The 57,671-nt window shown below is 40.9% G+C and carries 61 protein-coding genes and 2 tRNA genes (2 of these 63 running past the window's edge); 6 read left to right on the top strand and 57 right to left on the bottom strand.

Features of this window, described 5'->3' with window-relative positions; genetic code table 11:
* Together IGI66_RS03885 and IGI66_RS03880 are read left to right on the top strand one after the other, a co-directional pair.
* A protein-coding gene (locus IGI66_RS03885; protein ID WP_010781533.1) for a 3-oxoacyl-ACP reductase crosses the window boundary here: on the top strand, positions 1-523 show its 3' portion. 230 nt of this gene lie to the left of the window's left edge; the window shows 523 of its 753 coding nt (coding positions 231-753); its start codon lies beyond the left edge, outside the window; it ends in the stop codon at positions 521-523.
* A gap of 118 nt (positions 524-641) precedes the next feature.
* A complete protein-coding gene (locus IGI66_RS03880; protein WP_010781534.1) occupies positions 642-1,148 on the top strand; it encodes a QueT transporter family protein in 507 nt (168 codons plus the stop codon).
* 30 nt (positions 1,149-1,178) lie between these two features.
* Here IGI66_RS03880 and treC read toward each other — a convergent pair whose 3' ends face one another.
* A complete protein-coding gene (gene treC, locus IGI66_RS03875; protein WP_438847658.1) occupies positions 1,179-2,801 on the bottom strand; it encodes an alpha,alpha-phosphotrehalase in 1,623 nt (540 codons plus the stop codon).
* Between the two features lie 15 nt (positions 2,802-2,816).
* Entirely contained in the window at positions 2,817-4,763 is a 1,947-nt protein-coding gene (gene treP / locus IGI66_RS03870; protein WP_316407381.1) for a PTS system trehalose-specific EIIBC component, read from the bottom strand.
* 394 nt (positions 4,764-5,157) lie between these two features.
* Here treP and treR point away from each other — a divergent pair, with 394 nt between their 5' ends.
* A complete protein-coding gene (gene treR / locus IGI66_RS03865) occupies positions 5,158-5,880 on the top strand; it encodes a trehalose operon repressor (RefSeq protein WP_438847656.1) in 723 nt (240 codons plus the stop codon).
* 68 nt (positions 5,881-5,948) lie between these two features.
* Here treR and ccpA read toward each other — a convergent pair whose 3' ends face one another.
* Entirely contained in the window at positions 5,949-6,953 is a 1,005-nt protein-coding gene (gene ccpA / locus IGI66_RS03860) for a catabolite control protein A (RefSeq protein WP_010781538.1), read from the bottom strand.
* Between the two features lie 195 nt (positions 6,954-7,148).
* Here ccpA and IGI66_RS03855 point away from each other — a divergent pair, with 195 nt between their 5' ends.
* Positions 7,149-8,249: a M24 family metallopeptidase gene (locus IGI66_RS03855; RefSeq protein WP_438847654.1), complete on the top strand. Its 1,101-nt coding sequence runs from the start codon at positions 7,149-7,151 to the stop codon at positions 8,247-8,249.
* An 83-nt stretch (positions 8,250-8,332) separates the two neighbouring features.
* Here IGI66_RS03855 and IGI66_RS03850 read toward each other — a convergent pair whose 3' ends face one another.
* The 30 genes from IGI66_RS03850 to IGI66_RS03705 all read right to left on the bottom strand — a co-directional run bounded on the left by IGI66_RS03850 (position 8,333) and on the right by IGI66_RS03705 (position 35,529).
* Positions 8,333-8,899 carry a YtxH domain-containing protein gene (locus IGI66_RS03850; protein ID WP_010781540.1) on the bottom strand — a complete coding sequence of 189 codons (567 nt, stop codon included), beginning with the start codon at positions 8,897-8,899 and terminating at the stop codon, positions 8,333-8,335.
* Between the two features lie 2 nt (positions 8,900-8,901).
* Positions 8,902-9,339 (bottom strand): DUF948 domain-containing protein, encoded by a 438-nt coding sequence (locus IGI66_RS03845; RefSeq protein ID WP_010781541.1) that lies wholly within the window; start codon positions 9,337-9,339, stop codon positions 8,902-8,904.
* 119 nt (positions 9,340-9,458) lie between these two features.
* Complete coding sequence (locus IGI66_RS03840; RefSeq protein ID WP_010781542.1) at positions 9,459-10,019, bottom strand: TetR/AcrR family transcriptional regulator; 561 nt, start codon at positions 10,017-10,019, stop codon at positions 9,459-9,461.
* 166 nt (positions 10,020-10,185) lie between these two features.
* On the bottom strand, positions 10,186-11,079 hold the full coding sequence (gene galU / locus IGI66_RS03835; RefSeq protein WP_044926408.1) for a UTP--glucose-1-phosphate uridylyltransferase GalU: 894 nt from the start codon (positions 11,077-11,079) through the stop codon (positions 10,186-10,188).
* Between the two features lie 22 nt (positions 11,080-11,101).
* Entirely contained in the window at positions 11,102-12,118 is a 1,017-nt protein-coding gene (locus IGI66_RS03830) for an NAD(P)H-dependent glycerol-3-phosphate dehydrogenase (protein WP_288227547.1), read from the bottom strand.
* Between the two features lie 184 nt (positions 12,119-12,302).
* On the bottom strand, positions 12,303-13,133 hold the full coding sequence (lgt, locus tag IGI66_RS03825) for a prolipoprotein diacylglyceryl transferase (RefSeq protein WP_438847651.1): 831 nt from the start codon (positions 13,131-13,133) through the stop codon (positions 12,303-12,305).
* Position 13,134: 1 nt separating this feature from the next.
* Positions 13,135-14,070, bottom strand: coding sequence for an HPr(Ser) kinase/phosphatase (gene hprK, locus IGI66_RS03820; RefSeq protein WP_010781546.1), 936 nt, complete (start codon positions 14,068-14,070; stop codon positions 13,135-13,137).
* A gap of 306 nt (positions 14,071-14,376) precedes the next feature.
* A complete protein-coding gene (locus tag IGI66_RS03815) occupies positions 14,377-14,739 on the bottom strand; it encodes a phage holin family protein (protein ID WP_301516794.1) in 363 nt (120 codons plus the stop codon).
* Complete coding sequence (locus IGI66_RS03810; RefSeq protein WP_010781548.1) at positions 14,739-15,056, bottom strand: PspC domain-containing protein; 318 nt, start codon at positions 15,054-15,056, stop codon at positions 14,739-14,741. The genes IGI66_RS03815 and IGI66_RS03810 overlap by 1 nt, the downstream gene beginning before the upstream one ends.
* Positions 15,057-15,081: 25 nt before the next feature.
* On the bottom strand, positions 15,082-16,632 hold the full coding sequence (liaX, locus tag IGI66_RS03805) for a daptomycin-sensing surface protein LiaX (protein WP_010781549.1): 1,551 nt from the start codon (positions 16,630-16,632) through the stop codon (positions 15,082-15,084).
* A 178-nt stretch (positions 16,633-16,810) separates the two neighbouring features.
* On the bottom strand, positions 16,811-17,488 hold the full coding sequence (gene phoU, locus IGI66_RS03800; protein ID WP_010781550.1) for a phosphate signaling complex protein PhoU: 678 nt from the start codon (positions 17,486-17,488) through the stop codon (positions 16,811-16,813).
* 45 nt (positions 17,489-17,533) lie between these two features.
* On the bottom strand, positions 17,534-18,289 hold the full coding sequence (gene pstB / locus IGI66_RS03795) for a phosphate ABC transporter ATP-binding protein PstB (RefSeq protein ID WP_010781551.1): 756 nt from the start codon (positions 18,287-18,289) through the stop codon (positions 17,534-17,536).
* Between the two features lie 269 nt (positions 18,290-18,558).
* Positions 18,559-19,359 carry a phosphate ABC transporter ATP-binding protein PstB gene (gene pstB / locus IGI66_RS03790; protein WP_010781553.1) on the bottom strand — a complete coding sequence of 267 codons (801 nt, stop codon included), beginning with the start codon at positions 19,357-19,359 and terminating at the stop codon, positions 18,559-18,561.
* Positions 19,360-19,409: 50 nt separating this feature from the next.
* A complete protein-coding gene (pstA, locus tag IGI66_RS03785; protein ID WP_010781554.1) occupies positions 19,410-20,297 on the bottom strand; it encodes a phosphate ABC transporter permease PstA in 888 nt (295 codons plus the stop codon).
* Positions 20,290-21,222 carry a phosphate ABC transporter permease subunit PstC gene (pstC, locus tag IGI66_RS03780; RefSeq protein ID WP_010781555.1) on the bottom strand — a complete coding sequence of 311 codons (933 nt, stop codon included), beginning with the start codon at positions 21,220-21,222 and terminating at the stop codon, positions 20,290-20,292. The genes pstA and pstC overlap by 8 nt, the downstream gene beginning before the upstream one ends.
* Before the next feature lie 241 nt (positions 21,223-21,463).
* Positions 21,464-21,718, bottom strand: a complete 255-nt coding sequence (locus IGI66_RS03775; protein WP_010781556.1) for a helix-hairpin-helix domain-containing protein — start codon at positions 21,716-21,718, stop codon at positions 21,464-21,466.
* A gap of 6 nt (positions 21,719-21,724) precedes the next feature.
* Complete coding sequence (locus IGI66_RS03770; protein WP_438847645.1) at positions 21,725-22,117, bottom strand: VOC family protein; 393 nt, start codon at positions 22,115-22,117, stop codon at positions 21,725-21,727.
* A 68-nt stretch (positions 22,118-22,185) separates the two neighbouring features.
* On the bottom strand, positions 22,186-22,962 hold the full coding sequence (locus IGI66_RS03765; protein ID WP_438847643.1) for a helix-turn-helix domain-containing protein: 777 nt from the start codon (positions 22,960-22,962) through the stop codon (positions 22,186-22,188).
* 112 nt (positions 22,963-23,074) lie between these two features.
* Positions 23,075-23,929, bottom strand: a complete 855-nt coding sequence (locus IGI66_RS03760; protein ID WP_438847641.1) for a phosphate ABC transporter substrate-binding protein PstS — start codon at positions 23,927-23,929, stop codon at positions 23,075-23,077.
* Between the two features lie 88 nt (positions 23,930-24,017).
* On the bottom strand, positions 24,018-25,466 hold the full coding sequence (gene cls, locus IGI66_RS03755) for a cardiolipin synthase (RefSeq protein ID WP_438847640.1): 1,449 nt from the start codon (positions 25,464-25,466) through the stop codon (positions 24,018-24,020).
* 63 nt (positions 25,467-25,529) lie between these two features.
* Positions 25,530-25,967: a GNAT family N-acetyltransferase gene (locus IGI66_RS03750; RefSeq protein ID WP_367377665.1), complete on the bottom strand. Its 438-nt coding sequence runs from the start codon at positions 25,965-25,967 to the stop codon at positions 25,530-25,532.
* Positions 25,968-26,014: 47 nt separating this feature from the next.
* Positions 26,015-26,335: a DMT family transporter gene (locus IGI66_RS03745; protein WP_010781562.1), complete on the bottom strand. Its 321-nt coding sequence runs from the start codon at positions 26,333-26,335 to the stop codon at positions 26,015-26,017.
* Positions 26,336-26,591: 256 nt separating this feature from the next.
* Positions 26,592-27,476: a permease-like cell division protein FtsX gene (ftsX, locus tag IGI66_RS03740; protein WP_010781563.1), complete on the bottom strand. Its 885-nt coding sequence runs from the start codon at positions 27,474-27,476 to the stop codon at positions 26,592-26,594.
* The gene (ftsE, locus tag IGI66_RS03735; RefSeq protein WP_010781564.1) at positions 27,469-28,158 is read right to left on the bottom strand and encodes a cell division ATP-binding protein FtsE; all 690 of its coding nucleotides are present in this window, start codon (positions 28,156-28,158) and stop codon (positions 27,469-27,471) included. Before ftsE ends, ftsX begins: the two co-directional genes overlap by 8 nt.
* A 92-nt stretch (positions 28,159-28,250) precedes the next feature.
* Positions 28,251-29,367, bottom strand: a protein-coding gene (prfB, locus tag IGI66_RS03730; protein ID WP_438847637.1) for a peptide chain release factor 2 whose coding sequence is annotated in 2 segments (ribosomal slippage) — positions 28,251-29,294 and positions 29,296-29,367 — 1,116 coding nt in all. Because the reading frame shifts where the segments join, the coding sequence is not laid out codon by codon here.
* Between the two features lie 269 nt (positions 29,368-29,636).
* Positions 29,637-32,168: a preprotein translocase subunit SecA gene (secA, locus tag IGI66_RS03725; protein ID WP_086305511.1), complete on the bottom strand. Its 2,532-nt coding sequence runs from the start codon at positions 32,166-32,168 to the stop codon at positions 29,637-29,639.
* Positions 32,169-32,473: 305 nt separating this feature from the next.
* Positions 32,474-33,019 (bottom strand): ribosome hibernation-promoting factor, HPF/YfiA family, encoded by a 546-nt coding sequence (hpf, locus tag IGI66_RS03720; RefSeq protein ID WP_010781567.1) that lies wholly within the window; start codon positions 33,017-33,019, stop codon positions 32,474-32,476.
* Between the two features lie 140 nt (positions 33,020-33,159).
* A complete protein-coding gene (locus IGI66_RS03715; protein ID WP_431380731.1) occupies positions 33,160-33,825 on the bottom strand; it encodes a ComF family protein in 666 nt (221 codons plus the stop codon).
* Complete coding sequence (locus tag IGI66_RS03710; protein WP_438847634.1) at positions 33,815-35,113, bottom strand: DEAD/DEAH box helicase; 1,299 nt, start codon at positions 35,111-35,113, stop codon at positions 33,815-33,817. Before IGI66_RS03710 ends, IGI66_RS03715 begins: the two co-directional genes overlap by 11 nt.
* Before the next feature lie 128 nt (positions 35,114-35,241).
* Positions 35,242-35,529, bottom strand: coding sequence for a DUF7662 domain-containing protein (locus IGI66_RS03705; RefSeq protein WP_086305508.1), 288 nt, complete (start codon positions 35,527-35,529; stop codon positions 35,242-35,244).
* 106 nt (positions 35,530-35,635) lie between these two features.
* On the opposite strand from IGI66_RS03705, the gene IGI66_RS03700 reads away from it, so the two are divergent.
* Complete coding sequence (locus IGI66_RS03700) at positions 35,636-36,277, top strand: YigZ family protein (RefSeq protein ID WP_431378024.1); 642 nt, start codon at positions 35,636-35,638, stop codon at positions 36,275-36,277.
* A gap of 9 nt (positions 36,278-36,286) precedes the next feature.
* Here IGI66_RS03700 and IGI66_RS03695 read toward each other — a convergent pair whose 3' ends face one another.
* Positions 36,287-36,991, bottom strand: coding sequence for a GntR family transcriptional regulator (locus tag IGI66_RS03695; RefSeq protein WP_010781571.1), 705 nt, complete (start codon positions 36,989-36,991; stop codon positions 36,287-36,289).
* 240 nt (positions 36,992-37,231) lie between these two features.
* On the bottom strand, positions 37,232-41,473 hold the full coding sequence (locus IGI66_RS03690; RefSeq protein WP_010781572.1) for a 2-hydroxyacyl-CoA dehydratase: 4,242 nt from the start codon (positions 41,471-41,473) through the stop codon (positions 37,232-37,234).
* A 177-nt stretch (positions 41,474-41,650) separates the two neighbouring features.
* Between IGI66_RS03690 and IGI66_RS03685 the strand changes: the two genes are divergently transcribed.
* Positions 41,651-42,259 carry a TetR/AcrR family transcriptional regulator gene (locus IGI66_RS03685; protein ID WP_438847631.1) on the top strand — a complete coding sequence of 203 codons (609 nt, stop codon included), beginning with the start codon at positions 41,651-41,653 and terminating at the stop codon, positions 42,257-42,259.
* A 51-nt stretch (positions 42,260-42,310) separates the two neighbouring features.
* Here the strand turns inward: IGI66_RS03685 and IGI66_RS03680 are convergent, their stop codons facing one another.
* The 22 genes from IGI66_RS03680 to atpB all read right to left on the bottom strand — a co-directional run.
* On the bottom strand, positions 42,311-42,481 hold the full coding sequence (locus IGI66_RS03680) for a hypothetical protein (RefSeq protein ID WP_205242131.1): 171 nt from the start codon (positions 42,479-42,481) through the stop codon (positions 42,311-42,313).
* A gap of 328 nt (positions 42,482-42,809) precedes the next feature.
* A tRNA-Gln gene (locus IGI66_RS03675) sits at positions 42,810-42,881 on the bottom strand.
* A gap of 1 nt (position 42,882) precedes the next feature.
* Positions 42,883-42,966 (bottom strand) — tRNA-Tyr (locus tag IGI66_RS03670).
* Positions 42,967-43,047: 81 nt separating this feature from the next.
* Entirely contained in the window at positions 43,048-43,278 is a 231-nt protein-coding gene (locus IGI66_RS03665; RefSeq protein ID WP_010781575.1) for a DUF2969 domain-containing protein, read from the bottom strand.
* Positions 43,279-43,354: 76 nt separating this feature from the next.
* Positions 43,355-43,999 carry a CBS and ACT domain-containing protein gene (locus IGI66_RS03660; RefSeq protein WP_288227632.1) on the bottom strand — a complete coding sequence of 215 codons (645 nt, stop codon included), beginning with the start codon at positions 43,997-43,999 and terminating at the stop codon, positions 43,355-43,357.
* Between the two features lie 3 nt (positions 44,000-44,002).
* On the bottom strand, positions 44,003-44,704 hold the full coding sequence (locus tag IGI66_RS03655) for an ABC transporter ATP-binding protein (protein ID WP_010781577.1): 702 nt from the start codon (positions 44,702-44,704) through the stop codon (positions 44,003-44,005).
* Positions 44,704-45,480: an ABC transporter ATP-binding protein gene (locus tag IGI66_RS03650; RefSeq protein ID WP_010781578.1), complete on the bottom strand. Its 777-nt coding sequence runs from the start codon at positions 45,478-45,480 to the stop codon at positions 44,704-44,706. Before IGI66_RS03650 ends, IGI66_RS03655 begins: the two co-directional genes overlap by 1 nt.
* Positions 45,461-46,435: a branched-chain amino acid ABC transporter permease gene (locus tag IGI66_RS03645; RefSeq protein WP_086305765.1), complete on the bottom strand. Its 975-nt coding sequence runs from the start codon at positions 46,433-46,435 to the stop codon at positions 45,461-45,463. Before IGI66_RS03645 ends, IGI66_RS03650 begins: the two co-directional genes overlap by 20 nt.
* 9 nt (positions 46,436-46,444) lie before the next feature.
* Positions 46,445-47,323 carry a branched-chain amino acid ABC transporter permease gene (locus tag IGI66_RS03640; RefSeq protein WP_086305505.1) on the bottom strand — a complete coding sequence of 293 codons (879 nt, stop codon included), beginning with the start codon at positions 47,321-47,323 and terminating at the stop codon, positions 46,445-46,447.
* A 74-nt stretch (positions 47,324-47,397) separates the two neighbouring features.
* Positions 47,398-48,561, bottom strand: a complete 1,164-nt coding sequence (locus tag IGI66_RS03635; RefSeq protein ID WP_010781581.1) for an ABC transporter substrate-binding protein — start codon at positions 48,559-48,561, stop codon at positions 47,398-47,400.
* Positions 48,562-48,996: 435 nt separating this feature from the next.
* Positions 48,997-49,293: a membrane protein insertion efficiency factor YidD gene (gene yidD / locus IGI66_RS03630; RefSeq protein ID WP_431377931.1), complete on the bottom strand. Its 297-nt coding sequence runs from the start codon at positions 49,291-49,293 to the stop codon at positions 48,997-48,999.
* Positions 49,294-49,441: 148 nt separating this feature from the next.
* Positions 49,442-49,618, bottom strand: a complete 177-nt coding sequence (locus IGI66_RS03625) for a DNA-directed RNA polymerase subunit beta (protein WP_010781583.1) — start codon at positions 49,616-49,618, stop codon at positions 49,442-49,444.
* An 11-nt stretch (positions 49,619-49,629) separates the two neighbouring features.
* The gene (gene murA, locus IGI66_RS03620; RefSeq protein ID WP_010781584.1) at positions 49,630-50,931 is read right to left on the bottom strand and encodes a UDP-N-acetylglucosamine 1-carboxyvinyltransferase; all 1,302 of its coding nucleotides are present in this window, start codon (positions 50,929-50,931) and stop codon (positions 49,630-49,632) included.
* Between the two features lie 45 nt (positions 50,932-50,976).
* On the bottom strand, positions 50,977-51,210 hold the full coding sequence (locus IGI66_RS03615; RefSeq protein ID WP_086305503.1) for a DUF1146 family protein: 234 nt from the start codon (positions 51,208-51,210) through the stop codon (positions 50,977-50,979).
* 370 nt (positions 51,211-51,580) lie between these two features.
* Entirely contained in the window at positions 51,581-52,015 is a 435-nt protein-coding gene (locus IGI66_RS03610) for a F0F1 ATP synthase subunit epsilon (RefSeq protein WP_010781586.1), read from the bottom strand.
* A gap of 13 nt (positions 52,016-52,028) precedes the next feature.
* Positions 52,029-53,429 carry a F0F1 ATP synthase subunit beta gene (atpD, locus tag IGI66_RS03605; protein ID WP_438847625.1) on the bottom strand — a complete coding sequence of 467 codons (1,401 nt, stop codon included), beginning with the start codon at positions 53,427-53,429 and terminating at the stop codon, positions 52,029-52,031.
* 22 nt (positions 53,430-53,451) lie between these two features.
* Entirely contained in the window at positions 53,452-54,357 is a 906-nt protein-coding gene (locus tag IGI66_RS03600) for a F0F1 ATP synthase subunit gamma (RefSeq protein ID WP_044926041.1), read from the bottom strand.
* 15 nt (positions 54,358-54,372) lie between these two features.
* On the bottom strand, positions 54,373-55,899 hold the full coding sequence (gene atpA, locus IGI66_RS03595; protein ID WP_010781589.1) for a F0F1 ATP synthase subunit alpha: 1,527 nt from the start codon (positions 55,897-55,899) through the stop codon (positions 54,373-54,375).
* A gap of 19 nt (positions 55,900-55,918) precedes the next feature.
* Positions 55,919-56,464 (bottom strand): ATP synthase F1 subunit delta, encoded by a 546-nt coding sequence (gene atpH, locus IGI66_RS03590; RefSeq protein WP_010781590.1) that lies wholly within the window; start codon positions 56,462-56,464, stop codon positions 55,919-55,921.
* Positions 56,454-56,975: a F0F1 ATP synthase subunit B gene (atpF, locus tag IGI66_RS03585; RefSeq protein ID WP_114523979.1), complete on the bottom strand. Its 522-nt coding sequence runs from the start codon at positions 56,973-56,975 to the stop codon at positions 56,454-56,456. Before atpF ends, atpH begins: the two co-directional genes overlap by 11 nt.
* Before the next feature lie 95 nt (positions 56,976-57,070).
* The gene (gene atpE, locus IGI66_RS03580) at positions 57,071-57,286 is read right to left on the bottom strand and encodes an ATP synthase F0 subunit C (RefSeq protein WP_010746753.1); all 216 of its coding nucleotides are present in this window, start codon (positions 57,284-57,286) and stop codon (positions 57,071-57,073) included.
* A gap of 33 nt (positions 57,287-57,319) precedes the next feature.
* A protein-coding gene (atpB, locus tag IGI66_RS03575; RefSeq protein WP_010781593.1) for a F0F1 ATP synthase subunit A crosses the window boundary here: on the bottom strand, positions 57,320-57,671 show its 3' portion. It continues 362 nt past the right edge of the window; only the last 352 of its 714 coding nucleotides appear in the window; its start codon lies off the right edge, out of view — the gene reads right to left on this strand; the stop codon is at positions 57,320-57,322.

The raw sequence follows: 57,671 nt of genomic DNA, 5'->3' as shown, positions 1-57,671 counted from the left end.
TGAGGTTTTCGGAACAATCGCTATTTTACTGAATACTGCAGGTGTTTTGGATGCCTACTTGCCTTTAGCAGAGACGGAGGAAGATTTGTGGGATCGAATTTTAAATACCAATATAAAAGGAACCTATACCCTCACTAAATTGGTGTTGCCTGAGCTCCTTGAAAACCAGGGGACGGTGATCAATATGGCTTCCATCGCTGGCCTTGTCGCTGGTGGAGGCGGCATCGCTTATACGACCAGCAAGCATGCCATCGTTGGCTTCACGAAACAACTGGCATTGGATTATGCTGCGGAGGGTCTTCATGTCAATGCTCTGGCACCGGGAGCGATCCAGACTCCGATGAATCAAGCGGACTTTGCTGGCGACGGTCACATGGCTAAGTGGGTCGCTGAAGAAACGCCCGTTAAACGCTGGGCGACTCCTGATGAAGTTGCGTATGCGACCTTGTTTTTAGCAAGTGATCACGCTCGCTATATGCAAGGGACCATTTTGCCGATCGATGGCGGGTGGCTGTTAAAATAGCTTGCATTTTTTTTGGAATCCTCTATCATGAAGTTTAGCGAGAAAATCGCACTGCGGCACTTCAATCCTTTGGTCGCAGTTATCAACGAGGCCTTGTCTCGTAAAGGAGAATGATACGATGCATCTTGAAAAAAGTTCAGCGCAACGCTGGACGACCACCGATACGGCAAAAATGGCCGTTGTAACAGGACTGTACGTTGCAGTAACTGTCGTTTTATCTGTCATCAGCTTTGGCGCGATCCAATTTCGATTGGCGGAAATGTTCAACTATTTGCCGCTTTTCAATAAGCGGTACACCCTTGCAGTGACTCTAGGGGTCGCGATTGCCAACTTGGCTTCTCCGCTTGGAATTGTCGATGTTTTATTTGGCAGTATTTCTACCTTGATCGTTTTACTCATTTGTCGAGGAATTACTAGAAATATCGCAAGTCTTAAGAAAAAAATGATCGTTACCGCATTGCTTTTTTCTTTTTCCATGTTCACCATTGCGGGTCAATTGACTGTGCTGTATCAAGCACCATTTTTCTTTAATTGGCTGATCATTGGTTTAGGGGAACTGCTCTCTATGGGATTAGGCGGTGTACTGATCTATTTAATAAATAAACGAATCGATTTAACAAAATAGACGCGTGAGCAAAATGCTCACGCGTCTTTCTTAACGATAAATCGCTAGTGACTGATACGGTTTTAAGGTCAGCTCTTTACCAACCACTTCTGCGCTGTAATTATCAATCAGCACCTGCCCAGCAACAAATTCCTCAGGCACCTCGATCGTTGTTTCCTGTGGGAAAAAGTTGTTCAACACGAGCAAGGAATGACCGTCTAATCGGCGGATGTACCCATAAAGCTGCGGATGATCCGGCAGAAAGGCTTCATAGCTTCCTTCCGCGATCACAGGATACTCTTTTCTAAGTTTGATCAGCTGCTGATAGTAGCTAAAGATAGAGCCTTCTTGCAACTCCTTTGCCACATTGATTTCATTTGCTGATTTTCCTAGTCCTATCCAGGGAGTTCCTTTAGAAAATCCACTGTACTCACCGCTGTCCCACTGTATCGGCGTCCGGGAATTGTCACGGGATTTTCTTTTGACGATCTCAAAGGCTTCTTGCTTTGTCTTTCCTTCAACGAGTAATTCTTGGTACGCATTTAGACTTTCTATATCGACGTATTGTTCCATCGTATCGAAGTCCGGGTCCAGCATCCCGATCTCTTCTCCCATATAAATATAGGGTGTGCCTCGGTTCAGATGAATCGCACCCGCAAGCATTTTCGCTCCGGCTACGCGGTAGTTATCCACATCAATAAATCGATTTAGTGCGCGCGGCTGATCGTGATTATTCCAAAAAAGAGCATTCCATCCGTTCTCCTCACTCATTTGCGTTCCCCAAGTATGAAACAATTCTTTCAGCTTCGCAAAATCAAAAGGCATTTGTGTCCATTTTTTTCCATCTTGATAGTCCACCTTTAAATGATGGAAATTGAAGGTCATGTTTAATTCTTTTCGTTCGGGCTTCGTGTATAAAATACATTCCCCGACCGTTGTAAAACTCATTTCACCTACTGTGATTATTTCGTCGTCATTGCCAAACGTCTCTTGATTCATTCCATGAATGTAATCGTGGTTGATTGGCCGATCCGTATACGCGGGTTTTCCGTCATTTTCGGAACAATCTTTCAACACCTCATCTTTACCGATCAAATTGATGACATCAAAGCGGAAGCCCTTGACTCCCTTGTCCATCCAAAAACGCAGGACCTCATACAGTTCTTCTCTCACTTCGGGATTGCGCCAATTCAAGTCCGCCTGTGTCTTATCAAAAAGATGCAAGTAATATTTCCCTGTTTCTCCAAAAGGTGCCCAGGCATTTCCTCCAAATTTTGAGACCCAGTCGGTTGGTTCTTCTCGTAAAATAAAGTAATTTTGGTATTTTTTTTCACCTGCTAACGCTTTTTGGAACCATTCATGGTCTGTTGAGACATGATTGAAAACCATGTCCAGCATGACTTCAATCCCATGTTCCTTTGCTGTCTTCATCAAATTCTCAAAATCAGACATGGTTCCGAACATTGGATTGATCGCTGTATAATTTGCCACATCATAGCCATTATCATTTTGCGGGCTTGGGTAGATTGGACTTATCCAAATCATATCCACTCCCAAGCGTTTTAAATAAGGAATTTTTTGCTTGATTCCTAGTAAATCCCCCACGCCATCATGATTCGTATCTAAGAACGATTTAGGGTAAATTTGATAGATTACTTTTTCTTTAAAACTCATCTCATCCTCCGATTTCTACAATTGTGTTGCGATCAAGATTTTTTCATCATTTGTGACTTTCGCATCTTCTAACAGCGGATCTACTTGATAATCCGTTGAATTGGTCACAATAATCGGTGTCTGTACTTCATAGCCTGCCGCTTTGATAGCTTCCACATCAAATTCCATCAAGAGCTGGCCTTGCTTCACACTGTCGCCTTGGCTGACATGGCTTGTAAAATATTGGCCGTCTAACTGAACGGTGTCGATCCCAATATGGATCAATACTTCTGTTCCCTCATCACTCACTAAACCAATTGCGTGCTTCGTTGGAAAAAGCAGACTGATTTGTCCGTCGAAGGGCGCATACAATTTCCCTTCGCTAGGATCGATGACCACGCCTTGTCCCATCATCCCTTCCGCAAAAACAGGATCTTTTGCACTGCTCAAAGGATGCAGCATACCCGCGATCGGCGCAAATAATTCAACCACAGCGCCAGTTTTTTTAGGCGCCTCACTCCCTAATGTAGGAACATTTTCCTCTTCGATACGATCAATTTTATTGAACAAACCAATGCGTCGGAAAGTCAAAGTCAAAATGAACGGTACGGCGATCGCGATCAGCATCCCAATCCCGAAGATCAAATAGTCTTGCGGACGAATGGCTAAAATTCCCGGCAGTCCGCCGACACCGATTGATAGTGCCCGTACTTTGAATAATGTCACGAACAGTCCTGCGATACCGCTGCCGATCATCGCTGCAATGAATGGATAGGTGTATTTCAGGTTGATCCCGAACATGGCTGGTTCCGTTACCCCTAACCAGGCAGAGATCACGGATGGAATAGATACTTGTTCTTCCTTCTTATTGCCGCGATGAGCAAATACGATTGCTAAAACCGAAGCCCCTTGAGCAATATTTGATAAACAGATCATTGGCCATAAATTCGTTGAACCAAAGTCCGCGATCAATTGCGAGTCGATCGCTAAGGTCGTATGGTGCAGACCGGTGATAACCAGAGGCGAATAGAGCGCTCCGAATATGCCGCCGAATAACCAGCTGAAGCTTGATGTTAATCCTGCATTAACTACCGCAGATATCCCTGTTCCGATTTTCCAGCCAATTGGTCCTAAAATAATATGTGCAGCCAGGATCGTTGGAATCAGTGAGAAGAATGGCACAAAAATCATAGAAACCGCTTCTGGAATATGCTTACGGAAGAACCGTTCCAAATAAACAAGCAGGAATCCTGCCAACATCGCCGGAATAACTTGCGCTTGGTACCCGATTTTATCAACGGTAAAGAAACCAAAATCCCAAGTCCAATTCTTTGCAATCTCAGCAGCAGTTGTTCCATTTACTGCATAGGCATTCAACAATTGCGGAGAGACTAACGTGATCCCTAGGACAATTCCAAGAATCTCCGTCGCGCCCATCTTGCGAGCGATACTCCATGTGATCCCTACTGGCAAGAAGTGGAATATCGCTTCACCTGGTAACCATAAGAAGCCGTTGACGCCGTTCCAAAAAGTAGAAGCTTCAGCGATTGTTTGTCCATTGAGCCACCCCATCGGAACAGCTTCCAAAATATTTCGAAATCCTAAAATCAAACCGCCGACAATAATTGCTGGTAATAAAGGGGTAAAAATTTCTGCTAAAACAGTAATGGCCCGTTGGACGGGGTTTTGATTTTGCTTCGCTGCGGATTTTGCGGCTTCTTTTGAAACGCCTTCAATTCCAGATGCTTTGACAAATTCATTGTAAAAAACGGCGACATCGTTTCCAATAATGACTTGGAACTGGCCTGCATTGGTGAACATTCCTTTTACGCTAGGAATGTCTTCGATACGTGCTTCATCTGCTTTTTTTGGATCGTTTAATACAAAACGCATCCGTGTGGCACAATGTGTCACAGCAGAAATATTTTTCTTGCCGCCAATTGCCTCGAGAAGCTCCTTCGTATCCTTTTCATATTTCCCCATGTTTTTTCCCTCCGAATAATTTAACTTGTATGGATAAGTTCGATTGCTATCTTTACTATATAAGGTTTTAACATTTTTGTAAATCGCTTACATTTTATATTAAAAACTATTTATTAGAGAATCTTAATAATAAACTCAAATAACAAATTTTATTTACCAACTATCGGTATGATGCATACGGACAGGTTGGGCAATCACCCGACAAGTTTTAGTAAAAATAAGAATTTCCTTATTTTAATATTTAGTGGCGATCAGAATGCGTTTTACTTTCGTTTTTATTCTTTGTATAATGATTATACCTATACGGACAAGTTTAAGATTTGGCATCCTTCTCACTAAACACGCATCGTGTGTCTAACTGAGAAGGTATGTGCGTTTCGAGAGGAGGATATACATGAAAAATTATGAAGTGATCTACCAAGCGATTGAACGGGGAATTTTAAAGGAAGTATATGAAGCGGGTTCTTACTTACCCAGTGAAAACAAACTACGTCAGACCTACCATGTTTCTCGGGATACGATTCGCAAAGCGTTGTCGCTTTTAATGGCGAATGGCTACATTCAAAAAATTCAAGGCAAGGGCTCCCTTGTCTTAAAGCGAGAGCAATTACGTTTCCCTGTATCCGGTTTGACTAGCTACAAAGAATTGCAAAATTCTTACGGCTATGAAAGCAACACTGAGGTTGTCAGCCTAAAAAAAATTGAGATCGGCCAAAAAATTGCTCGTATAACCGGGTTTGAAGTAGGATCTATCTGCTGGGAGCTGATCCGCACTCGAGCCATTGATCAAAAAAAAGTGATCCTCGATAAGGATATCCTGCTGACAACAATTGTGCCGGAACTGGATACTGAGATCGCGAAGGATTCGATCTATCGTTATTTCGAGAATCAATTAGGTCTCAATATCTCCTTTGCAGAAAAAGAAATCACGATTGATGCTTTGACTGGAGAGGACCGCGAGCTGCTTGATTTGAATCAGCATGACATCAATATCGTTTCCGTAAAAAGTCGGGTCTTCACTAGTGACGCTCGTCAATTTCAATATACCGAGAGTCGCCATCAAGTCGACAAATTTCGCTTTTTTGATTTTGCACGCCGACACCCATCGACCATGTAAGGTTTTCTATTTAAACCCATCTAAACAAAAAAAGGGCCGCACCCTAACAGGTGCAGCCCTTTTTAAAATTATTCTTTTGTTGAGCCTTTTTCGAAAATGCCGTGTGGCAATTCGATCGTTTTTTGTTCGATTTCTTCTTTGTTCATCATTTTTGTTAATAGACGCATTGCTACCGCACCGATATCATACAAGGGTTGTGTCACGCTGCTTAGACGTGGACGAGAAACTTCTGTAAGCAATGAATCATTGCTTGTGATGATCTCGAAGTCTTCAGGCACTTTCACCCCTTTATCGATCAAACCGTCTAACAGGCCAATCGCCAATTCGTCATCGGTAATGTAGGCTGCTGTCGCTCCGCTATTCAAGATACGGTCAGTCAATGCCAAGCCTTCTTTAAAGTTATATTTTGCTTCAAAAATCAAGCCTTCATTGTAGTCCAAACCATTTTCAGTCAATGATTCTTTATAACCGCCCATACGCGCTTGTCCATTGATCGCATCGATCAAGGCGCCGCTGATGAAAGCAATTTTTTTGTTGCCGTGTTTTGCTAACAAGTCGATCGATTCTTTTGTTGCTGCTCTATAATCGATGTTTACACTGCCAACTTGTTCATCTGGATCAATAGAACCAGCTAAAACAATCGGTGTTTTTGAACGAGAAAATTCCGCACGGATTTCGTCAGTGATACGATGACCCATAAAGATCACGCCGTCCACTTGTTTAGCCAAGAGGTTGTTCAATACGTTGACTTCTTTTTGTGCTTCGCCGTCAGAGTTGGCTAAAATAATATTATATTTGTACATTGTCGCGATGTCGTCGATCCCGCGGGCCAATGAGGCAAAAAACATATTGCTGACATCAGGAATGATTACACCAACAGTCGTTGTTTTTTTACTTGCTAGTCCTCGTGCAACTGCATTTGGACGATAATCTAGACGTTCGATAACTTCTAACACTTTTTTACGTGTTGTTGGTTTCACGTTTGGGTTGCCGTTGACCACACGTGAGACGGTCGCCATTGAAACGTTGGCTTCACGGGCAACATCATAAATCGTAATTGTTTGCTTTTCCATGGATATGCTCCTTTAATAATGTTTTCAGAAAATATCATTTACATTTCTAAAAGATAATAGCACGTTGTTTCACCGATTGCAACCGTTTTACACATTTTTCCTTAATTCGTTGTAAGCGTTTCAACAGAATCATTTTTCAATAAATTTTATTAGTGTTACAATCAATATAACGTTAAAAGAAAGAAGGATGTATGAATGAACCAAGAAAAAGTTTTAGAACTGCGAAAATGGATGGAAAAAAATGGTGTGGATTTAGCCTATGTTTCTGATGCAAGCCATATCGGATACTTCTCTGGCTTTGAAAGCAACCCAATGGAACGTGTGCTGGCGTTGTTCATTCCGATCGAAAAGGACCCTTTTCTTTTTGCTCCCGGCTTAGAAGTCGAAGATGCCAAAGCAAGTAGTTTTGAGTATGACGTTGTCGGTTATTTGGATAGCCAAGATCCTTTTTCTTTGATTGTTGAGGAAATCAAAAAACGTTACGGATCTCCTAAGAAAATGGCTTTAGAAAAAAATCAATTGGTTTTAGATCGCTACCAACGATTAAGCGATGCCTTTCCTGCTGCTGATTTTTCAGCAGATATGACTCCGTTAGTCCAAGAATTGCAATTATATAAAACCGAAGAGGAATGCCAACGCTTGATTGAAGCAGGATCAACGGCCGATCTAGCATTTGAAATTGGCTTTAGACATGTGCGCCCTGGTATCACAGAAGAAGAGATCGTGGCTGAGATCGAGTACGAGCTGAAGAAAAAAGGGATCAAAGAAATGTCCTTCCCGACGGAAGTACTGGCAGGACCAAATGCGGCGAGTCCCCACGGAACTCCAGGAAAAAACACCTGCAAGGAAAATGAATTGGTCTTATTCGATCTAGGTACGATCGTCAACGGCTATTGCAGCGATGCTACACGAACCGTAGCCTGCGGGAAACCGACCGATCACCAAAAAGATATTTACGATATCGTGCTAGAAGCGCAATTAAAAGCGCAGGAAGCTGTAAAGCCTGGTATTACTTGCGGCGATCTAGACAAAATTGCTCGTGACGTGATCGAAGCACACGGCTATGGTGATTATTTCAATCATCGCTTAGGACACGGAATCGGTACAACGATCCATGAGTTCCCACAGATCGTTGGTGGAAATGATTTAGTTGTTAAAGAAGGCATGTGCTTCTCCATTGAACCAGGTATTTACCTGCCAAATGATGTAGGTGCCCGTATCGAAGATTGTGTCTACGTGACAAAAGATGGCTGTGTTCCATTCACTAAAACATCAAAAGAATTAATCGTTTTATAAAAACAAAACGGACCCCAAAAGTTAGAGGCTACTCTTTCTTTTGGGGTCCATTTTTTTATAGGTACTTCTATGACCTGTTTTTGTTATTCAGGATTGTTTTTTTCGACTTCTTCTTTTAATTCTTCTTTTACTTCAGAAAAATCAGGTGTTTCTTCATTCAGCTCTTTGCTCTTTTCAGCCAAAGCTGCGGCGCCTTCAGATACTGTATCCTTTGCCTCTGCTTCCGTTTCTTTCACAGTAATGACAATATCCTCTGAAGCATCCTCAGCAACATCTTTTGCCTCACTGGCAGCCTTGCGGAAACGATCAGATAAGTCTGTGCTTTGACGTTTCAGATCCTCGAGTGTGTCAGAGGTGATGTCGTCCATGTCTTCTTTAGACTCACTCACTTTACCTTTGACATTTGACGCAAGATCGCTTGCTTGATCACTTAAATCAGAAGCACGATCTTTTACGATCGAACCCATTTCATTCGTTTTAGCAACAAATTCGTCGGTGTAATCAGATGCTAAGTCCAACCACTCGTCTGTCTTTTTCGTCAAGTCATCACGTAGTTCTTTTCCAGATTTTGGAGCCAATAGTAACGCCACCACTGCAGCAGCAGTTCCTCCGATTAATGCACCTGTTAAAAATTTTCCGTTTTTTGCCATTCTTATCCCTCCGCTTTCGTTGTCGTTTTGCGATTTCTAAAGAATTTCATTGTTGATGTGCCCACTTTTCCTGCAACACTGACTTTCGCTGCGTTTTTACCAACGCCGCTGACTTTCCCTGCCAAATTGCGGCTGCTCGTATTTAAATCTGAAACACTCTGACTTAAATCTGCCACCGCTGTAAACAATGGATCGATCGTTTCTACTTTTCCATTAATATCATTCAGCAAATGATTGCCTTTCACTAATAAGCCTTCCACTTGCTGCATGAGTACATCTACATCTTTGGTAAGAACATCAATCGTTGTATTGGCCTCTGTCACAGTCGTCTCCACTTTTTCTACTGTTTTTGACACCTGACTTAAGACACGCACTAAAAATATCACCAACACAACAAATGCCAATGCGGCAATAATTGCGGCAATGCCACCTAAACTCATTTAATCGCCCCTCTCATTTTTCACTCATTATGATAACTTAAATTATACCATTCTCAGAGAAATTAATGAAAGAGAAAGAGCTTTATTCACAAAGGAATAAAAAAAGCACCTCAATAAAACTATTGAGATACCTTCATAAAGTTTTTAAGAACACCGTTGTATATGATCTCTAGATCACTAACTAGGTCTTTCTCACTGATACTGTTGTCGGCGAAGCCCTCAGCATGTCCCCTAAAATAATTAGTCATTACACGCTCAACTTGGATGACCTCCTGATCGGAAAGTTCACATTCAAAAAAGATTCGATTAAATGCGGCTCTTAAAAAAGCAGAAATGCTTTTCTTGTAAGAGTCTATGTACCCTTTTTCGTAAAATACAGTATAAAAGGCATTTTGATCCTTCGCATAGCAAGCCCAAGTTTTTCCAAGCTCGACGAAGGCACATAGATTCGATCTGCCCATTAGTGAATCTACTAAGAGCTCACGGAAATCCTCCATTGCTCGTTCGACCACTGCTTGACGTAATTCTGTAACGCTCCCTGTATGGGTGTACAAAGAGGGGGATTTAACCTCCAAGCGATCCGCAATCTTATTCAACCTCAATCCATCAATGCCAGATTCACAGACCAGGCCCATCGCACAATCAATGACGATTTCTCTATTTAACCGGGAAGTTTTCAATTCATTCTCCTTTTCGTATTCGTTATTTTCAAAAGATATTATATAACAAAATAACAAATAATTTCTATTCGTTATAGTGATAATTTACATTCGAAAATCCAATGATTTGATATTTTAAAATAACTAACAATATTAAAAGCGCAGAGCTCACTCTGCGCTTTATTGATTATTTTTTAGTTTTTGTTTGCCCGCTTAATTCTTTTCCTAATGAAATGATGTAATCGTGCAATTTATCTTTGATTTCTGGATGCTTCAAGCCATATTCGATGCTCGTTGTCATGAAACCAAATTTATCTCCAACATCGAAACGTTTGCCGTTGAATTCATGTGCAAACACTCTTTGCGTTTTATTTAATGTATCGATCGCGTCCGTCAATTGGATCTCATTGCCTGCACCTGGTTTTTGTGTAGCCAATACATCGAAAATTTCTGGAGTCAATAAGTAACGACCAATGATCGCCAGGTTGCTTGGTGCTTCTTCTGGTTTAGGCTTCTCAACAAAATTTTTCACATTGAACAAGCCTTTAGAAACTTCCTCCCCTGGGTTAATGATCCCATATTTAGACGTTTCATTTTTAGGAACGCGCATAACAGCGATCGTAGACGCGTGTGTTTGTTCATAATCGTTCATCAATTGTTTTGTCAAAGGCACGGTGTCTTCCATCAAGTCATCGCCCAGCATCACTACAAACGGTTCGTTGCCAACGAATGCACGTGCTTGTAACACTGCATGACCTAATCCTTTAGGATGAGATTGGCGAATAAAGTGCAGATTCACATCTGTTGTTTCTTCCACTAATTTCAACAGATCCGTTTTTCCTTTTTCTTGCAGATTCATTTCTAATTCAATATTTGAATCAAAATGATCTTCGATTGGTCGCTTGGCTTTTCCGGTAACGATCAAGATGTCTTCGATTCCTGATTTCAATGCTTCCTCAACGATAAATTGAATCGTTGGCTTGTCGACGATAGGCAACATTTCTTTTGCCATCGCTTTTGTAGCTGGTAAAAATCTTGTTCCTAAACCTGCTGCTGGAATGACTGCTTTTTTTACACGCATATATTTTTTCCCACTCTTTCTCTTATAAAGTAAATTCATTTTCAAACGTGCCCTCTCTCGTCATCAAATCACGACAAGCTTGACGCACGTCTTTATCATTGTATAAAACATCATAGATCATTTCAGTGATCGGCATGCTGACGTTCATGCTGTCAGCCAATTCTTTCGCCGCTTTTGTTGTAGATACGCCTTCGACGATCATGCCCATGTTGTCTAATACTTCATCTAATTTTTTCCCTTTGCCCAAGAGATTTCCGGCACGCCAATTCCGTGAATGCACAGATGTACAGGTTACGATCAAGTCCCCTACACCACTCAGACCGATGAATGTTAGCGGGTTCGCGCCCATCGCCACACCCAAACGACTGATTTCTGCTAATCCGCGGGTCATGATTGCTGCTTTTGCGTCGTCCCCATAAGAAAGACCCGCTAAAGCCCCTGCACCTAAGGCGATGATATTTTTTAAAGCTGCTCCTGTTTCTACACCGATCACATCTGGATTTGTATAAATCCTTAAATAGTCGTTCATAAACAGTTTTTGTACATAAGAAGCAAGCTGTTCCTCTTCGCTTGCCGCAGTAATCGTCGTAATATCATGAACTGCGACTTCCTCCGCATGGCTTGGCCCAGATAAAACAACGACGCCTTGACGATGCGCTTCTGGAATCTCTTCTGTCAACACTTCTGAGATCCGCTTGTGAGTGTCTTGTTCCAACCCTTTACTTGCATGGACGATCACTGGTTTATTTTCAGATACTTTAGCAAATTCCTGTGCAACCGAACGAATCGCTTTTGTAGGGACCACGAATAATACCGCGTCCGCATCCTTCACGGCTTCCTTCAGACTTTTTTCACCTTTGATACTTTCTGGTATTTTTAGATCCGGCAAATAATGACGGTTGGTATGGTACGTATTGATTTCGTCAATTTGAGCTTCGTGGTTCCCCCAGATTTTTACCTCGTGGCCATTTTCAGCTAACACTTGTGCTAGCGCGGTTCCCCAAGAGCCCGGTCCTAAAACTGCAACTTTTTGCTTCACAGAGATTTCCTCCTAGTTCGTAATAACATCCTTGTTTCTATAGATACTATAGTTGATTTTTATTCTCTACACCCTATCCTTATGCTCATTGAAACAAACAATAGGTTCGTGCGTTTTCTTAAGATCCCATAATTGGTGTTGATCCTCTGACATAATCATAGCACAGTCAGTAAAAGGAGCTCTCTTATATTAAAGCTTGATTAGTTCCTTGATCACGCGCATATATCTTCACATCTTTGCGTATTTTGCGACGGTAATAGAACAGTGCTAGGCCTCCGACAAAAAGAATCAAGGATAATAGTTGAGATACCCGAATCCCGCCGAACAAGTACAAGCTATCTGTTCGCATCCCTTCGATGAAAAAGCGTCCAAAACTGTACCACGTGACATAGCCCAAAAAGATCTCGCCACGTTTGATGCGCACATTTTTTCGAATAAACAAAAGGATGAGGAAGCCTAACAGACTCCACATCGATTCGTAGAAAAAGGTCGGTTGGCGAAAAGCCCCGTCGATATACATATTATTTATAATAAACTGTGGTAAATGCAGACTCTCTAAAAATTGACGCGTCGTTTCACCGCCATAGGCTTCATGATTTGTAAAATTCCCCCAGCGGCCCATCGCCTGCGCCAGCATGACACTCGGAGCCACAACATCCAAAAACAGCCATGGATCAATGAAATGATGCCGGGTATACACAACCAATACAATCACAGCCGCAATCAAGCCGCCATAGATAGCAAGTCCGCCACTGCGCGTATTAAAAATTTGGATCGGGTCCGCAAGATACATCGGCAGATCAAACAACACATAATACAACCGTGCACCAATGATCGCAATCGGCAGTGCCCAAAGAAGAAAGTTTGACATATCATCTTCTTTTAAGCCCACTCTCAGCGCCTCACGAGTAGACAACCACAAAGCAATCGCGATTCCTGAAACAATAATAATCGCATACCAATAAATTTGAAGACCAAACAAATCAAAGGCAACACGATTTACTTGAGCAAGCATTTTATTGCCCCGAATTTTCTTCGATTAGTTGGGTTAGACGATCTTCAAAGGTCTTCGTCGCATCATAGCCCATTGTTCGTGCCCGGAAATTCATTGCTGCTACTTCAATAATGATCGCAACATTGCGTCCGGTCTTCACTGGAATCTTCACTTGAGGAATTTTCACTTCCGCAATTTCCACTTCAGTATTGCCGCTGCCTAAACGATCATATTTTTTATCCTTAGACCAGCTTTCTAAATAAACCACTAACTGCACTGGCATCGATCCGCGAACTGCACTGGCACCAAATAAATTCATGACATCGATAATTCCAATCCCGCGAATTTCGATCAAATGCTGTAAAATTCTTGGCGGTTCACCAATCAGTGTCAATTCGTCTTGTTGATAAACATCTACTCGATCATCCGCAATCAATCGATGGCCTCGTTTTACCAACTCCAACGCAGTCTCGCTTTTACCAATCCCACTGTCCCCTTGAATCAGCACACCTAATCCATAAACATCCACTAACACACCGTGAACACTCGTCCGCGGTGCTAAGCCGCCATTCAAGTAACTAGAAATCTCACCTAGTAACCGAGAAGTCGAGATAGGTGAACTCAACACCGGAATGTTCCGTTCACTCGCCGCTTCGATCATTTCCTTTGGCGGTGTCAAGCCGCGAGAAACAATAAAAGCAGGCGTATCGTCGCTGCACATACGCCGTAAAACCATCAAACGTTCTTCCGGCATCATTCGTTCCGCGAATGTAATTTCTTTATTTCCAAAAAGTTGTAACCGGTCATGGGAGTAATAATTAAAATAGCCCGTCAACTCTAATCCGGGACGAGAAATATCGCCGGTGGTGATGACCCGCTCAAGACTTTCTTCATCACCCGTGACCACTTCCAATGAAAGGTTATCAACTAGTTCTTTTACTTTTACTGTTTCAGCCATATAATCCCTCTTTTCTACACTTCCGCTCTATTTTATCATTTTATCCATAGGGTGACTAGGTTCAGACAAGCTTCTCCGCCAATCTTAGGAAAAGGCTTTACTAAACATTAATGAATCAAGATACGGCAGTAGTAATTTGGCTAACGTTTTGTTATTCAAAAAATGACGACAGCCAGACAACGCTGCTGCGTGAGAGACAGTGAGAGCAAGCATCCTCGAACATCTGTCTTTCATTTTTTCCATGTAAAAAGCTGTAGACATTCTCCACACGAGGGAGTCTATCTACAGCTTAAAGGGTAACTAAATTTATCTGTCCGCGTATTTATCGATATTATGATCCGAAACGATCGCATTGACAATAGCCATGACGATCGCCACCAATATGGAGACCGCGAAACTAGAGAAGCCAAAGCGATAATTTCCTAATAGGTTGGAAGTCAATTGCAACATACCAGCGCTAATCACAAAGCTGAACAGTCCCAAGGTCAAAATATTTAATGGCAGTGAAAGAAAAATCAAGATTGGTTTCACTAGCGTATTCAATATTGATAGGACAAAGCTTGCAGCAACAGCCATCATTAAACTTTCCACATATACCTGATTAGGAAAGAGCACCGATAGTGAAATGAAAATCAGTGCATTAGCTATTAAGCGCTGTAGGTAAGTCATTAAAAGTCGCTCCAGTCATCTTCATCGATTTTGTCCGCTTTCTTTCGTTGGCGGGACGATTTTTTTTCATAATCATTGTAGTCATTGTTCCCATAATAGGGATTGTTATGTCCATAAGAATCTCTGCCTCTTGGTGCTGATGGGATCACTAACGCCAATAAAATGTAGAGGATGACTGGTGAGCCAATCAAGACGAGACTCAAGAAAACATAAATGACACGCACAATTGTTGGATCAATCCCGAAGTATTCGGCGATTCCTGCTAAGGTACCTGTCAGTACCACATTTGTTCGTGACTTTTGTAATTTCTTTTGCATATGAATCTTCCTTCCTTATTATTTCTTAATTGTCAAAATCTTTCAAGAAAATACTACCAGTCGTTGTTGATACATCGATTTTCACCATTTCATCGGCAACCCGACGAAATTGCAATAAGCGGTTTGTTTTCTCTTTTTTCTCTCTGATCACTTCATAGTTTGATAAGCGATCATTGATACTGCCTAAGCTTGTTTTGGCTAATCCTTCTAGTCCAACTGTTTTTCCTAAAGAAACTTTGACGTTTCCGTTCACTGAGCTTGCTTTAATTTTTTGTAGGCTATCATGTCCAGCGGTCAATTTGACATCTCCATTTACCAATGAAATGCCGTAGTTTTGAATCGCTGCTTGAGTCGTAATATTCCCATTAACAGTTTCAATGATCGAATCTAAGATCGCGCCTTCGCGGATCTCGATATTCCCATTAACACCTTGGATTTCGAGCATCGTCGCATCGATATGCTTGAACATAATATTGCCATTCGTTGATTTCGCATAGACATCTTTAGCGTCCATCTCTTCAACAGTCAAATCACCATTCAATAATTTGACTGCTACGTGGTCATACGTCCGTTTTGGCAAGTAGAAAACTAACTCTGCTTGGACACGCTTATTTGGGATCTGGAATGAGATGTGCTCATCGTTTACTTCAATTTGGCTACGTTCTAATAGCGATTGAAGCGGCGTTGCTTCATTCATTTTACCATAAAGTTTGATTTTCGCATCTACTTTGATAGCTGCGTCATCCCATGATTTTAAGGTAACTTTCCCATTCGCTAATTTAATGTCCAGCAAAGTAGGTTCCACATCTGTATATAGGAATTGGTGTTCAAACTTAGACGTTACTAAACCAGGAACTTTCACGTTGAAGTCTTTCCAATCCACGTTTTCTTCTACAGTATCAGAAACCGTCTTCCACGTTTTCTTCATCAAACGACTTAATTGAATCCCTGCTTCTCCAAGCTTTTCACCAACTTGTGAGAATGTCTCAGTTGCTTGATCTTTCAAATCGTCTGGAATATCAAACCGTGCACGTGTACGTTCTTTGCGTGTTTCATTTTGATCGTCTTGAACATTTTTCAACTTTTCTTCTTGTGCATCGACTTGTTCCTGCAACGCGGCGATTTGTTCCTTCAGCTCATCAATTTCTTCTTGAACGGTTTCACGGATTTTATCATCTTCTTCTGATAATGTATCCAATTCTTCCTTCGTATCTAATTCCATCAACACTTCTTCTTTTTCATGAAGAGCCGCTTTTAATTCGTTCTTCTTCCGGTTGATTTCATCAATATGAGCAGAAATTTGATTGGCTTCTGTCGCTAAATCATCGAAGTAAGCTTCAAGATCTTCCAAGTCCTGTTCTTCAGACCCATCCGCTTCTTCTGCATTTTTTTTGTTTTCCCATTCATCAACTAAATTGGTTGCTTGGTCACGGTGATAAGAATCCACTTTATCAGCAGCTTGCTTGATCTGCGCTTCATCCTTTGCCTTGGCCATACTTTCTAATAAATCTAAACCTTCTTGAGTCGATAAAATACCTTTTTTGACTAATTCTAAAATTCGTTGTCTTTCATTCATAGAAATTGCCTCCTTCAAAAAGCAAATACATACTTTTGTTTACATTCATATTATGCATGGTTTTGAATCATTTGTCATAGGACTAAAGACCCATCTTTTTATCCGACTTGTTAACGGGTGTGTTTCTTCCTATTATATATAGAAAAAAACCAGCTAGAAAATCTAGCTGGCCATTCGTTTAAAAGTTTTCATTTCGATTGCTGTTTAGTTCAGTGATTTTCCCAGTCGCTAAGTATACGATCCATTCACAGATATTTGTCACATAGTCCCCAACGCGTTCTAAATACCCTGCCACGTGAAGATAGTCGGTTCCGCTGATGATTGTATCAGATTCTTTTTCCATCGTATTTGTGGTCATATCATAGATTTTTTGGAAATAATCGTTTACTCGTTCATCCATCTTCGCGATCATCCGAGCATCTTTTTCATCTGTTTTTACGTAAGCGATCAGAACATTGTCCACCATCTTCTTCACATAGTTGGACATCTCATTGATTTCTTTCTCAACCTCTAGAATTCGAGGCAGCCCTTTTAGTCGAATGGTTGATTTTGCAACGGATACTGCATGATCCCCCATTCGTTCCAAATCAGAACTGGCTTTCATGATAGTAATGATCGTGCGCAGGTCTGTTGTGACAGGTTGCTGCAACGCAATCATCTCAAAACTTTTTTTCTCCAAACGAACTTCCATATTATTGATCTCAACATCATGGTCAATAACTTCTTGTGCTAATTTTTTATCGTGGTCAATATATGAACGAACCGACTTGTGTACGGCACTTGAGACCATCATACCCATTTCATAAAATTGATTGTGAAGATTCAACAGATCTTCTTCAAATTGTGTGCGTAACATCTTTGCCCTCCTTATAACTATCAATCTTCTCTATCAAATTGCCTACTAACCAAATTTCCCTGAGATATAGTCTTCGGTTTCTTGTCTCGAAGGATCTAAGAAAATTTTCTTGGTTTTATCAAATTCGATCAACTCTCCTTGTAAGAAAAAGGCTGTACGATCGGATATTCGTGAAGCTTGCGACATGTTATGTGTCACAATAATAATAGTGTAATTTTCCTTCAGTTCTAACAACATGTTTTCTATTTTACCGGTAGATACTGGATCTAGCGCACTCGTTGGTTCATCCATTAAGATCACTTCAGGATTGACCGCCAATACTCGAGCAATACAGACACGTTGCTGCTGCCCGCCAGATAGAGACAACGCACTCTCATGGAGCTTATCTTTCACATCGTTCCATACAGAAGCAGCTTTCAAACTTTCTTCAACCACTTGATCAAGTTTGTTCTTGTCCTTCTCGCCTTTTAATTTTAACCCATAAATGACGTTCTCGTAAATCGAAAATGGAAAAGGATTGGGTTGTTGAAAAACCATGCCAATTTCTTTTCGCAATTCGACAGTGTCTGTTTTAGGACTATAAATATCTTTGTCCTTGTACATCACTCCGCCTGTGATCGTTACACCGGGAATCAAGTCATTCATTCGATTCAAACAGCGTAAATAGGTAGACTTTCCGCAACCTGAGGGACCGATCATTGCAGTGATCTCGCCCTTTTCAATATCCATGTCAATCCCTTTTAACGCTTCTTTTTTGCCATAATATAAATGAAGGTCTTTGGAAGTAATAATCTTCGACATTCAGTTTTCTCCTTTTTCAGTATATAGGAATTCATTTTCTTACAGAAAATGAGTTTTATGTTCAAGCCGTATACCATTCCACTAATACTTCTACTAGTATTTATCCGTTGCTTTTTTATTTCTTTTTTGTCACTAGTTACTGCAAAAAGTGGAACTGGCATCCTTTTTCAGTATATAGGAATTCATTTTCTTGCAGAAAATAAGTTTTATGTTCAAGCCGTATACCATTCCACTAATACTTCTACTGTGATTACCTATAAAATTCTTGGTTAACCAAAATGACCTGATACATAATCTTCTGTAGCTTGAATTTTCGGACGCGTGAAAATTTTTGTTGTTTGGTCGTATTCAATGACATGGCCTAAGTAGAAAAAGGCGGTGTAATCGCTGATACGAGCAGCCTGCTGCATATTATGTGTAACAATGATGATCGTATAATTTTCTTTCAATTGGACCAACGTTTCTTCCACTGTTCCTGTTGAGATTGGATCTAACGCGCTTGCTGGTTCATCTAGCAATAAAATGTCTGGCTTCATCGCGATTGCTCGTGCAATACACAGACGTTGCTGTTGCCCACCGGACAATGCTAAAGCACTTTTGTCGAGATTATCTTTGACTTGATCCCATAAAGCCGCTTGCTTCAGGCTTGTTTCTACGGTTTCTTCCAATTGATGTTTGTCTCTCATTCCGTGCTGCTTCAAAGCAAAAGTGATATTATCACGAATTGATTTACTGAACGGATTCGGACGCTGAAATACCATGCCGATACGTTTGCGCATTTCATACACATCGATATTTGAGGCATTGACATCAACATCCTTATATACGATCTTCCCAGTGACATTCGCGCTAGCAATGCCATCATTCATTCTGTTCAATGAGCGTAGGTAAGTGGATTTCCCACAACCAGAAGGCCCGATCAATGCGGTGATTTTATTTTTTTCAAATTCAAGATCTACACCTTTGATAGCCTCGTTGTCGCCGTAAAAGACATGCAAATCTTCTGTATGCAACGCGACCTCGCCAGGCATTTTGATGAGGTTACGTTCATCCCAATTATATTCTTTCATTGAATTTCTCCTTGTTCGTACGAATGTTGAAACGATCTTGGTTTAATTTTTTATGTTGACGTCATTTTTCTATGCAATCTCTTACCGATTGCGCGGGCGCCAAAGTTAAAGAGCAGTACCGCTAGGATAAGAACAGCAGAAGCCCCGGCAGAAACAGCATTGCCATCGGGCATTGTTCCTTCAGTATTGATTTTCCAAATGTGCACGGCCAACGTTTCAGCCTGACGGAAAATACTCAAGGGACTTGATACGCTTAATGGGTTTAAATTGGTGAAATCCAACGCCGGCGCACTTTGTCCAGCTGTATAGATCAACGCCGCGGCTTCACCGAAGATACGTCCAGAGCTTAAAATGATTCCTGTCAAAATCCCGGGCAATGCATCTGGAACAACAATTTTTGTGACGGTTTCCCAGCGTGATAGGCCTAATGCTAACCCCGCTTCACGTTGTGTATAATGAATTGCTCTGAGGGATTCTTCAATATTTCTTGTTAGCAAAGGCAAGTTGAAAAGCGTCAATGCTAATGCACCAGATAGAATCGAAAAACCATATCCGAACTGAATAACAAAAATCAAGAAACCAAATAGACCGACTACTACTGAAGGCAACGAGCTCAAAATTTCGATAGATGTCCTAATGACATTAGTCACCCAGTTTTTCTTCGCATACTCAGATAAATAAATTCCCGCTCCTAAAGAAATCGGCAAACTGATAATCATGGTGATCAACAGCAGATAGATCGAATTGAATAATTGAATTCCGATTCCGCCGCCTTTTTGATACGCTTTTGAAGGGGATGTTAAGAACTCCCACGAAACATGAGGCAAGCCACGAATCAAAATGTAAAGCAATAGAAAAGCCAGGATCGCAACAATCAAACCGGAGACAATGTAAAGGACTGCTGTCGCGATTTTGTCCGCGCGTTTCGCTTTATCCATTCGTTATCTCCCCTTTCTTTCCAATATAACGAATCAAAATATTGAACACTAACGACATGAATAATAAGATCAGTGCCAGTGACCATAAAACGTTGTTTTCTACAGTCCCCATGATTGTGTTCCCGATCCCCATCGTCAAGATCGACGTCAGAGTCGAAGCGGGTGTCGTCAACCCCGTCGGCATCAATGCAGCATTCCCAATAACCATTTGGATAGCCAAAGCTTCACCAAAGGCACGAGCCATCCCGAAGACGACAGCGGTCAATATTCCCGGCACGGCAGCACGTAATACAACTTTGTAAATCGTTTGCCAACGTGTTCCGCCCAAAGCCAGCGAAGCTTCGCGGTAATGGCGGGGCACTGATTTTAATGTATCTACCGTCATCGTGGTTACGGTAGGCAGAATCATAACAAATAATACAAACGTCCCAGATAATATCCCGAAACCTGTTCCACCGAAAATTGAACGAATAAACGGTACAATCACTGACAAACCAATAAAACCATAAACAACAGAAGGAATACCCACAAGCAGCTCAATGACTGGCTGTAAGAATTTCTGTCCTTTAGTAGGAGAAATCTCCGTCATAAAGACTGCGGCTCCGATCGCAAACGGGGTCGCCACAATCGCTGATAAAAAGGTCACCATAAAGGAACCTAGAATCATTGGCAACGCGCCAACTAGCGGTTTGCCATCCGGCCCAGTCGCACTGGGATTCCACACCGTTCCAAATAAAAAGTCGAATACATTGATCTTATCTACAAAAAAGGTTGATAACCCCTTGCTTGCTACAAAATAGAAAATTGCTGCAACGACAAATACGATTAACGCGATACAGATAAAACTAATAAAACGTCCTCGTTGTTCGATTCTCGCACGCTTTGATTTCGTCGTGAGCGCTTTTTTTACATCTTCATTCTCCAAGGCTTACTCCTCCTGATTCCTTCAATCTAATCCACTCGGTTTTTTCAAACCAACAAACCCATTCTACCTGTTGAAAATCAATTTCTTTTTAATCTCCTGTAACGCTTCCATGACAATTGTAAAGAAAGTGTAAACCGAAGAATAGAATCCGCGCAACTGAACTGCTTGAAACAAAAAACTTCACGACTTTCAGCCATACAGAAATAGCGGCTGTCGTGAAGTTTCTTATGATCAAAACTAATTATTCGTCTTTCCAATCCCACCAATTTTGTTTATTTGCTGGAAGCTGTCCTTCATGATCCGCATAGTAAACGGCTAGTCGATAGGCATACAAGGCGCAGCGGTCGACCGGTTGCCCTTGTACTACACAATCCTTTAGATAAATTTCTTCTGGATCTTGTTCTTTCAGCGAGGCAATTGTAGGAAAGCCCGCATTTATTAAATGAGCCGCCATATTTTTTCCAATACCAGGAATCATTTGTAAATTATTGTCCATTACCAATCACCCTTCTTTGTATTCTGTAAACGTTAAAACATAGCCATCTGGGTCTGAAATAGCAAATTCCATTGCTCCATAAAAAGTTTTATGTGGTGTTTTGTAAATAGGATAGTCCTGTTCAATCGTCTTGTAAAAATCCTCAAAATTCTCAACAGTGATATACAGCGTGATGGATGGCGTAATTTTTTCAGTTGTCAGTATTGGATACTCTTCAATCAAATTATTTTTTTCTTGGAGCATCAACGTGAGCTCCTCCTTTGAAAGAATAGCAAATTGTAAGGATTGGTCGTCGGCAGGTACAGATGCGACTACTTCTAATCCCAAAATATCTTGATAGAACGTGATGGATGTCTCTACATTCGCAACCATTAAATTAGTTGTTATATTTTTATACATTGTGCTCGCCTCCCCGATTGATAGATTAATTTTATCAAGAAGAGGCGGGAAATAATTGTAAAAAAGCGTCACTTTTTATAACGAGAAACCAAGTCTAGCGGAGTAATTCCTAAATAGTGCTTAAAGTCTTTATTAAAGTGAGGCTGATCATAATAATTTGTCACAGCCATAATGTCAGAGGGGACGGCTTGTTCAGAAGTCAGTATCTGCAAACATTTTTGAAACCTTAAAATACTTAGTACCATCTTAGGCGTTAAACCAAAATTTTTCGAAAAAACGCGTTGGCACTGGCGAGGACTAAAATAAAGCTGGTCATACAATTCCTTCGTATTTTTAGGCGGAGACTCAAACAATCTCGGAAAAAGCCTTGTAAAATCATTAGGCGTCATCTTCTCAAATTTTTCGACCAAATAGCCCTGAAAAATTTTCTGAGCCTGTTCGAACCCTGATGAAAAAAAGCGCGACTGATCGAGATCATTAAAAACATTTTGCAAGAACACACGGTCATTCATCGCTCTTTCCGCAGGCAGACCTGTAAGTTGATGGAAAGCGCCCGGCATCATGCGCGCACCAAAGAAATATGCGGGCGTTTCTATCTCATAGTCAAATTCTGTTTGCTGATTCCCAGTGAAAAATATTTCCTTTCTATCAAAATCGACGATCAAGTCAATACAGCCATCTGCGGTAATGACATTTTTCACTCGACGGTGCTGTTTCGTTTTCGGATGCATGGACCAAAAACATAAAATGAACGCGCTGCATTCGGGAATAACCGTTTCACTGTAAACGACCGCTTGCGTGAACGCGTCATTTAAAAGAAAGGGAACTTGTATTGGATAATACACTTCTTCTCCTCCTACTCTTTTCGGAATAACCGCCTGCCTCATTTTTCCTGCATTTTCTGCAGCAAAAATTACGTGAAAAAAACCGTCTCGAAAAAACGAAACGGTAGTTCTGCTATTTTATTTCATTGCCTTGCCAATCTCGTTCTACTTTCATATTAGAGATAGGAATGTAGCCGAGTTGTGGAACCACTTTTCCTTGAACATCCTCAGAAAGCATATAATCAAGAAAATCCTTCACTAATTCAGTGGGTTCGCCTTTAGTATACATATGCTCATAGGCCCAAATCTTCCAACGATTCGTCGTGACATTGTCGTCTGTCGGCTTGACCTCATCAATACTCAAGGTCTGTACATCCTTCGTGACATATGAAAATGCCGTATAGCTGATAGCGCCCGGAGTATCCGAGACAATTTGGCGAACCATGCCGCTTGAGTCCTGCTCCTGCGCACGAATAGCCGTTTTTCCATCTAAAACCCATTGTTCAAAGGTCGATCGTGTGCCACTACCGGTTGCCCGGTTCAAAATAACGATTTCTTGATCGTTGCCGCCGAGTTCCTTCCAGTTCTTAATTTCACCAAGAAAAATCTTCCGCAGGTTTTCTAATGAAATATTGGTTACACCGACGCCCTTGTTAACGATAGGGGTGATCCCTACTACAGCAACTTTATGATCCACTAATTTTTTCGCATCGATGCCATTTTTCTCTTCAGCAAATAAATCTGAATTTCCAATGTCAACAGCGCCCGATTGTACTTGGCTTAATCCTGTACCACTTCCGCCGCCTTGGACATTGATGAATCTTCCTGGATTTTTACTCTGGTATTCCTCAGCGACCGTCTCTACCAATGGCTGCAACGCTGAAGAGCCGACAGCCGTAATCGATTCACCGCGGTCGATCCATTTTGAACATCCAGATAACAGTAAAAGCATTCCTAAACCTAATAGGGGAAAGAACCATTTCTTCATGAAAAATCTCCTTAAAATCTCTTTGAGTTCACTTACTAAACAAGCTAGTTCATTTTATACTATCAAACCATGAAAGCGCAAATGATTTTTATAGAAGCGGTGAGATCAATCGTGCAATGCCCTCTTTAAACTTGATAACAGTACCGCGTTGATCATATTTTTCTTGCGTCAATATTTTTGAGTTCATCGAATCTTTATAAAACTCGTCCCGTAATTCCCTAGCAAATGCGGCATCATAAACGATCGTATTTACCTCAAAATCCAATTTGAAAGACCGTACATCAATATTAGCAGAGCCTACTGAAGCGATCCCTTCATCGATCACCATGGTTTTCGCGTGGATAAAGCCATTTTCATAAGTTTCAATAATTGCTCCATACTCTAACAATTCCGCCGCAAAAGAATAGGTCGCCCAATAAACTAAAATATGATCCGGCTTATTGGGGATTTGAAGGCGAACTTTTACTCCTGACAACAGCGCCAGCTTCAATGCTTCATGAATCGGGGCGTCGGGAATATAATAAGGGGTTTGGATCAAAATTTCCTTTTTTGCCAAATTGATCATTTTCAAATACGTCAACTTAATTTGTTCATGCTCGCTGTCAGGCCCGCTGCTGACGATTTGCAAAGCAAATTTCCCATCAGCTTCAATTTCTGGGAAATAGTCTGGCTGATACACAAGGTCGTGCCGCTGCTGAGAATTCCAATCCATTAAAAAGCGATTTTGCAATGTGTACACAGCATCCCCATGAATCCGTAAATGGTTGTCTCGCCAGTAGCCAAATCGTTCAACTAATCCGAGATACTCGTCTCCTACATTGAATCCTCCGGTATAGCCGATTTCTCCATCGATCACAACGATCTTTCGATGGTTCCGATAATTCATCCGCGGATTTAAATAAGGTAAAAATAATGGAAAGAAAAAAACGACTTCTCCACCCGCTTCAATTAACGGTGCAAGAAAACGACGTTTGACTTGTGTGGAGCCCCAAGCATCCAAAAGCAGACGTACCTTTACCCCGCGGGATACCGCAGCAACCAATGCTTCCCGCACTTCCAGTCCCAACTCATCCGCACGGTAAATGTAGTATTCCATATGGATATGGTATCTTGCTTGATGGATGTCCTCAAGCAACGCATCAAATTTTTCACGTCCATCTGTATAAAGTGTCACTTCGTTTTTTGTCGTATATAGAGAACTTTCAAACATGGTCAGCATATAAATCAATTGACGCGGGTCAACCTGATTGGTCGTTGGCTTAGGAAAAAGCCCCCGTTCAAGCGCTCGCTGTTGCTGTTGAACCTCCACATTCATCCCTATTTTTGTTTGCATCTTTAAATCAAAAATACGTTCTTTCGAGATACCTTTTCCAAAAAAAACATACAAAACAAACCCAAGAATCGGGATAAACGTCAAGACCAATAACCAGGCCCATGTATTCACCGTATCCTTCCGCTCTCTAAAAACGATAATAAAAGACAATGCTGTATTGATAATCAGGAAAAACAATCCCAAGTGCTCTGTCACAAACGACATGCTTTCACACTCCTTCTAGTAAAGGATAGCCGAGAAAATGCTGAATGTAAACAATCTACTGTTTTAGTGATTCTCCGACTTCTGCCAAAGCATTTCTACGTGAGGGATACCATCTTCTAAATATTCCTCAGAAGTTTCTTTAAACCCGAATGAACCGTAAAAATCAGATAAATGCGCCTGTGCCGAAATACTGACCGGCAGGTCCGGATAGCGTTTTTCTATTTCCTTCATCGTCTTAGCAACCAGTTTTCTCCCCAATTGTTGTCCCCGAAATTTTTTCACAACCAACACACGACCGAAATGAATCCTCTCACCTTCTGCTAGGATTCGTGCATACGCTTGTAGTTCACCCTCTTTTTCTATACAAACGTGTACAGCCGAACGGTCAGCCTCGTCAACTTCTTGATAAGGACACTGCTGCTCTACCACAAAAACAGCCGTGCGCGCCTCTAAAATGGTCAATAATTCCTGTGGTGTTAATTCATTCGTCGTTTTAATCATACGTACCTCCTGCATTTGTGCTAAAGATAGTTTACCCCACTTCCTTGCTAATGTCCGCTAGTAACTTTGATTCCAATGATTCCTACTACTAGAAGAACCACGAAAAAGCTCGTCAAAACAGAGAGATGATCTTTAAAAAAGAAAACACCAATTAGGATTGATCCCACAGCACCAATTCCTGTCCATACTGGGTAAGCCAGACTCATTGGCAGTATGTGCAGAGACTTTGCTAAAAAATAGAAACTCGCGATCATCCCAACCAATGTTAAAATCGAGTAATTCATCTTAGTAAATCCCTCACTCATTTTCATCATGGTTGCCCAAAATGTTTCAAATACCCCTGCAATAATCAACGATAGCCATGCCATAATACATACTCCTCCTTAAATGAATAGCAAATGAAACGATGCGTACCGAGTTTATTCCATTAAACTATGAAATAAAAATCAAAAAAAGGGAGTCCAATTTCTTCAAAGACCTAACGAAATTGGCTCCCTTGCTCGGTAGCGATTTATTTAACTGTCTTCCATAGTAGAACCTTTTTCTAAAAAAGGCAAGAGACATTCTCTTTTAAAAATATTCTATAAAAAAAACTCCTCCGAAAACACGGAGAAGTTTCATTATTTAGATTTTTAAGAAACGACGCATAGAGATAACTGAACCTAATGAACCGATCAAGTACCCGCCAACAGCCATTACAATATCTAAAATCCATACGATTTGGCTTGGACGAAGCAACGCTAGATTTGATTGCAATAGATAAGGCGCGGCTATGCCGTATACTTGAGAATAGCCATACGTTAGCACTAGAATCGGTACGATTGAACCAATCAATCCGATCCAACCACCTTCAAGAAAGAATGGCCAACGAATATAGCCATTTTTAGCTCCTACCAGTCGCATGATTTGAATTTCTGTTTTGCGTGAAATAATCGTGATTCGAATCGTATTCGAAATCAAGAAAATCGCTACAAAGATTAACAATGCGGCGGCGGCTAAGCCCCATGTTCGTACAACCTTGGACATTTGAATGATTCGATCCGCTGAGTTTCCGCCGTAATTTGCACGGAAGACATTATTTAGTTGACTCGCTTCACGGGTCACTGGACGAATATACTGTGCATCTGTTGCGCTTACGATATAAACATCATAAAGAGGATTGCTGTCCCCTTCAAATAAATCCCACGCATCACCCATTTGTTTTTGTAATTTTCTCAATTGCTCTTGCTTGCTGGAGAAAGTCACTTTGTCCACGTGTTTGATCTCTTCTAAATCCGTTTTTAACGCTTTAAGATCTTTTTCTTTTGTGCCGATATCAGCAAAGACGGTTACTTCGACATTTCCTTCGACATCTTGCGCCAATTTTGTCGCATTCATGATGACTGCAAGGAATATTCCCGCCATCGTTAGTGTGATCGTTACTGCACTGACTGATGCTAATGTCATCCAGCCGTTACGTTTGACACTTTTGATACTTTCCAATAAGTGTCGGAAGAAATTTCTAATCATCAAACTCGTATTCTCCTTCCGCTTCATCCCGAACGATCAAGCCATTTTCAATCGCGATCAAGCGATGACGCATGGTGTCTACGATCGTTTTGTTATGAGTCGCCATAACGATCGTTGTTCCTTGGTTATTGATCCGTTCCAACAGCTTCATGATTTCCCAAGACGTATCCGGGTCCAAGTTTCCTGTTGGCTCATCTGCGATCAATACTTTAGGCGTATTTACGATGGCACGCGCAATAGACACTCGTTGCTGTTCCCCACCGGATAATTCACTCGGGAATACGCGAACTTTGTGTTTTAGACCAACTAAATCTAAAACTTCCATCACACGTTTTTTGATATCACGCGGCTTGCGCCCGATAACTTGCATCGCGTAAGCGACATTTTCATAGACTGTCTTACGAGGCAATAACTTGAAGTCCTGAAAAACCACGCCAACATCTCGACGTAAATAAGGAACTTCTTTATTTTTGATCTTTAACAAATCATGACGGGCAACATCCAATACTTTTCCAGAAGTTGCTTTCTCTTCACGATACATCAATTTTATAAAAGTAGATTTTCCACTACCAGAGGGGCCAACGACATAGACGAACTCACCTTGATCGATACGGACCGAAATCCCACGCACAGCAGTTGTCTTATTAGGATATTTTTTTGTTACATCCTGCATTTCAATCATGCTTTATCTCTCCAAATCCTCTTAAATTCTTTGTTATTATAGCATGCCAACATTGCAACTGGCTTTCATAACTTTACAATTTGATTTCATTTTTAAGCTTGAGTGTCTTGCGCCAAGCGCCATTTCAAGTAAGCATCGATAAAAGGATCTAGATCGCCGTCCATCACAGCCTGTACATTCCCAGTTTCATGTTCCGTACGGTGATCTTTTACCATTGAATAAGGATGAAAAACATATGAACGAATTTGCGATCCCCAACCAATCTCTTTTTGTTCTCCTCGCAACGCCGCAGCCTCTTGCTCCTTTTTCTCTATCTCTAACTGATAGAGCTTCGCCTTCAACATCTGCATAGCCGTCTCGCGATTATGAAATTGTGAACGTTGTGCCTGACTGGCAACAACCGTTCCTGTTGGCAAATGTGTGATCCGAACCGCCGAAGAAGTTTTATTGATATGCTGTCCACCAGCACCGCTTGCACGATAAACATCCACTTTTAAATCATCAGGATTGACTTCGACTTCAATGTTTTCGTCCAACTCAGGCATGACTTCCACCGAGCAAAAAGAAGTATGACGACGACTCGCTGAATCAAACGGCGATATCCGAACTAATCGGTGCACACCCTTTTCAGATTTTAAATAGCCGTAGGCGTTCGTTCCTTTGATCATCAGCGTAACGCTTTTTATTCCAGCTTCATCACCTGACTGATAATCGATTGTCTCCACTGAAAAACCGTGTTGGTCTGCCCAACGAGTATACATGCGTAAAAGCATTGAACCCCAATCTTGAGATTCTGTCCCACCAGCGCCAGGATGAAGTTCTACAATGGCATTGTTTTTATCATAGGGATTGTCTAATAACAACGATAATTCAAAACCTGAAATTCTTTCCTGCAACTGATTTAATCGCTCTTCTAATTCCTTTTGCATTTCAGGATCAAATTCTTCCTGCTGCATTTCCCACATAAGATTCATTTCGTCCGTCTCATTTGCGATCACTTGAAACTGATCATAGGTATCCTTAGAAGCATTATTTCGATTAATCAGAGCCTGCGCTTTTTCGGAGTCATTCCAAAAATCTGGTGCAGACATTTGGTTTTCAGCTTCAGCGATATCCTCCTCTAACTGCTCTAGGTCAAAGAGACCCCCTGAAACTTGCGACTTGCTCTTGCATCGTATCTAATAAATTTCGTATTTCTGCGTTTTCCAACTTTTTTCCTTCTTTCTCTCGGATAAAAATTATCCATATAACCAATACTTGCTCTTTCAAAAATAAAATCTTACGACTATATTGAACGTTTGAACACTACTTCGCAACCAGTTTAATATACAAACGGTTTCTACCACACATAATCTATTAAATTATTACACCTATAAGATACCATGAACTATCCAAAAATAGGAACGGAGTGAAACTCGCAAAAGACGAGACATAATAGCTATGTCCCGTCCTAAAGGTTCATTTCTTATCGTAAATAATTATTGTCCTTTGCCATGACAGTTTTTATATTTTTTTCCGCTGCCGCAAGGACATGGATCGTTGCGCCCTACTTTTTCAACATGAACAGGCTTTTGCTTCGTTTCAGTTAGGTTCTTAGGATCTCCATCTGCTTCCACTGGGTGTTCTTGTTGATTTTGCGCTACTTGCTCCCGTTGAACATTTTGACGGATCTCTGCTTTCATGAAGAGTCGTGTCACTTCAAACTCGATTGCGCCTACCATATCTTCAAACATCTTGTAGCCCTCTGTTTGATATTCTACCAACGGATTGTTTTGTCCATAGGCACGAAGCCCTACAGATTGACGCAATTGATCCATTGCATCAATGTGATCGGTCCATTTTGTATCTACAACACGCAAGATGACTACTTTTTCAAATTCTAATAATTGTTCAGGGCTCTGTAATTGGGCCACTTTAGAATCAAAAACCTCTTTTGCACGACTATAAAGATAATCCTTCATTTCTTCTGGCGTTTTATTTTCAAAGTCCGCTTTAGAAACAGTATCCTCGTGCACCAATGTCGTTCCGGCGAAATCAGCTAAGGCCTCAAAATTCCAGTTTTCCTTATCCAATTGCGTGTGGCTGTCCACGACACGTGAAATTGTCCGGCGTACCATGTTCAATAAGTTTGGTGTCAAATCTTTTTCGCCCATGATCACATCTTGCCGTTGTTTGTAGATTACTTCCCGTTGCTCACGCATCACATCATCGTATTGCAAAACATTTTTACGTGTATCGTAGTTGTTTCCTTCTACTCGTTTTTGAGCAGATTCAACTTGACGTGTCAGCATTTTACTTTGAATAACGGCATCTTCGTCTTCTACTTTCATCCGGTCCAAGAACGCTTTGATTCGTTCAGAGCCAAAACGTTTCATTAAATCATCTTCCAATGAAAGATAGAATTGTGAAACACCTGGATCTCCTTGACGACCAGAACGACCACGTAGCTGATTATCAATACGGCGAGATTCATGACGTTCTGTACCGATTACGGCAAGTCCGCCCAGTTCAATGACCCCTAGACCTAGCTTGATATCTGTTCCTCGACCAGCCATGTTCGTCGCAATAGTTACGGAGCCCTTTTGACCCGCGTTCATAATAATTTCTGCTTCTTTAAAGTGATTTTTCGCATTCAAGACCTCATGCGGAACCTTTTCACGGTCCAACATATTTGAAAGCAATTCGGATGTTTCAACCGCTACCGTACCAACAAGAATGGGCTGTCCTTTACGATGACGTTCTTTGATGTCTTGAACGACAGCATGGAATTTGCTTTCCAATGTTGGGTATAACAAGTCTGCATGGTCTTCACGAATGATCGGACGATTAGTCGGAATTTGAATAACTTCGATATTATAGATTTCACGAAACTCTTCTTCTTCTGTTTTTGCTGTCCCTGTCATACCGGCAAGTTTTTTATACATCCGGAAATAGTTCTGGAAGGTGATGGTTGCCATCGTCTTCGTTTCGTCTTCGATTTCAACGCCTTCTTTGGCTTCGATCCCTTGGTGTAACCCGTCAGAGTAGCGACGACCATCCATAATACGTCCAGTAAATTGGTCAACGATCAGAACTTTGCCTTCTTGTACCACGTAGTCAATATCACGAATCATGATAAAGTTGGCCCGCAACGCTTGATCCAAATGATGGGTCAATGCAGTATTATCAAGATCATACAAATTTTCTAATCCAAAGTTTTCTTCAGCTTTTTCGATTCCTTGTTCCGTTAAACCAATCGTTTTTGACTGAATGTCAATCTTGAAGTCCTCTTCTTCTTTCAAACGCTTCACGAAATTATCCGTGCGTGTGTAAAGAGCTGTCGATTTTTCAGCCGCTCCTGAAATGATCAAAGGAGTCCGAGCTTCATCAATCAAGATTGAATCCACTTCATCGACGATCGCGTAGTTTAGCGGACGTTGAACCATTTGACTTTGATAAACTACCATGTTGTCTCGTAGATAATCAAAACCTAGTTCATTGTTCGTACTGTATGTAATATCACAGTTATACGCTTCACGTTTTTCATCCGCTGTTTTTGAATTGATATTCAAACCAACGCTCAGTCCTAAGAAGTTATACAACTCGCCCATTTCTGTAGAATCCCGCGTAGCCAAGTATTCATTGACTGTTACAACGTGGACACCCTCACCAGTTATAGCATTTAGATACACCGGCATCGTTGCTGTTAAGGTTTTCCCTTCACCTGTTTTCATTTCTGGGATATTGCCATCGTGTAATACGATCCCACCCATTAATTGTACGTGGTAAGGGTACAGACCTAAGACGCGTTTCGCTGCTTCGCGAACTACTGCAAACGCTTCTGGCAACATTTCGTCTAAGGTTTCTCCTGCTTGATAACGTCCTCTGAACTCTTCGGTCTTACCCCGTAATTGCGCATCAGACAATTCTTCCATGGCGCTAGAAAAGGTTTCGACCTTGTCCGCGATCCCGCTTAATCGTTTTAATTCTTTTTTATCATTTTCAATCATTCGTCTCAGAAAGTTTGCCATTCGTTTATCTTACTCCTTTATTTCTTTTCATTTTCTATTTTTCGATAGAAACCCGCTAGTATATTTTATCATTAGTCCTTGAGAAAAGAAACTTCTCATGACGAATAATACATGACTTATACAATGATTAATCTTTTGGCTGGCATTTCCTTCCTGCCAACGAGTTAGAGCAATGAATTCCTCAAGAAAAAGTGGCTTCATTCTAAAACTTTAAATTCAATCAAAATAAAAAACCTTCCAGCACTAGCTGGAAGGCGTGAATTCTAGATATATGGCTTAACAAAGTATTTATTGAAGCCTATTTGTTAATCTGTTTCGATCAAACCATATTTACCATCTTTACGACGGTAAACGATGCTTGTACCATTCGTTTCAGCATCTTCAAAGATAAAGAAGTTATGCCCAAGCATGTTCATTTGTAAGACTGCTTCTTCGCTGCCCATTGGTTTCAATGATAAGCGTTTCGTACGAACAATCTCTAACTCAGAAGTTTCTTCTGCTTCATCGTTCAATTCAACAGCAACTTCACGTGTTGGTAAAGAAGTTTCACGAGCTTTGCGATTAATTTTTGTTTTAAATTTGCGGATCTGACGTTCTAATTTATCCACAACCAAATCAATACTTGCATACAAATCTGGTGAAGTTTCTTCGGCCCGAAGAACTAAGTAAGGTAATGGAATCGTTACTTCAACTTTTGCCGTTTTTTCTGTGTAGACTTTTAAATTGACATAAGCAGTTGCGTCCGGAACATCAGTGAAGTAGCGTTCTAACTTTCCTACTTTCTTTTCAACGTAATTGCGGATAGCTTCAGTAACTTCGATGTTTTCACCACGAACATTATATTTGAACATACGTATTGCCCCTTTCGTCTTGCCAACTGAAGATCGGAGGAAGGACCACTCTTCCCTCTTCTTCTTAATTCTATTATATCGAAATCTAATCCTTTTGCAAAGTAAATCGCTATCAATTTCACTCGAAAAAATAATGCATTTCAGCGTGAAAAAGTCAAGCTTTTCACCGTTTTAGCACCATTTTTATAAAGAATTTCTGCTCCGTGAAACAGTGTGCGCCCCGTCGTATAGACATCGTCCACTAATAAAACTCTTTGATTTCTAATCTTTCTATTTTCCACCTTCAAAGCAAAAGGCTGTTCCATTTTTAATCGTTCCGCACGTGATTTTTCTGACTGCGGGGAAAGCTCTTTTCGTTCCAACAACTCTATATAAGAACAATCTGCCGATTCTAAACAACCGCATACTTGATTGAATCCTCTTTCTCTAAAACGTTCTTTTGAGAGCGGGAGCGGACAAATCAGATAGTCTGAATACTTTTTTAGCGCTTCTTTTAATTCTTTTGCGATCCCTCCTCGCACGCGGTAATCCCCTTTGAATTTATAGCTTTCGATCCATCGCTGAAATCCTTCATCGTAGCGAAAAATACCTTGATTATTCAATACAAATCCTAACTGCGTTTCCCATAACTGGCAATCTCCACATAGCTTCGGCGAATCTGGGCGACCACATCCCGGACATGCCGTTTTGCTATTTATTTTTGAGAAACGCTTTTCACAATGATAACACCGCTGACTGGTGTTGAAGAACAACTCACGTAAAGTTACGTTTTTTACCACTTCCTGTTGGCAGCAACTACAGCGCATCAATCAATCCCGCCTCTCTAGCTTGTCGATTGTTTTCGTTGATTTCTTTGATAGCCCCCTTGATAGCGGTAGTCATTTCGCTGGTCGCAAAGAAAACTTTTGCCTGATTGTACTCTCCTTTACGATCAGCGCGTCCGGCTATTTGGACCAACGCTGATTTTTTAAACACACGGTGAGACGCTTGTAAAACTACAACCGATACTTTTTCAAAAGTCACTCCCCGTTCAAGAATCGTCGTAGTGAGCAGCAATTGATACTTCCCCGCACGCATATTTTCGACTTTTATTAGACGCTCTTGATCTTGTGAAAAAACGGTGGCCAACTTCACTTCTGGAAAATACGTTTGAATATCTTCTGCCATTTTCGCCAATAGAGAGATATTCGGACAAAACAAAAGTACATTGTTTTCTGCAAGTAATTCAGTTATTTTATTCAAGATTTTCTTTGAAAGGTGCCCCGCAGACAGATCTTTCTCTAAGCGCCAGCAATAAAGCACTTGTGGAACAGGTAACCCACGGCGATGAAATCTGGCAGGTAAATGGTACTGGTAGTCTACTGACTTCTTTAGCTTTTCATCAGGCGTCGCGCTTAAAAACACACGCTTACCATCTGCTTTTTTTGCTCTTTCCACAGTACGGTGCAGTAAAGGGTCTTCTGCATAGGGAAATGCATCCACTTCATCGATTATTACCAGATCAAAATATTCATGGTAGCGTAACAATTGGTGGACTGTGCATACCACAAAGATATCCCCGTTATCTTTTCTTTCCTGTCCATGAAAGATACTGATCTTTTCTTGCGGAAACGCCCCACAAAAGCGTAAAAATATTTCGTTACAGACATCCACTCGAGGCGACGTAACAGCTACCCGTTTTCCTTGTTCTAAATAGGCTTTTAATAAAGGAAACAATATCTCCGTCTTTCCTGCTCCCGTCACTGCCCAAAGTAAAAAAGTTTTCCCTGATCGTTGATCCGCAATCAACTGCTTCGCGATTTTTTCTTGTGGCGGCGAAAGATGTCCCGACCAAACAATCTCAATTTTCCTTGGTGTGATTCTTTCTGGGGGAAAATAGTAAAGCGATTGCTCACTGGTCATCCTTCCTAAACTAATACAATGAGGACAATAGAAATAAGCTGCTGGCACTTTTTCACGAGAATGACTTCCGCAACGCTGACATATCCACTCTTCTCCAGATGCTATCATCGCGGGAGTCTTCACTGCCTTTTTTATATCCGCTTGTGGATAAAATGTTTCCCATTCTTTTACTAATAAACGCTGACCAATCATTTTATTCAAACCTTTCTTTTTTAACAAAGTACGTCATGAGCAGTGTATTGCTTTATCCTCTGTAAAAGATTAAAAAAAAAGCGCAACGATTTGATCGTTACGCTAGAATTCCACAATTTTTATGATTTTTAAATGAGCCAACTCGATTTAACTAATTTATTGAACACAACATATTCTTTATCAAGATTGACTTGTACTACTTCATAATTCGCGTTCAGCCAACCGTAGGCTCCTTTTTCAGGATGACGATAATCATTCGCCCACCAATCCAGGTCTTGCCGAGCTGTTTGCGGCAAGCCGCTGCGAGGAAATAGCAATTCATCAAATTGAGTAAAGGTCAGCGTTACTTGAGAGCCATTATTACTTTTCAAATAATGAGTGATCCCATCATATTTTTTTACACGCGTCATGCTCATTCCTCACCTTCAAACAAAATCATACAGACAACATGGCATTTAGTTGAAACCTACCCTATTTTTCTCATATACTGGAGATGAGAAAAGTAAAGTGAGGCAAAAAATTATGCTGCAAAATTACCGAACCATCAAAAACGATAACCAACACGAGATTGAAATTAAAAAATCTCGTTTTATTTGTTTTTTAAAACGCATCGAATCAGAAGAAGAAGCAAAAAATTTTATCCAGCAAATCAAAAAGGAACATTGGAAAGCCAATCATCATTGCAGCGCCTTTGTTTTAGGAGAGCGTAATGAGATTCAACGTTCTTCAGATGATGGCGAACCTAGCGGAACTGCAGGGGTTCCTATGTTGGAAGTATTAAAAAAGACGGAACTGATCAATGTTTGCGCTGTTGTCATTCGCTACTTTGGCGGCACCAAACTTGGCGCCGGCGGATTGATACGCGCGTATTCAAACGCCGTCTCTCAAGCGATCACTGCTACAGGAATAGTTGAAGGTCGCCTACAGCAAGAAGTATTCGTTCAACTGGAATACCCTCTTTGGGGAAAGATGGAGAACTTCATCACGCAAGGTCAGCTAGTAGTTAAAGATACCCAGTTTACTGACAAAGTTCTTGTAACTTGTATGGTAGACGAGGACCAGCTTGCTGTTTTTAAGACACACGTAATCGATTTACTGAATGGACAGGTTGAGTTTACACTCGGCGAAGTCGCTTATTCTGAACAATTAATCCAAGAGACTTAGTTTCTTGGATTATTTTTCTAAATAAAATTCAAAGCGACTGCCAACATATTGCGTTCGTACATATTCAAAGGGGCGTTCATCCGCCAGATAAGATACTTGTCTTAACCGTAAGATTGCATCGCCGCGTTTGACAGATAAATAATCCGCGATTTGTTCCGAAGCTAAAATAGATGTCACTGTCTGATTCGCTCGACCGATTTCGAATCCTTTTTCTTGCAGACTATGATAAAAGGACTCCGTGATTTCCTCTTTACTGAAACCCTCAATCAATTTAGCGGGAATACTTGCTACTTCAAAACAGATAGGAATCTCATCTGCGTAACGAATCCGCTCCATTCGTAAAACCTGCTCACCCTTTTCCAAGCCTAACTTTTCTGCTTCGCTAGAACTCGCTCGCGAATGAAAATAAGAAATCGTTTTGCTAGAAGGGATTTTCCCCAGCGATTCCATAATGTCCGTGAAACTTGTTGTCCCACTCATTTTTTCTTGAACTTTTTTGCTGGCCACATAGGTCCCTGAGCCGATTTTTCTTTCCAATATTCCTTCATCTGACAAAGTCTGGATTGCTTGACGCAATGTCATTCGACTCACACTAAACCTAGTGGATAGTTCTCGTTCAGAAGGCAAGCGAGCGCCGACCTTCCATACACCGTTTTCAATTTCATGTTTTAACTGATCGTGTATTTGAATATACACTGGCACTTGATTCGCCACTTTCCGTCACCTCGTTCAATTTTCTATTCTCATTATAACTGGTATATACCTAATGCACAACAATAATCCTTCTGACCTTTGCCTCACTGACCTTGTTTTTCAAAGGACTTAAAAGAATCTAGTGTCTGACTTTCTGATAAACGACGCTATCTATCCTTTCGTTGTTAAATCCTTCCTATTAAACCGCAGGGATAAACAACAAAAAAGAGCAGACCATTGTTGATTGGTCTACTCTTTCAGTTAACTTTTGATTTCTTCTTTTAATTGCTTATTCGCTGTCGCCATCATTAATCGAATACGATTTAACTGGTTAACAATGGAAACTCCAGGATCATAATCAATGGCAGCAATATTAGATTTTGGATATTGATGACGCAATTCTTTAATCACGCCTTTGCCCACAACATGGTTAGGCAAGCAGCCAAATGGTTGCATACAGACAATGTTATTGACACCTGTCTTCAATAGGTCAATCATTTCGCCAGTTAAGAACCAGCCTTCACCAGTATGATTACCAATCGAAAGAATCTTGCTCGCATCCTCGGCTAATTGATAAATCGAATGAATTCCCGTAAAACGTTCAGACGCACGTAACGCTTTATCCATCGGTTTTTCCACCACTTCGATCAATTTAATTGCCATTTCAGCTAAGTTTTTATTTTTCTTCGGCATCCCCATATTGTCGTATTTCCAAATTTGATTATACAAGGAATAATTCATGAAGCCTATCAAGTCTGGCACGACTGCCTCAGCGCCCTCTGCTTCCAGTAAACGAACGATATCGTTATTGGCTGTTGGTGAATACTTCACTAAAATTTCACCGACGACACCAACCTTTGGCTTCACTTCATTTGAAATAGGTACCGTATCAAAATCTTTAATGATTTTTTTCATGTTACGGTTGAAAATTGTTAATGAGCCGTTTCGAACATTGCTTTCAACCTTCTTAAGCCATTCTTCATGCAACGCATCAATCTGACCTTTTTTCAATTCATAGGGACGCGTTCTGTAAACAACACGTTCAAATAAATCTCCATATAGAATTGCTACGACGATTCGTTTCAACATAGGTAAGGTATATTTGAATCCAGGATTGCTTTCTACCCCCTTATTTCCGAGGGATACAGAAACAACCGGAACCTGTGGGAAGCCTGCATCGTTCAAAGCTTTTCGTAATAGTGGAATATAGTTTGTTGCACGACACCCGCCACCCGTTTGGCTCATCATGACACTCGTATTGTCTAAATCGTAGTTGCCGCTCTGCAATGCTTCCACTAATTGTCCAATCGAGATGATCGCTGGGTAACAAGAATCATTATTAACGAATTTCAGTCCTACATTGACAGCTTCTCTGTCCATCGCCGGTAGACACACGACATTGTAGCCAGAAGCTTCCAAAGCAATATCAAACAACCCGGATTGATGAATCGGACTAAGCATTGGTAATAATAACGTGTGCTTTTTGCGCATTTCTTTTGTAAAGACGATTTTTTCAGGTTCTTCAAAGCGTTTTACTGGTTCAAAATGTGATTTTTCTCTTTCATTCACTGCAGCCTTCAGAGAGCGTAAACGAATTCTGATTGCACCTAAGTTAGAGCCTTCATCGATCTTCAAGACGGTGTAAATTTTACCGTATTGCTCCATGATCTCTTCTACTTGGTCCGTCGTCACCGCATCCAGTCCACATCCGAATGAATTTAATTGAACGAGTTCCAGGTTTTTTGATTTTGCAACGACACGTGCTGCTGCGTACAAACGAGAATGATAGACCCATTGATTGACGACTCGCAAATTACCAACATCGCTCAAATGAGACACGCTGTCTTCTGTAAGTACATGGAACCCTTCCTGGGTAATCACTTCGGCAATTCCATGATTGATTTCAGGATCTAAATGATACGGACGTCCAGAAAGAACCACGCCGCGCTCCCCTTTTTGGTTGAGCATTAACAGTGTTTCTTCGCCTTTTTTCCGAATATCGTCCTTGAAGGCTTCCAATTCTTCGTAAGCATGATGCAAGGCTTTGGTGATCTCCTCCTGAGAAATACCCAGATCTTGGAAACAGCGACCCAAAACAGCAGCCACAGAGGCTTCATTCGCTAAGTTTAAATAAGGATTTCGATAATCGACTTTGCCGTCGCGAATATCATCTACATTGTTGCGAATGACATCCGGATAACTTTGGACGATTGGGCAATTAAAATGATTGTCTGCTTCCTTCGATTCTTGTCGTTCAAAAACAACCCCCGGATAGAAAATCATCGGTACGCCGCTGTCGATCAATGCTTGAATATGTCCGTGCGCGATCTTCGCTGGGTAACATGCAGTATCACTAGGAATTGTCTCCATCCCTTGTTCATACAATTCTTTGTTAGAACGCGGCGACAATTTCACACGGAACCCTAAATCGCTAAAGAACGTATGCCACAACGGATAATTTTCATACATGTTCAAGACACGTGGAATCCCAATTTCACCACGTACTGCTTCTTTTTTTCGTAATGGACGGTATTTGAATAAACGGCGATATTTATAGTCTACTAGATTCACTTTTTTATCTTCACGCTTGACCTTGATCCGCGCGCCACGTTCACAACGATTTCCTGTGATAAATTGTCTTCCGTCAGAGAACAATGTCACGGTCAGCATACAGTTGTTCTCGCATAGTCCGCAGTGAGTAAATTCTTTTTCAGCAGTAAAGCTGTCGATCTCTGCTAATGAAAGTGTCTCGGTACGTTCACCGACCTCATAATTTTCTAAAGCGATCAACGCTGCTCCGAAAGCGCCCATTAAGCCCGCAATGGATGGACGAACAACTTCACGTCCAGTTACCATTTCAAACGCTCTTAATACCGCTTCGTTATAAAAAGTTCCTCCCTGACAGACGATCTTTTCACCCAATTCCTCTGGACGACGTACTTTGATTACTTTGTAAATAGCATTCTTGATAACAGAATAAGAAAGTCCTGCAGAAATATCGCCAACAGAGGCACCTTCTTTTTGAACCTGTTTCACTTTTGAATTCATAAAAACGGTACAACGAGAGCCTAGATCTACAGGTGCTTTTGATTTTAAGGCGGCTTTCGCGAAATCTTCGACATTATAATTCAACGATTTCGCAAAGGTTTCAATAAACGAGCCGCAGCCAGATGAACAAGCTTCATTTAATTGGATCGAAGAAAGCGCGCCGTCTTTGATGGTCATCGCCTTCATATCCTGACCGCCAATATCTAAAATGAAATCGACTCCTGGCTGGAAATGATTGGCCGCTTTGTAATGAGCCATCGTTTCAACTTCACCGATATCCACTTTCAAAGCATTCTTGATCAATTGTTCACCATAGCCTGTTACCGCCGCTTTTCCAATAAAAACATTCTCTGGTAATTTCGTATATAGATCTTTCAAGACCGTCATCGTTGTTTCTAATGGTTGCCCTTGGTTATTGCCATAAAAAGAATACATCATGTTGCCGTTGTCATCAATCAGGGCAACTTTCGTAGTAGTTGAACCAGCATCTATTCCTAAAAATGCCACTCCTTCATGCTCAGACAGACTTTTTTCTTTCGCTTGCGCCTGTCCATGACGCATCCGAAACTCAGCTAAGTCTGCTTCGTCTTTGAACAATGGCTCTAATGTATCAGAAGGAGATAAATGCCCTTCCTCCGCTGTCGTCAACCGATGCAATAACGCTTCTAAAGATGTTGCCTCTGCTTCCTCCGAATAAAAGGCTGCACCCATCGCTACAAAAAGCTGTGGATTTTCAGGGAAGATCACATTTTCTGGCGCGATATTCAATGTCTCGATGAAACGTTGGCGCAATTCAGACATAAAGAATAGCGGACCGCCAAGAAACGCAATATTACCTTTTATTTTCCGGCCTGCTGCTAATCCGGCAATAGTTTGATTAACTACCGCTTGAAAAATACTCGCCGCGATATCCTCTTTGGCTGCTCCTTCGTTGATTAAAGGCTGCACATCTGTTTTCGCAAATACCCCGCAACGAGAAGCAATTGGATAGATTGTCTTATAATTTTTTGCTAATTCATTGACCCCGTTTGCATCCGTCTTCAGCAAAACTGCCATCTGATCGATAAACGCGCCCGTCCCTCCAGCACAGCTTCCGTTCATGCGCTGCTCCAATGCGCCTTCGAAAAAGGTGATTTTCGCGTCTTCTCCACCTAATTCAATCGCTACATCCGTTTCAGGAATAACTTCTTCAACAGTACGAGTACACGCGATGACTTCCTGTACAAAAGGAATCGCCAAAACATCTGCCAGCCCCATACCGCCAGATCCGGTAATACTCATTGTCATTTCTTGATTGCCAATCACTGATTCTGCTTCACGCAACACACGCTCTGTGGCAGCTTTCACATCTGAAAAATGACGTTCGTACTTTGCAAACAGACTTTCATTTTGTTCATTCAAAATGACCAACTTGACGGTTGTAGAGCCAACATCAATCCCCGCTCGTAATGTCATAATTATTCCTACCTTCCATTTTTAACAACACATGTTGATTAACTTACAAAGTGTTTGTTATACTACTCACGTATATTCTAAAAAGATTTTGAATGTTATGCAATACTCAAAACCATTTCATTCGTGTGATAAGCAACAGTCCAGCTTTATTTGTTGGAAAAATGAAAGGAAATTCCTATGGCAAAAAAAATAGACCTCCGAGTTAAGCGAACAAACAAAATGATTATGGAAGCTTTTATTCATTTAGTAGAATTAAAAGGTTTCGATAATATTACTATTCAAGAGATCGCAGACGAAGCAATGATCAATCGTGCGACATTTTACGCTCATTTTAAAGACAAACAAGACCTGTACGATTTTATTTTTAAACAAGCCGTCGATGCTTTTGCATCTGTTCTAGATCCTGATCAAATTGTCCAAGGGAATCGATTGAAGGTTCGCAAAGTAGAAATGGTGTTAAAAAATATTTATGAACAGATTCAAGACAATCGAAAATTCTTTTTGACAATCATGGATGCTTCAGGCAATGAAATTCTGCGAAAAAAAATTGCAGAAATCTTGGATGTTAAGTATTCCCATATTTTTAATCGCTTAAAAATAACTGAAAACGATATTGAAGTTCCATTAGATTTTATCATTGAGTATATGACTTCGATTTTCGTCGGCACTTTGCACTGGTGGATCACCAGTGATACTACTATGAGCGCAGACAGTCTCTCTAAGTTAGTCGTCAAGCTTGTGGGAAATGGGCATTTAACCATCTTAGGTATTGAAATCGATCATTAAACTTAAAAAGAGGCGTCCAGATAATAATTCTGGACGCCTCTTTTCGTTTTATTAATGGTTTTTCGCTTTCCATTTAATTGTATGGCGCGTTGGACGGACCGTTCTTACGCGGGGTACTTGTCCTTTTTCTTTCGTTACTTCTAGCGAATTGTCTTTGATTGTACTATAAACCTTTGCCACAGTATCTGTAAGCATCTCTTTGATCTCTTCTACTTTATTCATCCTAATGAACCCCTTTCTACTAAAAAATATTCCTATCTCCCTTCTAAATGTAGCGTAAATGATAGAAGGCTTCAAGCAAGAGAACTTTTTTTCTTCGAGATTTCTAAAATATCACAGTAAGAAATTTTTTAATCATTTATTATTGTAGGAATGTCATCGATCTGCACCCGTAAAATATTCGAGATCCTTTTACCTGCTTTTGTTATTCAATCATTCGCTGTCAAAATAAATCTACTGGTTTCAATCTTAAAAAATTATTTGAATGAATTGTTGTTTTATCTTTCAATAAAACAAAAAAAACGAGCTGCCTATGCAACTCGTTGAACAACTGGGGTAGCTGGATTCGAACCAACGCATGAGGGAGTCAAAGTCCCTTGCCTTACCGCTTGGCTATACCCCAATGGTGGAGGAGAGTGGATTCGAACCACTGAACCCTAAGGAACGGATTTACAGTCCGTCGCGTTTAGCCACTTCGCTACTCCTCCAGCTAGGTTTTTATTATTTAAAAACCCGACTCAGTTATAATACCTAATCTTCAAAAAAAATGCAAGTATTTTTTTCAAAAATTATTCATGTAAATTCCAGTTACGGATCAAGGCTTCGACCCCATCGTCCAGAGTCTTAAAACTCCCTAGTAAATGCCCGTCATTGTAGGCTTGAAAATTTTTATTGTCGGGAATAATTTCACCGATTGTTTTTTTTCCTATTACTAATTGCGTAACTGTTTCTTTTTTTCCTTCAATCAAACGATCTTCTTCTTTGAGTTGAACTTGAATATCTTTGTTCTTTTTAGACATAGCTTTCCCTCCGTCTTTGACTAGTTTATCATACCACAAAAGAAAAGGACAACCGAGTGATCAGTTGTCCTTAAAATTACACTTGCGTCGTTGCTGCTCGTACGACTTCATAACCATTGTCAGTCAGAAGCTGTTTGATTTCTTCTACTTGTTTACTGGCTAATTGGATTTCTAAAATCGTTGCAGTTGATTGATGATCGACGATGACCGTCAAAATGCTAAAGTCATGATCTGCTAAGATTTTTGCTACTCTAGCAAGTACGCCTTTTTTATCCTCTAAAATCTTTAGCTGAATCCGCGTGCCGCCTTCATGATAACCCGTCAGTTTCAAAAAGGCATCGAAAATATCGTTATTGGTGATGATTCCAACCAATTGCTCTTTTTCTAATACGGGTAACACATTGATTTTATTTTGGCGCATTAAATAGATTGCGTCTTCCAGTTCTGCATTCGGAGAGATCGTCTTGACATCCTTGATCATCACATCTGCTACAACTGTTTTGTTCAATAAATAATTGACTTCGTGGACGCTCAAGCTTGTCGCTTTTGATGGCAACGCTTCTTGAATCGTCCCTTCTGTGATCAGGCCTGCTACCTGCCCGTTATCAATGACTGGTAAGCGATGAATATCATGCTTTTTCATCAAATCAACCGCATCGAAAATTTTAGTATCTGGTGTTACTGTCACCAGTTTTTCTGTCATAAAATCTTTTACACTCATGTTTTATCCCCCTAGATAAGCTTTCTTCACTTCTTCACTTTCTAGCAATTCTTGACCTGTTCCAGACAGTACGACTTTCCCAGTTTCTAACACATAGCCGCGATCAGCAATTGAAAGAGCCATTTTGGCATTTTGTTCAATTAACAAAACCGTAGTTCCTTGCTTTTGAATTTCTTGAATGATATTAAAAATTTCTTGGATGAAGATCGGTGCTAAGCCCATTGAAGGCTCATCTAGCAATAGCAATCGTGGTTTAGACATCAGCGCTCTTCCCATCGCCAGCATCTGCTGCTCTCCACCTGACAGGGTTGAGGCATCTTGACTCAAACGTTCCTTTAAAATCGGAAACTTTTCGTAGACGTGGTCGTAATCTTTTTGAAGGTCGCCGTCTTTTCGTAAGTACGCGCCCATCTCTAAGTTCTCTAAAACGGTTAATCCTGGAAATACGTGGCGCCCTTCAGGAACTTGAGAGATCCCTTGCGCAACGATCCTTCTTGGAGCTTTCTTTTGAATCGGTGTCCCTTCGAAAGTGATCGTTCCTTTAGAAGGCTGATTCAATCCTGAGATCGTGCGTAAAATCGTCGTTTTGCCGGCACCGTTGGCTCCAATCAATGACACGATTTCTCCTTGATTCACTTCAAAGCTGACATCGCGTACCGCCTGAATCATGCCATAATGAACAGAAAGATTTTCAATTTTCAGCATTATAGCTCACCTCCAAGATACGCTTTAATGACTTCTGGGTTGTTTTTGATTTCATCAGGGTCACCCTCAGCTAAAATGCGTCCATATTCTAATACATAAATTCGTTCACACACATCCATAACTAAACTCATGTCATGCTCGATCAATAAAATAGTAATTTCGAATTCCTTTTGAATTTTTCGGATAAGCAACGTCAATGCTGCTGTTTCTTGAGGATTCATTCCGGCTGCCGGCTCATCTAAAAACAAGATTTTTGGTTTTGTCGCCAATGCTCGCACGATCTCTAATCGACGTTGTTCCCCGTAAGGCAAGTTACGGGCTAGATTTTCAGCTTTATCTTGCAAATCAAAAATGGCTAATAATTTCAGTGCTTCTTCTTTTAGTCGTTCTTCCTTGTCATAAAAGGCTGGCAAACGAAGTACACTTGAGACAAAACTTTCTTTATTTTTACTATTCATCGCAATCAATACGTTGTCGAGAACCGTTAAATCTTTAAATAAGCGAATATTTTGAAAGGTTCGACTCAATCCTAAATCAGCGATCGCATAGGGCTTTTGTCCATTCAAACGATGGGTCTTCCCCTCTGCTTCTAATAGAACATCCCCTTCGCTGGGTTCATAGACGCCGGTGATCAAATTGAATAGTGTCGTTTTTCCAGCACCATTGGGACCTATCAAACCGACTAATTGATTTTCTTCTAATGCGATATTGACATTGGAGACCGCCGCCAACCCGCCAAAGTTTTTCGTTAAATCTTTAATTTCCAACAGAGGCATTTTGGTCATCTCCCTTTTTAAACTTATCAACGATTTTCTTCACAGATAATTCTTTCGTACCTAACAATCCGCCCGGCTTAAAGATCATCAAGATGATTAAAGCCAACGCGTAAATAATCATTCGTAAAGTTCCGAAGTCTTGCAAATACATATTGATAATCCCTAAAAGAATTGCTGCGATAAAAGTACCCGTCACACTGCCGATCCCTCCTAATACAACTAAAATCAATATATCGACTGATTTTGTGAAGGCGAAATCTTTAGGTGCGATAGATTGCAAATAGCCTGCATATAATGAGCCTGCGATACTTGCTGTCATCGCTCCAAAAGCGAATGCCATAACCTTATATTTAGTCGTATTCACACCCATTGCTTCGGCAGCTATCTCATCTTCACGTATAGCCATTGTCGCACGACCCGCACCAGAGCGAATATAATTGACAATAAGAAGCGTAGTGATTGCCATGAATCCATAAACCATTTGCCAATCAACAAAAGGCTCGATCCCAAACAACCCTGAAGGGCCATTCGTGATATCTTTAAAATTGATCAATAGTATCCGAATGATTTCAGCAACACCTAATGTCGCGATCGCTAAATAGTCGCCACTTAATCGAAGAGTTGGAATCCCAACTGCTACAGCGACGATTCCAGCTAAAATGACACCCACCGCCATTCCTAAGAAAAATCCTCCGTAGGTCGGCATACTCATAGAAACGAGTGCTGCCCCATAGGCGCCAATTGCCATAAATCCGGCATGACCTAAAGAGAACTGCCCGGAAAAGCCAATAATCAAATTCAAGCCAACTGCCAGAATAACGTTGATCCCAATTTGAACGAGAATATTATCTAAGAATAAATTGACCATACCAGCAGAGTAAGCCACGTACAGTGCCACGTAACCCAAGACGATCAAAGCTAGCCAAATCAAATTGTATGTTAAATTCTTTTTCATTTGATCCACCTACACTTTCTCTTTCACATGTTTGCCTAAAATACCGGCAGGACGAACTAATAAAATCAAAATCAACACCGCGTAAACCACCGCATCTTTAAAATCAGAGAATCCTAATGCCGTTGTCAGTGTTTCAATCAACCCAATCACAAAGCCACCTATAGCTGCACCAGGAATGATCCCGATACCGCCTAACACTGCCGCGATAAAGGATTTCAGTCCGGGAATGTATCCCATCATTGGATCAATCGAGTTATAATAGAGCCCGATCATCATCCCGCCTGCCGCAGCAAGTGCTGAACCCAAAGCAAAGGTAAAAGAAATTGTTCGATTGACATCAATTCCCATTAATTGGGCGGCATCCGTATCCACACTTACTGCACGCATCGCTTTTCCCATCTTGGTTCTTTGGACGATCAGATTCAATGTGATCATCAAAAATAGGGACAAGCCTAAAATCAATAATTGAATATTTGAGACCCGTAAGAAGCCTAAATTGTAGACCTGCAATTTAATTACTTGCGGGAATGGTCGTGTTGTTGAACTGAAAAAGTAAATCATCGTATTTTGCAATAAGTACGATACCCCAATTGCTGTAATTAAAGCCGCGATCCGTGTAGAATTTCTTAACGGTCGATAGGCTAAAAACTCAATCGCTACCCCTAATATCGCACTTCCCGCCATTGATAAAACAAGTGCTGGGAAAAAGCCCATATTGAATTGATTGATCAGAAAATAGCCGATAAATGAACCAATCATGTAGATTTCACCATGTGCGAAGTTAATCAATTTAATAATTCCATAAACCATCGTATAACCTAATGCCATCAGTGCGTAAACACTTCCCAGAAAAAGCCCATTGACGATTTGCTGTATAAATACTTCCATCTTTATCACATCACTTTTCTAAAAAATAAAGGCAAGACAAGCCTGCTTGTCTTGCCTTGCCTGCTTCCGATTTCTTATTGATTTACGGTTTCAGCAGAAGATTCTTTTCCATCTGTTAGTCCAAGTACAACTAATGGTTTCACAGGATTGTGGTCCTTATCCATGGAGATCTTACCAGTAACACCTTCAAAGTCTTTCAATCCAGCTAATCCTTTTTGAATCGCTTCTGGTGTCGCTTTGCCTTCATCTTCGATTGCTTGTTTGATCATGTAAACAGAATCATAAGCCAATGCGTTGAATGAAGATGGTTGTCTGCCATATTTTTCTTCAAAAGCTTTTACAAATGGTTCAACTTTATCTGTTGCTGGTGCTTTTGTTGAGAAATGACCTGTGTAATAGACGTTTTTAACGTTGCTAGCGCCTGCTGTCTCAACAAGCTTCTCATCACCAAAACCATCTGCACCAATGATTGGTTGTTCGATACCCATTTCACGCGCTTGCTTGATGATCAAGCCAGCCTCTGTGTAGTAGCCAGGAACATAGATAACGTTAAAGTCTTTGTCTTTGATCTTCGTCAGCATCGCTTGGAAATCTTTATCGTTCGCTGCAAAATTCTCTTCGGCTACGATTTTGCCTTTATAAGTATCCTTAAAGGCTTTTGTCAATCCAATCGCGTAGTCGCTTGAGTTATCTCCCAAAATTACTGCTTTATCAGCTTTCAAATTGTCTTCTGCATATTTCGCTAAGATGACCCCTTGAGAACTATCTTGGAAACACGCACGATAGATATACTCTTGTACTTTTCCTTTTTGAACAGTAATGGCATCATCTGTTCCTGAAGGTGTGATCGCAGGTACTTTTGCTTTTGTTAAGTTCGGCAATGTTGCTTTTGTCGCGCCTGATGTTGCTGGTCCAACAATCGCTACAACTTCATCCTTTGTGGTCAAGTTGGCCGCTACTGAAGCTGCTTCGTTATTATCTGACTTATTGTCTTTAGAAACGTATTCGATTTTCTTTCCATCAATGCCGCCGTCTTTATTGATTTCTTCGACTGCTAATTTGACACCCTCATTTTCTGCTTCACCATAAGCAGCTACTGCTCCTGATAATTCGAAGTTCCCACCAATTTTGATCGTCTTCGCATCCTCACTGCTGCTGTTATCGTTAGCTTTAGGCGACCCGCATGCGCCAAATAAAAACAACCCTGCTGCCAATGCCGCTACTGTTCTTTTTTTCATCCTGTTACCCCCTAATAAAATAATGATAATTCGTTAAGATAATAAAGAATATATAGGAAAAAACTCTCACTGTCAATTAAATTTTCTGAATATTTTAATAATTCAGCAATTCGCAAACAATTTATAGCGCTTACAATACTATAACACACTTATTAGATAACTAAAAAAAGTCCTTCTAACTTTAAACCAGTTAGAAAGACTTCTATAAAATAACACCTAGTATTAGTAATATAAACTCTTTTTTTATCGGATTTTTTCACTTGTTACTCTCGATTTTTGAGTTTCACTTTTTATTCACCCTTCAGAACACTCATTCATGATCAGCTTCTAAGTCTATTTATGAAAAAAGCATTGTTAAAGCTTAGATTTTGTAAAGCTTCGCACCTTTAAAAATGGTATCCTCTTAAATTTGCGGCATTCTCTTTACGATCCTTTTTATTCTCTCGCTTGTTTTCTTTGCATTGAATAATCCGGTTCTTCACGATCGATCGTGTTTTTCCGTAATGAGAAACGAATAGGTACATAATCCAGCCCAGCTTTAGCAAAAGGATGGCAGCGCAAGATTCGAGCCGTCCCCATCAAAACTCCTTTAGGCGCCCCATGAACTTGAATTGCCTTAATCATATAGCTAGAGCATGAAGGGTAATACCGACAAGAAGGCTGCTTCAGCGGAGATATGAACCGTTGATAGCCATGGACGAGTCCGATCAATCCTTTACCTATAAAACTCATATGTTCACCTCAACATTTCTGTTCCATACATGAATAGTTATTGTAAATCTTTCGCTGATAAACTGAAAAAAGTTGAACCAAAAAAGGATTGCACCCAGTATCGGAGCAACCCTCTTAGTTCAACTCTAACTTGTCATTGTTCACACGGTTAGTGAACAAATTCCAAAATATGCCGCCATACGCCAGGCATCAATACTTTAAAAGGGTTGCCGCCGCCCATTGCTCCGTAGCCGATCATACTGCCTACGACAAATAATAGGACCCCCGCAAGTAAAATGGCGACGATTCGAATCAAGCTACGTAAAATGTGTTCACCTGAACTCATACACCCACTCCTTAAGCTAAGACAGCTGTTGCGTTAGTCGGTTTCTTACTTTCATTATCTACCCGTTCAACATCTGCACCTAATAGTTGCAGTTTTGTATGGAATTGGTAATATCCACGATCCAAATATTTCAAGTTACGTACTCGGGTAATGCCATTTGCACGCAGACCAGCTAAAACAAGGGCTGCTGCTGCACGTAAATCTGTCGCATAAACTTCCGCACCTTGTAACTCTGTTCCACCTTTAATCAACGCTACATTATTGTCAATTTTGACCTGAGCATTCATACGTTGCATTTCTTCTAAATGTTGGAATCGATTTTCAAAAACAGTTTCCGTCGTGGTGCTGACACCATCAGCAACCAATTGGATCGCAGTCATTTGAGCCTGCATATCTGTTGGGAAGCCAGGGTGAGGCATCGTTTTGATATCCGTTGCTTTAAGCACTTTAGGACCAATCACACGCAATCCGTCGTTTTCTTCAGTAATCTTAACACCCATCTCGATCAATTTAGAGATCAAAGGGCGATTGTGTTCAGGAATTGCGCCATCGACCAATACATTGCCTTGGGTCATCGCAGCAGCAACCATGAATGTTCCAGCTTCAATACGATCCTGTACGATTGGGTGAGAGACCGCATGAAGATGATCTACCCCTTCAATACGCATTGTTTCTGTACCAGCACCGTGGATGCTCGCACCCATCTTATTCAAGAAGTTGGCAAGATCAACGATTTCAGGTTCGCGAGCAACGTTTTCGATCACAGTCGTTCCTTTTGCTTTTACAGCCGCCATCATAATATTTTGAGTTGCGCCTACACTTGGAAAGTCTAAATAGATCGTATCTCCAACTAGTTCATCAGCGATTGCTTCAATATAGCCATTTTTTTGGATGATTTTTGCACCTAGCGCTTGGAAACCTTTTAAATGCAAATCAATTGGGCGTTTGCCAATCGCACATCCACCTGGCATCGCAACTTTCGCATGTCCATTTCGAGCCAATAACGGTCCCATCACAACGATCGATGCCCGCATTTTACTTACATATTCATAAGGTGCTTCCACATTTAATTGACGTGTTGCATCTACAGTAATTTCTTTTTTATCTTCGTTAAAAACGACGTCCGTATTCAAATAACGAATCACTTGATTCATGGTAAAAACATCAGATAAAATCGGAACATTACTTAATGTGGATGTTCCTTCCTCAGCTAATAAAGTCGCAGCTAAAATTGGCAGTACCGCATTTTTTGCTCCTTCAATATGTACTGTTCCATTTAATTGTTTGCCACCACGAACGATGATCTCTTCCATTGTATTCCCTCCAAAAAAGCTAATCGATTGCCTCATATATGTACCTTAACTAAATGTCAAAAATATATTTTTGCATAAAAGAATGATTTCTAAAAAAAACGTACTACAAGCAAATCCCAGCGCAATGGCTAACATCAGAATTGCAAGACGAACCTGAGTTTCTTTAAATGATTTAAACAGATTCTCTATGCGCAAAGATCTTAATGACCAAAAAGCCAAATAAATAAAAGAAAAATGCGACACGATCCGAACGATTGCATCAATTCCAAATACTTGCATTATTCGTTTCCTTTCAAAAAAAATCAACAGTTGGATTATATCACAGATTTATATAAAGAAGAACACTTTGCTCACTCAAAGAGCTGTATAGAAACTTTTAAAAAACTTAATATTTGTTCTTCAAAAAAAATCTATCTTCCTTATTTTAAAAAGGTCTTTTAAAAAAATTTCCCTATAAAAATTGCGCATTCTTTAGAGAATATCTTCTTCTCTGCGATAAAAAAACAAAAAGTCATTGTTTTCACTATCTCTCAATATTCTAAAATTCGATAAAAAAATAAAATGTTTATAGAAAAAGGTTGAATCGATGGTATCGATTCAACCTTATAAAGGTCAGTGCATCAAAATGCTTCCTATGATGCCTCCATTTTTAACGATGTTTTGACACTTTGATTCGATTCATAGCACGATGCAAAGCAACTTCGGCACGACTTAATTGATCCGTGTCTTCCTTTTCACGCGCTTCTTGAATCCGCGCTTCCGCACGTTGTTTTGCTCTTTCAGCACGGGAAACGTCGATGTCGCGTTCACGTTCAGCCGTGTCCGCAATGATTGTGAGGACATTGTCCCGAACTTCCATGATCCCGCCGTTCACTGCAATCCAGTCTACATGTGTATCTGAATCTGTTCGACGAATGCGAACTTCATCAATCGCAAGAGGCGCAATGATCGGTGCATGATTTGGTAAAATACCAATTTCACCAGCGACCGTTTTAGCAACGACGATGGTTGCATTATGATCATAGACATTGCCATCTGGAGTAACAACGTTCACTTGAAGAACTTTGTCTTTTTCTTGTTCCATCGGGCACCTCTTTCTAGTAGCCTAAAGTTTTCGCTTTTTCGATGACGTCTTCGATTGTCCCTACACTACGGAATGCATCTTCAGGAAGATCATCGTATTTTCCTTCAAGGATTTCTTTAAAGCCTTCAATCGTTTTTTCAACAGGCACATACGAACCTGGCTGACCGGTGAATTGTTCAGCTACGTTAAAGTTTTGTGACAAGAAGAATTGGATACGACGAGCACGAGATACGATTACTTTTTCTTGGTCAGACAATTCATCCATCCCTAAGATTGCGATGATATCTTGTAATTCTCGGTAACGCTGCAATACACGTTGAACTTCTGTTGCCACACGATAATGTTCTTCTCCTACGATTTCAGGTGCTAAAGCACTTGAAGAGGAAGCCAATGGGTCAACGGCTGGGTAGATCCCTTGTTCCGTTAGCTTACGTTCCAAGTTGGTTGTTGCATCCAAATGGGCGAAAGCTGTTGCTGGCGCAGGGTCAGAGTAGTCATCGGCGGGTACATAAATGGCTTGGATCGAAGTGATCGAGCCTTTTTTCGTTGACGTGATGCGTTCTTGTAATTGTCCCATTTCAGTTGCCAATGTGGGTTGGTACCCAACGGCTGACGGCATACGACCTAGCAAGGCAGAAACTTCTGATCCAGCTTGAGTGAAACGGAAGATGTTGTCGATAAACAGCAACACATCTTGTCCTTCTTCGTCACGGAAGTATTCAGCCAATGTCAAACCAGTCAAGGCAACACGCATACGTGCACCTGGCGGCTCATTCATTTGTCCGAACACCATGGCTGTTTTCTCAATAACGCCAGAGTCCTTCATTTCATAATAAAGGTCGTTTCCTTCACGTGTACGTTCGCCAACACCGGTAAATACAGAAATCCCACCATGTTCTTGAGCGATATTATGAATAAGTTCTTGAATCAAGACGGTTTTACCAACACCGGCACCACCGAATAATCCAACTTTACCACCTTTTAAGTAAGGGGCTAATAAGTCGATAACCTTGATCCCAGTTTCTAAAATTTCATTACTTGTACTAAGTTCTTCGAAGGTCGGTGCTTTCTTATGGATACCGCTTCTCTCTGCATCCTCTGGGAAAGGTGCCTCTTTATCAATTGTCTCCCCTAGAACGTTAAATACACGTCCCAAAGTCTCTTTACCTACGGGAACAGAGATAGATTTGCCAGTATCGACAACTTCCATTCCGCGTTGTAAACCATCAGTAGCTTCCATAGCGATTGTGCGAATAACACCATCACCAAGTTCCAAAGCAGCTTCAAGAACAACTTTTGTTTTATCATTTTTATAAACGATCAACGCATTGTTGATGTCTGGTAAGGATTGATCTAAAGAAAATTCCACGTCGACAACGGGACCAATAACTTGAACAATCTTGCCTGAACTCATGTTTTTTCCTCCAATCTCGAAATTATTCTAATGCGGAAGCCCCGCCGACAATTTCAGTAATCTCTTGGGTGATCGCCGCTTGACGAGCCCTATTGTATGAAATCGTTAAATCATCAATGATCGAACCCGCGTTATCTGTCGCAGTCTTCATTGCCGTCATCCCAGCAGCATGCTCCGCTGTTTTGGCATCAACGATGGCTCCGTAAATCAAACTTTCAGCATATTGCGGAAGTAATTGATCAAGAATTGCTTCTTTTGAAGGTTCGAATAGATATTCTTCACGATACGTCTGTGCTTCAGTTGGGTCTAAGTCAGAAATAGGCAGCATTTTTTCTACCCGAAACTGGCTAGACAATGAATTGACGTGATGGTTATAGCATACGTACAATTCATCGAAGACTTGGTTCTCATACATACTGGTCGTCATGGAAACGATCTTTCGCACTTCTTCAAAGCTTGGTTGATCCGATAAATTGCGTAATTCATAGGCCAATTTAACACCACGAGCTTTGAAAAAGTCCGCCCCGGTTCCACCAATGGCTAACAAAACATATTCATCGGCAGAATCATGATCATCTTCAAGCATCGTCATGGTCTGTTTCAAGATTGAGCTGTTATACCCTCCGACCAAACCACCATCAGAAGTAATCACAATATAGCCCGTTTTTTTAACCGGACGATTCAACAACATACTGTGGTAGTTGATTCCGCCTAATTCACGACCAGAATTGGCCAACTCGGTTAATTCACTTGCTGTTAAGTGCGTCAATACTTCACGTACTTTTGAAGCATAGAGTTGAAATTTTGCTGAGTAGGCTTCTGATTTCGTCAATTTAGATGCTGATACCATTTGCATAGCGTTGGTGATTTGACTAGTTTTCTTTGTCGATGCAATCCGTGTTTTGATTTCATTTAAGGATGCCATGATTTTTTCTCACCTCGATTATGCTTTTTCTTGGTTAGCTGAAGAAGCGTCAAAAATATCTTTGAACTCTTGGATCGCTCCATCTAGTTTCTCTGTATCTGGCAGATCCTTCGTATCACGAATTGTCGCAAATAGATCAGAGTGATTTGTTTCCAGATATTCAAATAATTGTGCTTCAAAATCTAAAATACTATTGACTGGAATACTATCAAGCACGCCATGAGTCAAGGCATAAAGGATCACTACTTGTTTTTCAACAGGAAGCGGATCATGAAGTTTTTGTTTCAATACTTCAACTGTTCGACGTCCACGATTTAGTTTTGCTTGCGTCGCTGCATCTAAATCAGAACCGAATTGAGTGAAGGCTTCTAATTCACGATAGCTGGCAAGGTCCAAACGAAGAGTCCCAGCAACTTTTTTCATTGCTTTGATTTGTGCGGAACCACCTACACGAGATACAGATAAACCAGCATCTACGGCTGGACGAATACCTGCGTAGAACAAATCATTTTCTAAGAAAATTTGTCCGTCAGTGATTGAGATGACGTTGGTTGGAATATATGCCGAAATATCTCCAGCTTGTGTTTCAACAAATGGCAAGGCAGTCAATGAACCGCCGCCTAATTCATCAGAAAGTTTTGCTGCACGTTCTAGTAGACGTGAGTGCAAGTAAAAGACATCCCCTGGGTAAGCTTCACGACCTGGCGGACGACGTAATAGTAATGACAGTTCACGATAGGCAACGGCTTGTTTTGATAGATCATCAAAGACTACCAATACGTGTTTGCCATTATACATAAACTCTTCACCCATAGCTGTTCCAGCGTAAGGCGCAATAAATAATAGCGGTGCAGGTTGAGAGGCGCCCGCTGTTACGACGATTGTATAATCCATAGCACCGTATTTACGCAATGTTTCTACTTGTGAACGTACCGTGGATTCTTTTTGTCCAATAGCCACATAAATACAAATCATATCTTGACCCTTTTGATTAATGATCGTATCAATAGCAATGGATGTCTTACCAGTCTTACGGTCACCGATAACTAATTCCCGTTGGCCGCGACCGATTGGAACTAATGCATCAATGGCCTTCAAACCTGTTTGCATAGGTTCTGACACAGATTTACGTTGCATAACGCCCGGAGCCATTGCTTCGACTGGACGTGTTTTACTTGTTTCAATAGGTCCCATACCATCAATTGGTTGACCTAAGGGGTTAACGACGCGTCCGATCATGTTATCCCCAACAGGGACTTCCATGATTTTACCGGTACGTTTTACTTTGTCTCCTTCACGAATGGACTCAAATTCACCTAGAACGATAATACCGACATCGTTGCTTTCTAAGTTTTGTGCCATTCCGTAAGAGCCGTTAGAAAACTCTAGTAGTTCTCCGCTCATTGCGTTTTCTAATCCATGGGCACGAGCGATTCCGTCCCCGACATATGTGACTGTTCCGATTTCCTCAACAGACAACTTATTATCATAATTTTGAATCTGTTCTTTGATTAAAGCACTGATTTCTTCTGCTTTGATGGCCATTCATTTCACCTCTTCTTCTCTACTTTTTACTAAGTGCTGCTCGTAGACCATTTAATTGGCTGGCGAGGCTGCCGTCGATCACTTGATGATCGGCTTCAACAATGACACCGCCGAGAATTGATTCATCAACAAACGGGGTTAACGTGGCCTTCTGGTAGCCAAAAACATCAGCGACTTTCGCTTCAAGCTCTTGTTTCTTATCTTCAGAGAGCGGAACAGCTGTTGTGACTGTTCCGTGTGCGATTTTATTTAATTCATCGTAACGACGTTCAAATTCATCAATCATGAATGGAAGATCGTCGCTGCGATTGTATTCAAAAACAACTAATAGAAAATTTTTGACGATCCCATCAAAGCCGCCAGTAAAAGCATCCATAATTGCTTTTTTCTCGGCGCCTTCTAAGCGTACATCCGTTAAAATATTTCCTAGATCAGGAATTTCTTTACAGATTGCTCGGACAGTCAGTAGCTCTTGATAAACAGCGTCCACAGCTTTATCTTCGATCGCCAGTTCAAATAAAGCCTTACCGTACCGTTTACCAACAGTGTATTTATCAAGCTTCATGTTTCGTGTTACCCAACTTGTCCATATAGTTGTTGATCAAATCTTGATGAGCTTCTTGTGACAGCTCTTTACTCAAGATTTTTTCTGCGATTTGTAGAGAAAGTGTTGCCACATCATCTTTAACAGAAGTCAACGCATTTTCACGTTCGTCTTTGATTTCCGATTGCGCGCGATCTTTCAATCGCGTGACTTCTTCTTTTGTATCTTTGATGATGTTTTGGCGGCTTAATTCGCCACTCTCTTTCGCATTTTTAATAATATCTGCCGCATCACTACGGGAACTTGCCAACTGAGTTTCACGTTCTTTTTCTAGCTCAGCTGCTTTGATCCGAGAGTTTTCGGCAGAATCTAGATCATTGGCGATCTTATCTTCGCGTTTTTTTAGAATGTCTTGAACGGCACCCCACGCAAATTTTTTCAATAGCGCCATTAGAATCACGAATGATAGCGTAACGACGATTAAATTACCGAGCGTTGCATTGACAGCCTCAGCAATTACTAGATTCAGCATACTCGGTCTTCCTTTCTGTTCTTCTCCATTACAGAATCCTCAAACGGGATCTGCGCTCACCTCTAAGATGAGACTCAACAAAAAAGCGTCGATTATTAACCTTGGAAAACCATCAACATACCTAATACGACACCCAGAATTGGCACAGCTTCGATCAAACCAACACCGATGAACATTGTAGAACGAATTTGACCTGACATTTCTGGTTGACGCGCCATTGATTCAATTGCCTTTGAGATTACTTGTCCGTTACCATAACCAGCCCCAATTGCGGCTCCCATGATTGCGATTCCTGCACCGATAAAGTTCATAATAATTTTCCTCCTAAAAGTGTGTGTGTGTTATTATTCTACCTCGATTTTATGACTGATATAAACCATAGATAGAGTGGTGAAAACAAATGCTTGGATACTACCAATAAATAGTGAGAATGCGATCCAAATCATTTCAAGTGGAATAGCGAACGGCAATGTCCACCATCCGGCGCTTGTGACCATACTTGCAATGAGTGAAAGCAATACTTCACCGGCAAAAACGTTCCCGTAAAGACGTAGCCCTAACGTGATAACATTTGTAAATTCTTCCATCAACTTAATAGGAAATAATCCTGTCGGTGTAAAGAAAGAATTTTTCACGTAACCACCAAACCCGAGTTTTTCTGTACCCAGATAATTTGCTAGGACCAATACGAGTAAT

The sequence above is a fragment of the Enterococcus sp. AZ048 genome (genome assembly GCF_051715125.1).
GTDB lineage: Bacteria > Bacillota > Bacilli > Lactobacillales > Enterococcaceae > Enterococcus_A > Enterococcus_A gilvus.
Note: the sequence above shows the minus strand (reverse complement) of the source record. Positions and strands in the feature narration are given on the sequence as shown.

Bases quoted from the DNA above. Each gene is read 5' to 3' on its own strand.
- IGI66_RS03610 (WP_010781586.1), bottom strand. From the start codon at position 52,015: ATGGAACAAGAAAAAGACAAAGTTCTTCAAGTGAACGTTGTTACTCCA.
- pstA (WP_010781554.1), bottom strand. From the start codon at position 20,297: ATGGATAAAGCGAAACGCGCGGACAAAATCGCGACAGCAGTCCTTTAC.
- IGI66_RS03850 (WP_010781540.1), bottom strand. From the start codon at position 8,899: ATGGCAAAAAACGGAAAATTTTTAACAGGTGCATTAATCGGAGGAACT.
- IGI66_RS03760 (WP_438847641.1), bottom strand. From the start codon at position 23,929: ATGAAGAAATGGTTCTTTCCCCTATTAGGTTTAGGAATGCTTTTACTG.
- murA (WP_010781584.1), bottom strand. From the start codon at position 50,931: ATGGAAGAGATCATCGTTCGTGGTGGCAAACAATTAAATGGAACAGTA.
- IGI66_RS03615 (WP_086305503.1), bottom strand. From the start codon at position 51,210: ATGCAAGTATTTGGAATTGATGCAATCGTTCGGATCGTGTCGCATTTT.
- IGI66_RS03770 (WP_438847645.1), bottom strand. From the start codon at position 22,117: ATGTATAAAAATATAACAACTAATTTAATGGTTGCGAATGTAGAGACA.
- IGI66_RS03750 (WP_367377665.1), bottom strand. From the start codon at position 25,967: ATGATTAAAACGACGAATGAATTAACACCACAGGAATTATTGACCATT.
- treC (WP_438847658.1), bottom strand. From the start codon at position 2,801: ATGAGTTTTAAAGAAAAAGTAATCTATCAAATTTACCCTAAATCGTTC.
- atpH (WP_010781590.1), bottom strand. From the start codon at position 56,464: ATGAAGCTTGATAAATACACTGTTGGTAAACGGTACGGTAAGGCTTTA.
- atpE (WP_010746753.1), bottom strand. From the start codon at position 57,286: ATGAACTTTATCGGTGCAGGAATCGCAATCATGGGAGCCGCAATTGGG.
- yidD (WP_431377931.1), bottom strand. From the start codon at position 49,293: ATGAGTTTTATAGGTAAAGGATTGATCGGACTCGTCCATGGCTATCAA.
- IGI66_RS03665 (WP_010781575.1), bottom strand. From the start codon at position 43,278: ATGTCTAAAAAGAACAAAGATATTCAAGTTCAACTCAAAGAAGAAGAT.
- IGI66_RS03705 (WP_086305508.1), bottom strand. From the start codon at position 35,529: ATGAGCATGACGCGTGTAAAAAAATATGATGGGATCACTCATTATTTG.
- ccpA (WP_010781538.1), bottom strand. From the start codon at position 6,953: ATGGAAAAGCAAACAATTACGATTTATGATGTTGCCCGTGAAGCCAAC.
- lgt (WP_438847651.1), bottom strand. From the start codon at position 13,133: ATGCTTGCTCAAGTAAATCGTGTTGCCTTTGATTTGTTTGGTCTTCAA.
- ftsX (WP_010781563.1), bottom strand. From the start codon at position 27,476: ATGATTAGAAATTTCTTCCGACACTTATTGGAAAGTATCAAAAGTGTC.
- galU (WP_044926408.1), bottom strand. From the start codon at position 11,079: ATGCGTGTAAAAAAAGCAGTCATTCCAGCAGCAGGTTTAGGAACAAGA.
- IGI66_RS03710 (WP_438847634.1), bottom strand. From the start codon at position 35,113: ATGATTGGTCAGCGTTTATTAGTAAAAGAATGGGAAACATTTTATCCA.
- IGI66_RS03690 (WP_010781572.1), bottom strand. From the start codon at position 41,473: ATGACATTACGAGCGGGGATTGATGTTGGCTCTACAACCGTCAAGTTG.
- ftsE (WP_010781564.1), bottom strand. From the start codon at position 28,158: ATGATTGAAATGCAGGATGTAACAAAAAAATATCCTAATAAGACAACT.
- IGI66_RS03685 (WP_438847631.1), top strand. From the start codon at position 41,651: ATGGCAAAAAAAATAGACCTCCGAGTTAAGCGAACAAACAAAATGATT.
- IGI66_RS03815 (WP_301516794.1), bottom strand. From the start codon at position 14,739: ATGACTTACCTACAGCGCTTAATAGCTAATGCACTGATTTTCATTTCA.
- IGI66_RS03635 (WP_010781581.1), bottom strand. From the start codon at position 48,561: ATGAAAAAAAGAACAGTAGCGGCATTGGCAGCAGGGTTGTTTTTATTT.
- IGI66_RS03845 (WP_010781541.1), bottom strand. From the start codon at position 9,339: ATGAGTTTAGGTGGCATTGCCGCAATTATTGCCGCATTGGCATTTGTT.
- cls (WP_438847640.1), bottom strand. From the start codon at position 25,466: ATGTCGTTTGTGACAGAGCACTTGGGATTGTTTTTCCTGATTATCAAT.
- treR (WP_438847656.1), top strand. From the start codon at position 5,158: ATGAAAAATTATGAAGTGATCTACCAAGCGATTGAACGGGGAATTTTA.
- atpD (WP_438847625.1), bottom strand. From the start codon at position 53,429: ATGAGTTCAGGCAAGATTGTTCAAGTTATTGGTCCCGTTGTCGACGTG.
- treP (WP_316407381.1), bottom strand. From the start codon at position 4,763: ATGGGGAAATATGAAAAGGATACGAAGGAGCTTCTCGAGGCAATTGGC.
- pstB (WP_010781553.1), bottom strand. From the start codon at position 19,359: ATGAAAGAATATAATTGGGATGAACGTAACCTCATCAAAATGCCTGGC.
- hpf (WP_010781567.1), bottom strand. From the start codon at position 33,019: ATGTTCAAATATAATGTTCGTGGTGAAAACATCGAAGTTACTGAAGCT.
- IGI66_RS03715 (WP_431380731.1), bottom strand. From the start codon at position 33,825: ATGCGCTGTAGTTGCTGCCAACAGGAAGTGGTAAAAAACGTAACTTTA.
- liaX (WP_010781549.1), bottom strand. From the start codon at position 16,632: ATGAATGAAAGACAACGAATTTTAGAATTAGTCAAAAAAGGTATTTTA.
- IGI66_RS03625 (WP_010781583.1), bottom strand. From the start codon at position 49,618: ATGAGTTCAGGTGAACACATTTTACGTAGCTTGATTCGAATCGTCGCC.
- secA (WP_086305511.1), bottom strand. From the start codon at position 32,168: ATGGCAAACTTTCTGAGACGAATGATTGAAAATGATAAAAAAGAATTA.
- IGI66_RS03680 (WP_205242131.1), bottom strand. From the start codon at position 42,481: ATGAATAAAGTAGAAGAGATCAAAGAGATGCTTACAGATACTGTGGCA.
- IGI66_RS03745 (WP_010781562.1), bottom strand. From the start codon at position 26,335: ATGGCATGGCTATCGTTGATTATTGCAGGGGTATTTGAAACATTTTGG.
- IGI66_RS03660 (WP_288227632.1), bottom strand. From the start codon at position 43,999: ATGAGTGTAAAAGATTTTATGACAGAAAAACTGGTGACAGTAACACCA.
- IGI66_RS03855 (WP_438847654.1), top strand. From the start codon at position 7,149: ATGAACCAAGAAAAAGTTTTAGAACTGCGAAAATGGATGGAAAAAAAT.
- atpF (WP_114523979.1), bottom strand. From the start codon at position 56,975: ATGCTGAATCTAGTAATTGCTGAGGCTGTCAATGCAACGCTCGGTAAT.
- phoU (WP_010781550.1), bottom strand. From the start codon at position 17,488: ATGTTACGCACACAATTTGAAGAAGATCTGTTGAATCTTCACAATCAA.
- atpA (WP_010781589.1), bottom strand. From the start codon at position 55,899: ATGGCCATCAAAGCAGAAGAAATCAGTGCTTTAATCAAAGAACAGATT.
- IGI66_RS03650 (WP_010781578.1), bottom strand. From the start codon at position 45,480: ATGCCTCTGTTGGAAATTAAAGATTTAACGAAAAACTTTGGCGGGTTG.
- IGI66_RS03640 (WP_086305505.1), bottom strand. From the start codon at position 47,323: ATGGAAGTATTTATACAGCAAATCGTCAATGGGCTTTTTCTGGGAAGT.
- IGI66_RS03775 (WP_010781556.1), bottom strand. From the start codon at position 21,718: ATGGACAATAATTTACAAATGATTCCTGGTATTGGAAAAAATATGGCG.
- IGI66_RS03810 (WP_010781548.1), bottom strand. From the start codon at position 15,056: ATGCAAAAGAAATTACAAAAGTCACGAACAAATGTGGTACTGACAGGT.
- IGI66_RS03655 (WP_010781577.1), bottom strand. From the start codon at position 44,704: ATGCTGAAAATTGAAAATCTTTCTGTTCATTATGGCATGATTCAGGCG.
- IGI66_RS03880 (WP_010781534.1), top strand. From the start codon at position 642: ATGCATCTTGAAAAAAGTTCAGCGCAACGCTGGACGACCACCGATACG.
- pstB (WP_010781551.1), bottom strand. From the start codon at position 18,289: ATGTCGAAGATTATTACTTCCAAAGACCTTCATTTATATTATGGCAAA.
- IGI66_RS03700 (WP_431378024.1), top strand. From the start codon at position 35,636: ATGCTGCAAAATTACCGAACCATCAAAAACGATAACCAACACGAGATT.
- IGI66_RS03645 (WP_086305765.1), bottom strand. From the start codon at position 46,435: ATGAAAAAGAATTTAACATACAATTTGATTTGGCTAGCTTTGATCGTC.
- hprK (WP_010781546.1), bottom strand. From the start codon at position 14,070: ATGGCTGAAACAGTAAAAGTAAAAGAACTAGTTGATAACCTTTCATTG.